The organism is Acinetobacter sp. FY731, assembly GCF_059515905.1.
On the sequence record NZ_JCAKNB010000013.1, the window covers coordinates 1 to 41,023 of the forward strand.

Genomic DNA, 41,023 nt, shown 5'->3' on the forward strand with positions numbered 1-41,023 from the left:
TTGATCAATCGAAATTATTTTCATTGATTTAATGGTAGAAATTACTCGAAGTTTATTTGAGAAATATTTGTCAGAAAATTGATGAGCCAAGATTGGTACCCTTTAAAGGTACTACTGATTTTAAACTGAAGAGTTTGATCATGGCTCAGATTGAACGCTGGCGGCAGGCTTAACACATGCAAGTCGAGCGGGAATAGGTAGCTTGCTACTGATTTCTAGCGGCGGACGGGTGAGTAATGCTTAGGAATCTGCCTATTAGTGGGGGACAACAGTTGGAAACGGCTGCTAATACCGCATACGCCCTACGGGGGAAAGCAGGGGATCTTCGGACCTTGCGCTAATAGATGAGCCTAAGTCAGATTAGCTAGTTGGTGGGGTAAAGGCCTACCAAGGCGACGATCTGTAGCGGGTCTGAGAGGATGATCCGCCACACTGGGACTGAGACACGGCCCAGACTCCTACGGGAGGCAGCAGTGGGGAATATTGGACAATGGGGGGAACCCTGATCCAGCCATGCCGCGTGTGTGAAGAAGGCCTTTTGGTTGTAAAGCACTTTAAGCGAGGAGGAGGAGCTCTAGATTAATACTCTAGATGCTTGGACGTTACTCGCAGAATAAGCACCGGCTAACTCTGTGCCAGCAGCCGCGGTAATACAGAGGGTGCGAGCGTTAATCGGATTTACTGGGCGTAAAGCGTACGTAGGCGGCTTTTTAAGTCGGATGTGAAATCCCTGAGCTTAACTTAGGAATTGCATTCGATACTGGGAAGCTAGAGTATGGGAGAGGATGGTAGAATTCCAGGTGTAGCGGTGAAATGCGTAGAGATCTGGAGGAATACCGATGGCGAAGGCAGCCATCTGGCCTAATACTGACGCTGAGGTACGAAAGCATGGGGAGCAAACAGGATTAGATACCCTGGTAGTCCATGCCGTAAACGATGTCTACTAGCCGTTGGGGCCTTTGAGGCTTTAGTGGCGCAGCTAACGCGATAAGTAGACCGCCTGGGGAGTACGGTCGCAAGACTAAAACTCAAATGAATTGACGGGGGCCCGCACAAGCGGTGGAGCATGTGGTTTAATTCGATGCAACGCGAAGAACCTTACCTGGTCTTGACATAGTAAGAACTTTCCAGAGATGGATTGGTGCCTTCGGGAGCTTACATACAGGTGCTGCATGGCTGTCGTCAGCTCGTGTCGTGAGATGTTGGGTTAAGTCCCGCAACGAGCGCAACCCTTTTCCTTATTTGCCAGCACTTCGGGTGGGAACTTTAAGGATACTGCCAGTGACAAACTGGAGGAAGGCGGGGACGACGTCAAGTCATCATGGCCCTTACGACCAGGGCTACACACGTGCTACAATGGTCGGTACAAAGGGTTGCTACCTCGCGAGAGGATGCTAATCTCAAAAAGCCGATCGTAGTCCGGATCGCAGTCTGCAACTCGACTGCGTGAAGTCGGAATCGCTAGTAATCGCGGATCAGAATGCCGCGGTGAATACGTTCCCGGGCCTTGTACACACCGCCCGTCACACCATGGGAGTTTGTTGCACCAGAAGTAGGTAGTCTAACCGCAAGGAGGACGCTTACCACGGTGTGGCCGACGACTGGGGTGAAGTCGTAACAAGGTAGCCGTAGGGGAACCTGCGGCTGGATCACCTCCTTAACGAAAGATTGACGATTGGTAAGAATCCACAACAAGTTGTTCTTCATGAAGATGTATCTGAGGGTCTGTAGCTCAGTTGGTTAGAGCACACGCTTGATAAGCGTGGGGTCACAAGTTCAAGTCTTGTCAGACCCACCAAATCTGATTACCTAAGCAATTAGTACAGAACACAGAGACATCGAATCTATATGATAAGCTGGGGACTTAGCTTAGTTGGTAGAGCGCCTGCTTTGCACGCAGGAGGTCAGGAGTTCGACTCTCCTAGTCTCCACCATACATTAAGATAAGTTGCTAGATTATAGAATTTAGTAAAAGAGATCGAAGATCTTGTTTATTAAGTTCTGTGATTTATCACAGCGTCTAGACCTGACGAAGGCTAGATTAATCATTAACAGAATATATTTGAGTTGAAATAATTTGTTCATGCTCATTCAATCGAAAGAAAGAATGAGTACTAGCGAAATTAACTGAATCAAGCGTTTTGGTATATGAATCTAATTGAAGCTGTACGGTGCTTAAATGCACAAGACGCCAACTGTATGAGCAAGTCGTAAGACAAGCTCTGTTGCTAACCTAACTTGTAAGGGTTAACGACTGTTTGGGGTTGTATAGTCAAGTAATTAAGTGCATGTGGTGGATGCCTTGGCAGTCAGAGGCGATGAAAGACGTAATAGCCTGCGATAAGCTCCGGGGAGGCGGCAAATATCCTGTGATCCGGAGATTTCTGAATGGGGAAACCCACTTACCATAAGGTAGGTATCATAAACTGAATACATAGGTTTATGAGGCGAACGAGGGGAAGTGAAACATCTCAGTACCCTTAGGAAAAGAAATCAATTGAGATTCCCTCAGTAGCGGCGAGCGAACGGGGAACAGCCCATTAAGTCATATAAGTTCTAGTGGAATGCTCTGGGAAGTGCAACCATAGTGGGTGATAGTCCTGTACACGAAAGGGCTTATATGATGATGTCGAGTAGGGCGAGGCACGTGAAACCTTGTCTGAATATGGGGGGACCATCCTCCAAGGCTAAATACTCCTGACTGACCGATAGTGAACCAGTACCGTGAGGGAAAGGCGAAAAGAACCCCTGTGAGGGGAGTGAAATAGATCCTGAAACCGCATGCATACAAGCAGTGGGAGCCGACTTGTTCGGTGACTGCGTACCTTTTGTATAATGGGTCAGCGACTTATATTCAGTAGCGAGGTTAACCGTATAGGGGAGCCGTAGAGAAATCGAGTCTTAATAGGGCGTTTAGTTGCTGGGTATAGACCCGAAACCGGGTGATCTATCCATGAGCAGGTTGAAGGTTGGGTAACACTAACTGGAGGACCGAACCCACTGTCGTTGAAAAGCCAGGGGATGACTTGTGGATAGGGGTGAAAGGCTAATCAAACTCGGTGATAGCTGGTTCTCCCCGAAAGCTATTTAGGTAGCGCCTCGGACGAATACCATTGGGGGTAGAGCACTGTTTCGGCTAGGGGGTCATCCCGACTTACCAAACCGATGCAAACTCCGAATACCAATGAGTACTATCCGGGAGACAGACTGCGGGTGCTAACGTCCGTAGTCAAGAGGAAAACAATCCAGACCGCCAGCTAAGGCCCCAAAATTATAGTTAAGTGGGAAACGATGTGGGAAGGCATAGACAGCTAGGAGGTTGGCTTAGAAGCAGCCACCCTTTAAAGAAAGCGTAATAGCTCACTAGTCGAGTCGGCCTGCGCGGAAGATGTAACGGGGCTAAAACTATATGCCGAAGCTGCGGATTTGCAATTTATTGCAAGTGGTAGGGGAGCGTTCTGTAAGCCGATGAAGGTGTGTTGAGAAGCATGCTGGAGGTATCAGAAGTGCGAATGCTGACGTGAGTAACGACAATGCGAGTGAAAAACTCGCACGCTGAAAGACCAAGGGTTCCAGTCCAACGTTAATCGGGGCTGGGTGAGTCGACCCCTAAGGCGAGGCCGAGAGGCGTAGTCGATGGGAAATTGGTTAATATTCCAATACTTCAGTGTAATGCGATGAGAGGACGGAGAAGGTTAAGTCAGCCTGGCGTTGGTTGTCCAGGTGGAAGGAAGTAGGCATGCATCTTAGGCAAATCCGGGGTGCTCTATGCTGAGATCTGATAGCAAGCTAGTTTACTAGCGAAGTGGCTGATACCATACTTCCAGGAAAAGTCTCTAAGCTTCAGTTACACTGGAATCGTACCCGAAACCGACACAGGTGGTCAGGTCGAGTAGACCAAAGCGCTTGAGAGAACTCTGCTGAAGGAACTAGGCAAAATGGTACCGTAACTTCGGGAGAAGGTACGCTGTTGACGGTGATGGAACTTGCTTCCTGAGCTATTGACAGCCACAGAAACCAGGCCCCTGCAACTGTTTATTAAAAACATAGCACTCTGCAAACACGAAAGTGGACGTATAGGGTGTGATGCCTGCCCGGTGCTGGAAGGTTAATTGATGGGGTTAGCGTAAGCGAAGCTCTTGATCGAAGCCCCAGTAAACGGCGGCCGTAACTATAACGGTCCTAAGGTAGCGAAATTCCTTGTCGGGTAAGTTCCGACCTGCACGAATGGCATAATGATGGGGGCGCTGTCTCCAGCAGAGACTCAGTGAAATCGAATTCGCCGTGAAGATGCGGTGTACCCGCGGCTAGACGGAAAGACCCCGTGAACCTTTACTGCAGCTTGACATTGAACTTTGATCTTACTTGTGTAGGATAGGTGGGAGGCTTTGAAACCGAGACGCTAGTTTCGGTGGAGCCAATCTTGAAATACCACCCTGGTAATATTGAGGTTCTAACTCTGCTCCATAATCTGGAGCGAGGACCATGTCTGGTGGGTAGTTTGACTGGGGCGGTCTCCTCCTAAAGAGTAACGGAGGAGTACGAAGGTGCGCTCAGCGTGGTCGGAAATCACGCGTAGAGTATAAAGGCAAAAGCGCGCTTAACTGCGAGACCCACAAGTCGAGCAGGTACGAAAGTAGGTCTTAGTGATCCGGTGGTTCTGTATGGAAGGGCCATCGCTCAACGGATAAAAGGTACTCTGGGGATAACAGGCTGATACCGCCCAAGAGTTCATATCGACGGCGGTGTTTGGCACCTCGATGTCGGCTCATCTCATCCTGGGGCTGAAGCAGGTCCCAAGGGTATGGCTGTTCGCCATTTAAAGAGGTACGCGAGCTGGGTTTAGAACGTCGTGAGACAGTTCGGTCCCTATCTACCGTGGGCGTTGGAAATTTGAGAGGATCTGCTCCTAGTACGAGAGGACCAGAGTGGACGAACCTCTGGTGTACCGGTTGTGACGCCAGTCGCATCGCCGGGTAGCTATGTTCGGAAGGGATAACCGCTGAAAGCATCTAAGCGGGAAGCCTACCTCAAGATAAGATTTCCCTAGGAATTTATTCCTCTAAAGAGCCGTTGAAGACTACGACGTTGATAGGTTGGATGTGGAAGCATAGTGATATGTGAAGCTGACCAATACTAATTGCTCGTGAGGCTTGACTATACAACACCCAAACAGTTGTTGTATAAAGCTGAAATCGATTCAAAACCAAACAGTCAACACTGACTGATCTTGATTCAGAATACGCTAGAACTTATACTTTAACTCAAATAATCTGTTAATGAATTCTATTTGGTACGAAGTAAGGCATACATCATTTGATGTAAATAAGACCCGAATAAGTCCATAAACAGTTGTGCTGGCGACAATAGCAAGAGTGAACCACCTGATCCCTTCCCGAACTCAGAAGTGAAACCTCTTAGCGCTGATGGTAGTGTGGGGTTACCCATGTGAGAGTAAGTCATCGCCAGCTCATTAATTCAAAACACCCCCTTAGCTTAATGCCTAAGGGGGTGTTTTTTTATCGGGGTAAAGAAAAAGTAATGAAATTAAATAATAAAAATAATTGGAAAATATTCTATTTAAGTTAAGCTAGGTACAACTATTTATCACTGTATATTTATCTTATGGCTAAAATCTCGCAACAAGCTTCAGCATTGGCTGAACTAATCTTAGAACAGAAGCTTTTATGTGAGGAGTTTGGCTCTGTCTATATTGAAGTTAGTGGTGATGATGTCATTGCTGTCGCAGTTCAAACACTAAATAAAGACCCATTAGTTGGTATCCGTAAACAGCCTACAACTGACGAAAATGTGAGTTGGTATATTTATGGTGGTGAGCTAGAAGAGGGTATTGATAATTTTGAAACGATGACGGTTCGCGAATTACAAGATATTGCTCCTGACGTTCTTCCATATTTAGCTTTAGATGTAGGCTTTCGTTTTATGATTGATGGTGATGATTATGAGGATGTATGGAAAGAAGGTGACGAGGCATAATATATGAAACTTTATAGTAAGTTTCTTATAATCATATTGAGTTGTTTTGCATCGTTAACGTATGCAGAACAACTGGCGCAAGTTAAATATGATGCTTTGCTCAGTCAATACATGAAAATTATTCAAGATACAAAAGTGGTTTTAGATTCAGATGATACACAAGCAACTTTCTCTGAACAAAATAAAGCATTTTGCGAGCGTATTATTGCCTATCAAAATATTAAAAGGATATCGGAAGATAATAGACAATTAGAAAATGCTTCAACAATGCTATTAGCTGCAAATTATTACTTAGAGCGCCAAAGTAAAAGTTTGGAGCTTGATGGGTTTGCTAGGAATTCATTTTGCAAGACAAAATAGCCTAAGTCGTTTGAAGCTTTGCTAAAAAATCAAATTTTTATTTATAGAACCGAATTTAAAATAAAAGATTTAAGTTTTAGCTTAGATCTTTTATTTTGCATTAATCATTAATTTGTTAAAGATATCATATAGTTTTTAATAATTTGATTTGCTACAAATTCGAGTTGTGGCGCAAACTTTCGATTATCTTCTCTTAGTTTTTTAATATTGATCTCCCTTTGCTTTAATTCACAAGTATGTCCAATGAGCCATTTTTCCATACTATCTCTTGATGCTTCAATATGAAATTGTAAGGCAAGGATGTGTCTGTTTATAGAAAAAGCTTGATGTGGATATACCTCAGTACCTGCAAGTAACTGAGCATTCACTGGTAGATCAAAAGTATCACTATGCCAATGAAGAACTTCAATATTTTGTAATGGTGCAAGAGGGTTATTAATTTCATTGTTTAATTGAAGTTTAGACCATCCAATTTCTATTTGACTACCTGTATAAACTTTGGAATTTAAAGCAGCTGCGATAAGTTGAGCACCTAAACAGATTCCAATAGTCGGTAGATTTTTTTCCAAACGAACTTTTAGTAAGTCTATTTCATTTTGAAGGAATGGATAATCTGAAACATCATTTACACCAATAGGACCACCTAAAATAATGGTTAAACCTTGATGTTCGAAAGCTTTATTTAAATTTTCAACTCCAGCTTCAAAATAACGTACACGAAAACCAAGTTGATAAAAAGTATCTTCAAGTGAACCTAGGTCTTCAAAAGCTACGTGTTGAATGACGTAGATTGTATCTGGGAAATTTGACATAAATTTAATTTTATTGAATGGTAGAAAAGGCGTTATTTATTATATTTTAAAAACAGATTCCTAATGTATTAAATCATTTTATTTTAAAGATGTAGATTGAGAAAGGAATCACTTGCAGGTATGAAGCCTGCAAGTGAAGATCTAAAGTTAATTAAAATCAGAAGAAACCAGCAGGTTTTGTTGAATAACTTACGAGTAAGTTTTTAGTTTGCTGATAATGATCTAGCATCATTTTATGATTTTCACGACCAATTCCTGATTTTTTATAACCACCAAATGCGGCATGGGCAGGGTACATGTGATAACAGTTTGTCCATACACGTCCAGCTTGAATAGCACGACCAGCACGATATGATGTATGGGCCGAACGAGACCAAACACCGGCACCTAGACCATAAATGGTGTCATTGGCAATTTTGATTGCCTCGTCAAAGTCTTTAAAGGTTGTAACAGCAAGTACAGGTCCAAAAATTTCTTCTTGGAAAGTACGCATATTATTTGTACCTTTGAAAATTGTTGGTTCAATATAAAAGCCTTCACCGACTTCATGACGTGCTTCACCGCCAGTAAGAACTTGTGCACCTTCTGCACGACCAGTTGCAATACATCCTAAGATTTTGTCTTGCTGTTCTTGAGATGCCTGTGCACCAATCATCGTCGTTGTATCTAAAGGATGACCTGTTTTAATGCGTTTAACGCGCTCAATGGCTTTTTCAAGGAATTGATCTGCAATGCTTTCCTGCACTAAAGCACGTGATGGGCATGTGCAAATTTCACCTTGGTTTAAGGCAAACATCGCAAACCCTTCTAATGCTTTATCAAGATAATCATCATCACGATCCATGATGTCTTCAAAGAATAAGTTTGGAGATTTACCACCTAACTCTAAAGTGACTGGAATGATATTCTCTGTTGCATATTGCATAATGAGTTGTCCAACAGCGGTTGAACCTGTAAATGCAATTTTTGCAATACGTGGATTGGTGGCTAATGGGCGACCTACTTCAGCACCATAACCATTCACAATATTGAGAACGCCAGGTGGTAAAATATCTTGAATAAGTTCAGCAAGAACTAAAATACTAACAGGTGTTTGCTCAGCAGGTTTTAGAACAATACAGTTACCTGCAGCAAGTGCTGGTGCAAGTTTCCAAGCGGCCATTAGAATAGGGAAATTCCAAGGAATAATTTGTCCTACAACACCTAAAGGTTCATGGAAATGATATGCGATGGTATCTTCATCAATCTCTGAGATTCCACCTTCTTGAGCACGAATACAACCTGCAAAATATCTGAAGTGGTCAATACATAGTGGAATGTCAGCAGCTAAAGTTTCACGAATAGGCTTACCGTTATCCCATGTTTCGGCAACAGCAAGGAGTTCTAAGTTTTCTTCTAAACGATCTGCAATTTTTAATAAAATATTAGAGCGTGTTGTCGGGGAAGATGCATTCCATTTAGCTTTAGCTTCATGTGCTGCATCTAAAGCGAGTTCAATATCCTCTACAGAAGAGCGAGGAGCTTTGGTGAATACCTGTCCATTTACGGGAGAAATGTTGTCAAAGTATTGTCCTTTTACAGGAGCTACCCATTTTCCACCAATAAAGTTTTCATACTGAGATTTAAATTGTACTTTTGAACCGTCTGTATTTGGATCTGCATAGCGCATAACAATTTCCTTTTTGTTTATCGATGAACTATCGAAGTTATGAATAGATTTTTTCCATATTTATTAAGATTAGAATGAAAAAGGTTGGAAAAAGGTTGGATTCACACTAAGCTAAAATATATAGACATTTAAATTTTGTCTATGCCGATTAGATGAAACTTATATTTAATTATATTGACGAAATGTCACAATAAAAGAGAAGACAAAGCGCAAAAACTATAGTTAATTATAGGAATGGAAGTCGTTCAATAATACAAATAATAAAAATAGAACGTAAATAATGACTGTCTATATAAAAGGAACATGTAGATGATGGAAATTCAGAGTTTGATAAAAAAGAGACAAGAAATTGAACGGTTAAGACAAGGTAGTACGTTGTCATTAGAACATGCAAGTCAGCTTGAACAAAGTATCATTAGCTCTTGGCATCGTTCCGAATCAGCATTAATTCCTTCTGACCGCACAGCAGCGCCATTAGTGAACCAGGTCTCTAATCATCATGTGAAAAAGGCACCATCTGCCAAGTTAAAAAGTGCACTTCGGATTTGTGAGGATGAACTTAAACATGTTGCAGATCAATCTTCTATGGTACTTGCTGTTGGGGATATCGGAAGTACGATTATTTGGAGTGCTGCAAGTAAGCAAATGCAATCTGCTGCAGAACAGGTACATTTTGTAGAAGGTGGTCAATGGCGAGAAGACTTAGTCGGTACGAATGCTTTAGCTTTAACCTTAAAAACTCAAAAGTCGAGTTGTGTTTTTTCCAATGAACACTATATGGAGTCTATACAAGATTGGGTTTGTTACGCTGCACCCGTGGTCGATCCATCTACTCAAAAAATATTAGGTGTTATTGATTTATCTACGGTATGGGAAAAGCATAATAGTCTAGGTTTGCTTGCTGCGGAGCGTTGTGCATCTATTATTCAGCATGCCTTATTGGATTTAGGACAGCAAAATATTTATATACGTGGTTTTTCATCTCCCCAAATTTTAGTGAATGGTCGGGTGATGGTTTTAACTCCTAGGCAGATTGAAATTATCTGTATTTTAGCATTATGTCCTACGGGCTTAAATTTAGAACAATTACATCAGGCATTGTATGGCGAAAGAAAAATTAGTATGGGTACATTAAAGGCGGAAATGTCACAAATTAAAGATTTATTTGGTGAGCTTGTTATTTCACGCCCATATCGAATACAAGCGAATATTGATGCCGATTTTCTACAAATCGAAAATGCCTTAGATGCTGGATATTTAGAAGAAGCATTAAAACAATTTAGCGGAACTTTTTTAGCAAAAACAGAAAGTCCATTTTTGTGTACATGGCGTGATTGTATTGAATCACGTTTGAGCGAAGCAATTTTCAAAGCACAAAACACAGATATTTTGCTTAAACATTTGGCGCATTATCCTGAGGCTGTGGATGCTTTGGAGCGTTTAATTGAACTTGTACCAAATGATCATCCTGTACATCAAAAAATACTAAAATATCAAAACTAAGTTTTAAAACTATATGTAAATTTGAAATATATTAGTTATAAATCAAATATTTGTAGCTTAGGGGATTTTCACATTAAGCCATTTGAATAATTGTGTATAAACATTTTTACGTACAGGTTGTGTAGATAAAACTAAATCATGCAGACCATTTTTAATTTCACATAATTGTACATTGCCGTGAAAGCGCGATGCCCATTTTTCAATATCTTTTACGTTTAATATTATGTCACTATTTTGAGCATCAATATTCCATTGTTTAGGATGTTTACTTTGATTTGAATACATAACTAATGTTGGAATACTCAAATAAATACCATCATGAATTTGCTTTTGAGCTTCATAAATTGCATGGACAAAGCCTAAATATACACAAGGATAATTTTCCTTTTTCCACTCTAGATTAAAATTCCATTCACCATACATACTGATGTGTAAACTTGGAACATACAAAGAGTTTAGGCCACTTGGAAATTTTATATTTGGAAATACTTTACCCATTTTAGCAAGAATGGGGATTCCAATATTTTTTTCTAAATTTGATTTATTAAGGTCATAAAAAGGGCTATTTACCCAAAGTGCTTTAATTAACGGATGATAAGGATGTTTAGTGGCATATAAGGTTGTGATTAATCCACCAGTAGAGTGTCCTGCTAATAAAACATTTTGATTGCTTTCAGAAGCAATAATGTCTAAAGCTTTGGTAATTTCTTCATTATATTCTGACAGGTTTTTCACATCATAAAATTGCTGATGAGATAAATGTGAACGACCATATTTGCGTAAATCGAGAGCGTAGAAGTTGAAGCCTTGTTCATTAAATTTTTCAGCCATTTCTTTTTGAAAGAAATAATCGATAAATCCATGAATATAGAGAACTGCTTTCTTACATGGTTTATTCGTTAATTTACGAACTAACGTGGCAATGACTTTGCCATCATTGTCATCAGCGCAATTAATATCGGTACATTCATAGCTTTTACCAAGAATATCTGGACGATATTGAATATTTTGTTTTGTTGGTTTTGGCATTACATTCCTTTGTAAAAATACCTGAATTTCACAATGAATATCGATGAGTCTATTAAAGTTGTCAATTGGGGATTGGTATTTGTAGGAAAAAACCTTACAGTGGAAATATAAAAGCGTCCCTAAAAGGACAATCAATGAAAATAAAAAAAGATGTCTATTCTTCGATTATTCGAAAAGATTTTGCTCAACAAATTATGAGAATTTCTAAATCAATGGAAAGCATTTTTGTTGATCAGATGAGCATTATTGGACATTATGACGCACAGTATATATTTAAAATAGATCAGTCGAATAATCATATATACATATTGAATCGTTTGTTTTGTTTGGATTTTTCAAATCCACATAAAAAGCAAATGCTTCAGGTAAGTAGTGATATTGAAAATTTACAATACTCTGAAATTATTCAATTTATTTATCAGCATTTGATGTTTTATAGTACAGAAATAGAGAGTCAAAATTCGATCTTACTGCGTGAAACTGCTGAAAATTTTAGAAAGTTATTAAGTCGTCAGCTTTATATTTGGGTGGGAGCAGAGCAAAGAGTACATGTATGGTTGGAAAACTTAACTCAAGTTCAGGCTGAAATTATTGATCATTTAATGATTAAGGAAGGAATATTTCAACGAAAAATACTGTCAAAACAAAGACAATATCCTGTGAAAATTCCTACAGAAATTACTCATTTATTTGTTGATTTATTTCGCTTAGATTTGGTTTTAGGTGATGATTTTTTTAATGTACAAAGTTTAATCCATAGTTTTCAAGAGTTGAGCTTGAGTACACAACAATTTATGCCAACAGCAAGCTATCGTGTGATGCAATTATGTTTTCCAGATTATTTTAATTTAAATGACTATGTGGAAAGTACCGAAAAAATTTGTATGCTTTGGCAACATGCGCAGCAATATTCAAATATCCTAAATTTTGTAAAACATATTCCACAACAGTATTGGACAAAATCAGACTTGTTTGCAAAGCAGCATTTTTATAAAGGAGAAGCGAGTTTTTGGGATGAAAAAATACAAGTTCCTTTGTTTAATTCTAAACAAGAAGTCAATTGGGTTTTTAAACAAGAAGTGAATGTGGTGAACTGGATTGTAGATTCTATGCAGCATACTAGTAGTCGAATTACCATGACGGCTTTAAGCTTTGTTGATTGTAGTCGTTTTCATAACAGTATTATTTTAGCCACGTTGCAGCATTTTCAATTTGTTTCAGCACGAATGTTTATTTTAAGCTGTGCACAATATGCAGAAAAAGAACAATCATTAAATGATTTTGAACATTTAAAACCTTCAGTTTTGTATTTAGATGAATGGTTAAAGGCATTAAACTCGCATGTACAACATCAAGAAAATGCGGTGAAAGTTGTTTATACCAATTTAAGTCGTTTAATGCAGGCTTATATGCAATATTTATTTGATGTTTCTAAGAGCTTACCCCAAGATTTAATGGAATATATTTTGCCTGAAAGGCAACAGGGGCGAAAATTCATTTTTATGCTCAAGCGCCATAACATCACATTAGAACACTTTAGACAGCATTTTTATTTAAGAGATAATCATGTGAAAGAATTGGTTTTCGATTCTTATGTTCGTGACTATTTGGTGTCATATTTGACGAGTCATCACCAAATTAAAAAAAATGTATCTTGGTTTGGTTTATTTGAGAAAGCAATAAGTTGGCATCATCAAGTGCAAAAAGATGAAATGCTAGAAAAGTTAAAACACAAATATTTAGGATCAACATGGGGGAGTTTTACTAAAGAGCATGTAATTGAGTTTAATCATTGGAAATTTGAAGAACTTAAAAATTTAGATCAAATTTTGGCTGAATCTCAGCATTTGAGGCATTGTCTTGCAGAAAGTTACACACCGCAAATTGTACAAGGTGAATATGTGGCATTTCATATGTCATCATTAAATGATAATGAGCATTTAACTTTAGGTTGCCATTTGAAAAATGAGAAATTGTATTTCGATCAATTAGAATATTCGAACAATAAAAAGGCTGAATCATTACAGATTAGCATTGCAAAACAATTTATTGATGAATTAAACCGAAACAAAACGATGAAATAAAATCAAAAGACATGCTTTGTCGTTTATACCGCTTTTCATCTTAACTTTTTAGTCAAAAATCTGTAGGCTATAGCGGTTCGTTTATGGTTATAGGTCTTATGAAACAAGAAACTGCACTGAAGTTATTAAAAGCTGGTGAAAATGTATTTTTAACAGGATCGGCTGGTGCAGGTAAAACCTATACGCTTAATCAATACATCAATTATTTAAAAGCACGCAAAGTAACTGTGGCAATTACAGCGTCTACAGGTATTGCAGCAACCCATATGAATGGTATGACTATTCATACTTGGGCGGGTATTGGGATTAAAGATACGATTTCAGAAGATGAGCTGAAACGTATGAAAGAACGAAAATATTTAAAAGAGCATTTAGAAAATGCCCAAGTGTTAATTATTGATGAAATTTCGATGCTTCATGCAAAGCAGCTGAATTTGGTGAATAAGGTTTTAAAATTCTTTAAAGAAAGCGATGAAGCATTTGGTGGCATTCAAGTGATTGTTGCGGGTGATTTTTTTCAGCTACCACCTGTAGGTCGTAACGATGAACGTAACCGAGATAAATTCTGCTTTATGTCTGAAGCATGGGTAGAGGCAAAATTTCGCGTATGTTATTTGACGGAACAGCATCGTCAAGGAAATGATTATTTAAATGATATTTTAAATGCGATTCGTAGCCAAAGCATTAGTGAAGAACATAAACAAGCTTTAATAAACACGCGGCATCAAAATATTGGTGATACTTTTACACGTTTATATACACATAATATGGATGTAGACACCATTAACTTCAAACACTTAAATGAAATTGAAAATGATGGTCGTCAGTTCGATGCGCAATGTGATGGTAACGACAAACTGATTGAAACGTTGAAATCTTCAGTACGTGCGCCTGAAAATTTAACCTTAAAAAAACATGCCAAAGTGATGTTCGTAAAGAATAATTTCGACATGGGTTATATTAACGGTAGCTTGGGAGAGGTGATTGGTTTTGAAGAAGATGACGAGTATGGCTGTTTACCGAAAGTAAAACTGACGGATGGTACAACTTTAATTGTTGAGCCTGAAACATGGTCGGTAGATAACGATGCGGGTAAAACTATTGCGAGTTTTTCACAAATTCCTTTACGTTTGGCTTGGGCAATTACCATTCATAAATCTCAAGGGATGACCTTAGAAGCTGCTGAAATTAATTTAAGTCATACGTTCGAAAATGGTCAGGGCTATGTTGCGCTGTCTCGTTTAAAAAGTTTAGATGGTTTGCGTTTGCTTGGTTTCAATGAGCAAGCTTTAGAGTTAGATAGTTTAGCCATTAAGGCAGATAGGCGTTTTCAAGAGCTTTCAGATGAAGCAGAAACGCATTACGATACAATTGATTTAACACCTCAGCATAAAGCGTTTATTCGTCATTGTGGTGGTACATTAAATGAAGTTGAAATTGAGCGTAATGAGAAGAAGCTTGCTAAAAGTGGTGGTAAAACCAATTACGCCACAGCAACTTTAGATGAAACGAAAGCATTATTTATTGATGGTTATGAAATTCAAGATATTGCGGTAGAGCGTGGTTTAACGCCTGCAACCATTATTAATCATTTAGGGCGTTTGCATAAAGAACAAGGTTTAGATATTTCTGTGGCAAGCCCAGATGAAGAAGTTGTTGAACAAGTGCGTAAAATTTATAAGCGCTTAATGAAACGTAAAGATTCAAATCATTTTAATGATGATGGTTCTATTAAGTTACGTCCGATTGTAGATTTAACAAGCCCGAAAATGGGTTATGACCAAGTGCGTTTGGCTTTATTATTTGTTGAGTAGCTTGAGCTTCATATCAGTTTCAATTTGGAAACATGAAAATAAATTGTGGAACTTTATTCGAATTGAGAGTAAGGGACATCACGAATGAATTAAAAAGCTCAATTGGTGATGATTGAGCTTTTTAATTTAATATGCAATTTTGATTTAAAATAAAAATAATTAGTGTGGCATGTTTTATTTAAATTTTAGAAAAATAATCATATTAGAAACACAACTTGCTTCTTGAGCATAATTAATGACTTGATCTGAACCTTATAAGAACTTGACTTTAGAAAAGGTCAATGGCAGTTTTTTGATTAAAAATCGTGCATTTGTATTGTTATTGAACTAACATGTTACATATTGTAACCCAATCAGAAGATATGCTTCATGATCAACGTTGAGCAGATGGCGACTATTCTTGATACTTTGCCAGATCCTGCCTTTATTTTGACCCGAAGTGGAAAATATGTTGCCGTATTTGGTGGTCGTGATAAACGCTATTACCATGACGGCTCTAGTCTTATTGGTCAGTATATTTCAGATATGATAAAGCCTGATAAAGCTAACTTATTTCTAGAGCTGATTAGCCAAGCACTAGAGTCTAAAAAATTACTTATAGAAGAATATGAGTTGAGTAATAGGGATGTGAAAGGTTTACCTGAACAGGGTCCTGTAGAACCAATTTGGTTTGAAGTACGCATTCAAGCCTTGAGTTTTTTGGTGGAAGAGGAAGAGGTTGTACTCTGGGTCGCAAGTAATATTTCAAAGCGCCACGACTTGGAAATTAGGCTAACAGAATTAGGTCATACCGATCAGTTAACAGGGCTGTTCAACCGAAGAAAACTAGAGCATGAATTAACACTACATTATGAGTTATATGTGCGGCATTCGGTACAGACTTCTATTTTGATGTTTGATCTTGATAATCTGAAAATAATCAATGACAGTAAAGGTCATCATGCAGGGGATGAAGCGATTCGAGCAGCAGCAGATATATTGCGCTTAACATTTCGAAAAACTGATTGTGCTTGTCGTATAGGTGGTGATGAGTTTGTGGTTATTTTACCAAATACAGGATATGAGCAAGCACTTCAGTTTGCCAAGCGGATACAAGAAAGTACTAGAAAAGAGTTACGTCAGTTTTCAGTAGATGACGAGCTTGTTACAGCGAGTATAGGTATAACTACTATATTACCGGAAGATAGCTCATGTACAGATACAATGAAACGAGCCGATATAGCTCTATATGAAGCTAAGAATAAGGGAAAAGATAGGATTGTTACTGCTTAAGTATGTTGTATTAAATAATGATTAAGGCTGAGAATAGTTTATTTAATATATATTAAATCTTGTGAAATTGGACAGTTTTATACTGAGATGAAATAAGTTTTTTTGGGATTTATTTTTTAGTAGCTAGTGTAGATATAATATTTTAAAAATATAGATTTCATTAAGTTTTAATTTAAAATAAAACATGAATAATGGGTAAAATAGCCTATCTTAGAAATAGGTTTTTAAATTAAGGAAAAGCATAAGTTTTTTGATAAAAATAAAAAAGATAATTTTTTGTTTTAATTAAAACTATTTATAGGTTTATGTTTTTTATTAGATAAACTAATTTATATAAAATTTTAGTTAATTATAATTAAAGTTGGCTACATTATGTAACTTCTGTAATATTTTTTATACAAAATAGCAATAAAAACAACATTAATGCAATATGCATTGAGTGTTAATTAATCAAATATAAGCCTGAATTATGTGAAAAATAATTAATATAGGGTGCTTAAGTATATGAAAAATACAATAAAATTTAATAGTCTAACTATTGCAATATTATTTGTTATTGTTGGCGCTGAAAGTGTGGTTGCTGCACCAACGTATACGAATAATGGAAATCCCAGTACACCAAATGGTTATAAAACATATTGGCCAAACATTAATATAGAAAGTTGTACACTTACAAATATTAAGTATGTGCCTGACAACCAGGCAGCCACTGATCCTGATGGAGGCAACACTACAGGTACATTTAATATAAGTACCAATGCAGGAGGAGTATGTAAATTATCTGCATTTTTTAATCCAATCGATCAATTACAGAATATTGTAGATAGTAATGGTGTAATTACTACAAAGAGAGCAGGTACATGGGACCCTATAAATGGTGCAAATCCATATTATCAACAGCGAAATAATGATGCAGGGAGTAATTATGGACAAATATATTATTTAAATTTACATTCAGGAACAGGAACTTATGATCCGAACAATCCTGGGCAAGTATATGGCTCTGTGGTCAATGCATTAGGTAAATTGGATTTTAGTGTTTTAACATTAAATAATGCAGAGCTTTTTAATAATGGAAAAGAATTAACTGAACTTGTCAATCCTAATTATATTGTATTAAAAACTGACCGCGCTGGTGGATCTGCTTTAAGTGTAGGTGCGGGAACTAAATTTGAGACTGATGAGTTTATTATAGATCCTTCAGACCTTGAAAAAAATATAAAGCAAAGCTTGTATATAGTTCAAACAAGCACTAATGCTAGTGCATTGAATATAAGTGGTAAAGTCGATATCAAAGGTAATCTAGATATTAACAAAGTGTTATCAGAACATAATCCCCCAGAGGAAAAAGATAAGGTTTATACCAGATTACTTGAGATGGGTGGTGGACAGTTAGTTATTGGTGGTGCTTTTAGGACAAGATATGAAGTTCCAGGTTTAGTGAACTCGATTGCAGATGATCGGTGGATAAATAGAGCAGCAGCAGCATCTTGGGATATTAGAAACGGATCAAAGCTTATAGTTGAAAAAGAAGCTATTCTTGAAAATGCTACAGGTGGCAGTGGAATTAGGGCCGGTGAGAGTAGTAATTTACAATTTAACTCTAGTTTAAATGTTACTATGGAACAGCCTAAAGATAATAATAATAATAAACAATATGCATCTGTAGCAATACGAAGTTTTTCAGGGGCTACAATTACTGTTGAAGACAACTTAACGGTGACAGGAGATGAACATGTATTAATTAGGCAGGAAGGTAATGCTGTTTTCAATATTAATGGTAAAACTACATTAGAGAAAAAAACAAAGGGTGACTATATTCAAAATGATAATTCAACTATAAATTTCAATAATAAAGATATTAATTTTATTGTTGGTAGTGGTGATATTGGTCTTGCAAGTAATGGTTTAGTAAACACAAACAATGCTCATGTTTATTTTAATGCAGCAAATACAGTGGTAAATGCAAGTACTTTAGATAATGCAATTGTAAATAGTAATAATGCAACACTTCATTTTGTTACCGATCTCAGTACGGTTAATGGGAATATTAATAATATTAATCGAGGCATTATTACACTACAGAATGGTCAATTAGATACTAAGTTGACTGTAAATGGTAATTATGTTGGTAATAATGGTATTTTGATGATGGATGTAGATTTAGATGATGATAGTTCAAAGAAAGATTTTGTAACTATTAATGGTGATGCATCTGGTACTACTGAATTACAAGTAAATAATCTGAATGGATTGGGTGCTCCTACAAAAAATGGTATTCATATTATCCAAACAAATAATTCAGATAAAGATACATTTTATATAGCAAATAAAGGTTATGTGTCTGCTGGTGCATACGATTATTATTTAGAATATCGAGAAAAAGGTGCATCGAAAAACACTTTACCAGCTTATGATAATTGGTATTTAATGAATTATGATTATAAAGATTATATTTATACACCAGATATTGGCTCTTATCTTGCTACAGAAACAATGGGTAATACGTTGTTCACATCTCGTTTAGAAGATCGTGAAGGTGCAAGTCAATTCCAAAAACTAAATGACAAAGATAAAGGTAATGTTTGGGTGCGTGCTTATGGCGGTCATAATCAATTTAAAACGATGGATAGTCAATTAAAAACAACTGGGAATAGTTTCGTTACACAAATTGGTGCAGGCTTAGTAACTTTAGGAGAAGAAGATCAGTATAATTTAGGAGTTATGGGTGGTTTTGCACATTATGATGGTAAAACACGTTCAAATTTAACAACTCGTGCATCTAAAGCTGAAATTAATGGTTACAGTCTAGGGCTATATGGTACTTGGTATGCACATCCTGTAGAAGAGCGTGGTGCTTATATTGATAGTTGGGTGTTATGGAATAGTTTTAATAATAAAATTGATACTCCAGATCAAAATCGATATAAATATAAATCATCGGGTGTAACTGCTTCCATTGAGGTTGGAGGTGATTACCTGCTTAATGAAGATACTAAACAAAATTGGTGGATTCAACCGCAAACACAATTAATATATCAAGGTGTACATTCGGATAATTTTAAAGATGCTCAAGGTATTGATATCAATCATGGTAAAGATAACTTACAAGCACGTATTGGTGTTAAAACATATTTAAATATCCCAACAAATGGGAGTAAGTTGACAAGTTATCGCCCATATGTTGCTTTAAATTTTATTCATAATACAAATCCATATTCAGTAACAATTAATGATATTCAGTATGTAAATGAAGGATCTGCTAATCAAGGTGAGCTTAAAATTGGATTAGAAGGGCACACAACGAAGAATAGCCAAGTTTGGATAAACACATCGTATATTGCAGGTAGACATAATCACAGAACTTACCAAGGTAATATTGGTTGGAAGTATAACTTCTAAATAATCTTGAAACTGTATCTTCAAATGTAAAAAAGCCCCTAAATAAGGGGCTTTTTTACATCAAACTTTTAGTCTTTCTTTAAATTTTCATTTAATAAAAATTCAACTAAAGCTTTTTGAGCATGTAAGCGGTTTTCAGCTTCATCCCAAACCACAGCATTTTTATGCTCTAGCATGTTTTCAGAAATTTCTTCGCCACAGTGTGCAGGCAAACAATGCATAAATAAACAATCTGGGTGAGCCAAATCCATTAATTTCTCATTCACTTGGAAATCAGCAAACGCTTTTTCGCGAATTTTTTGCTCTTCTTCTTGCCCCATGCTCGCCCAAACGTCAGTTACAATTAGGTCGGCATTTACTGCAGCATCTTCAGCAGAGTCTACTAGTTCTACACAATGTGCAAATTCAGACAAAAATTTCTCTTGAGGTTCATAACCCTTAGGTGCTGCAATTTTTAATTTAAAGCCCCACATGTGCGCAGCTTCAATATATGAATTACACATATTGTTGCCATCACCAATCCACGCCACAGTTTTACCTTCAATAGAACCACGGTGTTCAACAAAAGTTTGAACGTCTGCAAGTAATTGGCAAGGGTGGTGGTCGTCAGTTAAAGCATTAATTACAGGAACTTTCGAGTAAGAAGCAAAGCGTTCTACAATGTCATGACCAAAAGTACGAATCATCACAATATCAAGCATACTTGAAATTACACGTGCAGAATCTTCAATTGGCTCGCCACGACCTAATTGCGTGTCACGAGAAGAAAGGAAAATTGCACTACCACCGAACTGGCTCATACCTGCTTCAAACGAAACGCGTGTACGGGTGCTCGATTTTTCAAAAATCATGCCCATCACTTTACCAACAAAAGGTTGGAAAACTTCGTTATTGTGCTGCTTTCGTTTCAGCTCAATACCGCGTTGGATGATTTGGTTGAGTTCGAGAGTAGATAAATCGCGTAAAGTAAGAAAGTGACGTAGAGCCATGGTTACTCCACAATAATTGCTGAATAAAAACAACAATTAGTTGTTGGTTGGTTAATGAAAAAAGGAGAATCGAACACTCTATACTATAATTATACAAAAAAGCAAAAAAACTAGCCTTTTTGGTGACCGTCTAAGAAGCGATCGACCGCGTAGTTTATGTATTTGAGCGTTTCTTGATCATCTTGTTCTAGTGGAACACCAATAATAATACGCCATTCTAAATTTCGTAAAATTCCAAAGTAAAGCTGTGCGGAATAAAGAGGATTTTCACAATAAAGCAAACCATCTTCATGGGCTTGTTGTAGAACATTCGCGACAATTTGTTGGATTTTTAATGGGCCATTATCGTGAATATAGCGTGCTAATTCAGAGTTGCGTTGTCCTTGTTCCATCACCAATTTCATAAATGATGCATTTTCAGGCTTTTGAATATGCAAATTGAAATTTAAAAGTGTGTTGATTAAATTGGTGCGTAAGTCTGAAGATTCTTGATTATACGAAATACTAATATCTTTAAAAAATTGCATACGACGATAATCGCAAATCGCTTTAAATAATCCATCTTTATTGCCGAAGTATTTATAAATGGAAGCTTTTGAACCACCTGCGTGATTTACAATGTCATCAAGAGAAACAGCATCATAACCACGACTTAAAAATAATTCAGTTGCACTTTCTAAAAGTGAGACACAGCGTTCATGTCCACGTTTTGTTTGTGGTATGTCATGAATAATTGCCTGTGTAAACTGAAAATTATTTTGCATTCGTATCATTGGGAAAAGGAATTTTCTAAATTATACCAAATATTCTATAACGCATGTTTTTTTCAAAGTATTCAAAAAAAATAGTGTGAATAATCATATATCTTTTGACTAAAGTTCTAGAGTATTTGTTCTATGTGAATATAGATTGAACGAAATTTATAGATATACTCGAAGCTCGATAAATAATATTGATGCTGTGGAAGGGACAATGACACAACAAAAATCTGCAGGTTTAGCATTTAGACAAGCATTGGATGCAGAAAAACCATTACAAATTATGGGTACGGTAAATGCCTACGCAGCTATGATGGCAAAACAAGTAGGATACAAAGCTATTTATTTATCTGGCGCAGGCGTTGCAAATTACTCTTATGGTTTGCCTGATTTAGGAATGACAAGCTTAGACAATGTTTTAGAAGATGTACGCCGTATTACAGAACGTGTAGATACGCCATTGTTGGTTGATATCGATACAGGCTGGGGCGGAGCATTTAACATTGCACGTACAGTGAAACAAATGATTGCTGCTGGCGCTGCTGCGGTTCATATTGAAGATCAAGTTGCACAAAAACGCTGTGGGCATCGTCCAAATAAAGAGATTGTAACGCAACAAGAAATGGTAGACCGTGTTAAAGCTGCTGTAGATGCAAAAACTGACTCTAATTTTGTGATTATGGCACGTACAGATGCTTTGCAAAAAGAAGGTTTAAATGCGGTGATTGATCGTGCTTGTGCTTGTGTTGAAGCGGGTGCAGATGCAATTTTTGCGGAAGCCATGACCGACATTACCATGTACAGAACGGTTTGTGATGCGGTGGGTGTACCTGTTTTGGCTAACATTACAGAATTTGGTGATACGCCGTATTACACAGTCGATGAGTTGGGTGAGCAAGGTATTTCAATGGTGCTGTATCCACTTTCTGCAACTCGAGCTATGCAAAAAGCGGCACTAGAAGTGATGCAAGCTGTTCGTGAGCAAGGTACGCAAGTGAATGTTCTTGATAAAATGCAGCAACGAAAAGAACTTTACGAATTTTTAGATTATCACACCTTTGAAAATACATTAGATAAACTGTTTAAACAGGAGAATTAAAAAAATGGCTGAAGGAAAAGTACTTACAGGCGCAGGGTTGCGTGGTCAAGTTGCAGGAAAGACTGCATTATCTACAGTAGGTAAAAGCGGTGCAGGTCTTACATACCGTGGTTACGATGTACAAGACCTTGCTGAAAATTGCCAATTTGAAGAAGTAGCCTATTTAATTTTCTTTGGTGAATTGCCAAATCAGCAACAGCTTGATGCTTATAAAGCAAAATTAAAATCTTTACGTTCATTACCACAGGCACTAAAAGAAGTTTTGGAGCGAATTCCTGCAAACTCACACCCAATGGATGTGATGCGTACGGGCGTTTCAATGCTTGGTAATTTGGAAACAGAAAACTCTTTCGCAGAACAGCAAGATGTTGCAGACCGTATTTTAGCGACTTTACCTGCCATTATTTGTTATTGGTATCGTTTTAGTCATGACGGCATTCGTGTTAACGAAAATACAGATGATGATTCGATAGGCGCACAATTCTTGCATTTATTACGTGGTGAAAAGCCAAATGAACTGCATGAACAAGTGATGAATGTTTCGTTAATTTTGTACGCAGAGCATGAATTTAACGCATCAACATTTACTGCGCGTGTTTGTGCATCAACATTATCAGATATGCATTCATGTATTACTGGTGCAATTGGTTCACTTCGTGGTCCATTGCATGGTGGTGCAAATGAAGCAGCAATGGAAATGATTGAAAACTGGAAGTCACCTGAAGAAGCTGAACGTGAAATGCTTGGAAAGCTTGAGCGTAAAGAAAAAATCATGGGCTTTGGTCATGCGATTTACAAAGATAATGATCCACGTAATGGCATTATTAAAATCTGGTCTGAGCGTTTAGCAAAAGATGTAGGCGATACAGTGTTGTATCCTGTATCTGTACGTTGTGAAGAGGTAATGTGGCGCGAGAAAAAGTTATTCTGTAATGCAGATTTCTTCCATGCTTCGGCGTATCACTTTATGGATATTGCAACAAAACTGTTTACTCCAATATTTGTGATGTCTCGTGTAACAGGTTGGGCTGCACATGTGATGGAGCAGCGTGCGGACAATCGCATTATTCGTCCAAGTGCAGATTATACGGGCTATGAATTGCGTAAAGTTCCACCGATTGATGCGCGTTAATTAATTAACAAGTTGAAATAAAAAAAGCCCCAAGAGGGGCTTTTTTTAATGTGCTATTGAAACTTAAATGTAATAACTCGTTTTTGTCATGAGTTTAGAAACGCCGGTCATGGCAATCCGCACAGGTAGAGGTAAATCTACACCACCTGCATTGAGTGCAGTATCTCTATGATGTAACTCATCTTCATTCATTTGAGTTAAAATTCTACGCGAGCGTTCATCTTGAGCAGGTAATTGATTAATGTGATCAATTAAATGCAAGCTTACTTGGCGCTCAGTTTCTGCAACAAAACCAAGACTGTATTTGTCGCCTGCAATACCTGCTAAAGCACCCATACCAAAAGATAGGCTATACCAAACAGGATTAAATAAACTGGTGTGGCTATCGAGTTCTTTTAATCGATCTTCACACCATGCCAAATGATCTTGTTCTTCAATTGCAGCAAATTCCATTTCACGACGTACATTGGGTAATTTCGCTGTAAGTGCTTGACCATGATATAAAGCTTGAGCACATACTTCGCCACTATGGTTGACGCGCATAAGACCTGCAACATGACGTGCCTCACTTACCCCAAGTTGAGTGTCTGTTTCATTTGCAGGATTTTCTCGATGTGCAGATGTTGCACCAGGTACTAAGCTACGTAAAGCTTGATCGAATGAGTTGATAAGCTTATCGATACCTGTGAATTGACGCATGAGTTAATCCTCCAACGAGAGCTGTGTCGTTTTTAAGAGTGGTTTAATTCGAATGAGTAACCACACTGAAAATACTGCACTTAAAGTGGCTGTAATACAAAATAGTATTTTCATATCTAGTTTTAAGATACTTAATACAATAATAGAAAATATAGCAGAAGTTATCATGAATATTGCATTTAATATGTTGTTTGCTGCAACTACACGTGCACGATGTGAGCGTGGTGAATATGCCTGCATCATGGCATAAAGCGGTACGATATAAAAACCACCACTTACACCTAATAATGTAATGGCAATCATAACGTGGTAATAACTTACATCTTGGTGAAATACTTCGGTAAGTGTTAGTAGTTCACCCGTATGTGTTGGTACAAAAGATAGGCTTGCTGCTAAGTAGTAAGCACAAATAGCTAGACCAATTGCACCAATAGGTACCATTTTAATATTGACTTCAGTGCCGCCAATTTTTCTGCATAGTAAAGAACCTAACCCAATACCTACAGAAAAGAAGGTAAGTAAAAGACTCACTACATTTTCATTACCATATAAATATTCTTGGGTAAGTTGCGGAATTTGGGTGAGATAAGTCGCGCCATAAAACCAATACCAAGAGTTACCTAAGAGAATTGTAAAAATAAGAGGCAAACTTTTTGCGTATTTTAGGGTTTGAAAGCTTGTTCTAAAAAAGTTCCAATCTACTTGAAGATCATTGGCTGTGATTTTTTGTTTAAGAATAAAAGTACTAGAAATGTAGCCTAAAATAGCAATGATTAAGACAGTCGCACTAATCCAAACCAAATTACCTTGCGATAAAGAGATAACCGCACCGCCTAAAATCATACCAATTAAAATAGCCATAGATGTGCCAGATTGAAATAAGGCATTTCCAGACATGAGTTCATTTGGTCTTAAAATTTCAGGTAAAATTGCATATTTAATAGGACCAAAAAATGTGGAATGTGTGCCCATTAAAAATAATGCGATTAAAAGTAGCCATAAATTTCCAATCAGGAAGCCTACTGTTGCCAAAAGCATAATAAAAATTTCAGCAGCTTTTAAGTAGCGTACCAATTGTGAGCGTTCGTATTTATCGGCAATTTGTCCTGCTGTTGCGGAGAAAATGAAATAAGGCAAAATGAATAACAAAGCAGCAAAGTTATTCAGTGTGCTTACATTTGCGCTTTGTTGTATCCAGCCATAAGTAATGACTAATAAAAGGGCTTGTTTATAAACATTATCGTTTAAAGCGCCAAAAAACTGAGTGATAAACATCGGTAAAAAACGACGTGTACCTAATAGATGTTCGTTGTTATCCATAATTTTGGCACTGCTTTAAAAGTTTTATTAAAAAATGTGAGCAAGTTCTATATTACTATAAAATTCCTGTATGATATTTTAAGGTTATTCGATAATGGATGTCATATAGTATTTTACTCATGTGATAGTATTGATACGGATTTCATATTAAAAATATTAGATTGGTTTAGAGTTTTATGCCTGAAAATTTCAAGTTTAAAAAATCAACATTAAGTTTAAGTATTCATTCTGCGTTGGAACGAATGGGGCATAAACAATTATGTATGAGTATTTTTTTAGGCTTAATGGCGCAATATAGTTTTGCACAAACAGAATCTAAATTTGACTATAGTCCCATTGAGTTACCTGCCGAATATCAAGAAGAAATAAAAGCAAATGCGGCTAATACTGCAAATACCGAATTTAAACCACATGTTAATAAGCAGCTTTATGCAATTCATGAAGATTTTGACAGTTATCAAATGCTTCAAGATCAAGTACATTCGCCAAAACCTGTTGAGGCATTTGCACCTATTGGTATAGATGAATTAGAAAACTTACCTGAAATAGCTGCCGATGATCAGATGGTGCAAGATATTTTAAAGGTGGCTGAACAAGCCAAGCAAGATGCTGAAAAAAATCGTGCAGAGCAATCGAAAGAGATTTTAGTAGGTGATGCATCAAAACAAGATTTGGCGGTTATTAATCAAGCACCTATTAATGTTGATGCTTTAATGAATAGCATTCAGGCCGATAGTAAAGTGGTCGTAGAAGCCAATGAAAGTGGTCGAACTCTAAATTCTATTCATTTAGAAACAGAATCTAAAGAACAAGAAGAAATGGGTTTCTTTAAAAGACTATATTATAAAGTTAGACCACAACAACTTCTTTATGGACAAACAATCCCTCGTATTAGTGCGGAAATTGTCATTAATGATGATTTGAATCATTACTCTAAACAAGAAAAAGAAGCAATTGAGGCTTTAAAAGCGAATGTTAAAGCCAAATTATCAAGTTATACAGTCGAGGCATTTGAAGATTTTATTTCTTCTATTTCTCAATTAAGAACATTGTCTAATCAAGCCGCACAGGCCGTTGGCTTTTATAATGCCGAGTTTAAGTTTGAAAAAGTTGGCGATGGAAAGGTTAAGGTTTTAGTTGTACCGAATAACCCCGTTCTTGTTACAACGGACAATATTGAATTTAGCGGTGCGGGTCAAAATCAGCCACAATTCCAAGTGATTAGTGTATTACCCGATTTATCTGAAGGTGATGTGTTTAATCAGGGTTTATATGAAAAGACCAAAGCACGAATAGTCGATGCAGCAAGTAATAATGGTTATTTTGATTCTTATTGGCGTATGCATGATGTAAAAGTTTCATTACCTCAAGATACAGCCGACATTAATCTGAAATATGAAACAGGTGACCGATATAAAATTGGTGCTGTTGAATTTCGCATGAGTGACCCTACAGAAGAGTTTCCTTTAGATCGAGATATTCTTGAACAGTTAGTACCATGGACAGATGGTCAGGATTATGCATTTTGGCGTGTAAATACTTTAGCAAATAATTTAACAAACTCTCGTTATTTTAATTACACTTTGGTTGATGCTGTACGTCCAGATGCGATTGAGAAAAAATTAGAATATGCACCTGATCTTCAAGCTTTAATTGATTTAGAAAATTTGGCAAATGGAACATCTATTGATCCCCTACAAAGCAAGACTGTCGAAAAATCACCAACTGAGGTGAAGCAAAATATAGTCAATGAAGAGCAGTTTGCAGGTATTGGCGGAGATGATAACAATAAAAAAATTAAGAAACTTCGAGTAGAGCAAGAAACAAGAGAAGATGAAATAGAGCGATTAAAAGAAAAAGCACGAGAAGAAAAAATAATCCCTGTCATTGTGACGTTAAATGCAGATAAGCGAAATAATGCTGAGGTCGGTTTAGGTTATGGTACGGACACAGGTGTACGTTTACGTAGTCAATACCGCCGTGCCATTGTCAATAAACGTGGTCATTCTTTTGATGCTAACTTTGAGTTGTCTGAAAAACGTCAAGCCATAGATGGTCGTTACAACATTCCATATAGTCATCCTTTAAATGACTATATTTCGTTAGTGGGTGGTTATGAGCGTGAAGAACGTAAAGACGTTTCTGATACAGGTAACTTATTGATTGAATCTGCTGTCTTGGGTGCAGACAGAATTATTCGAAACCCTCGAGGAAGTTGGCAACATGTTATGGGTGTGCGTTATCGACTTGATCGTTTAACGGGAGAGGGCGTTTTTAATGTCGATGATATTCCAGATATCTTTTTAGGGACAGGAAATCCAGAACAAGAGTCTTTATTATTTGGTTATGAAATCTCACGTACAGATTCAGATCAACGTGTGAATCCATCGAAAGGATTTAAACAGATCTACAAAATTGAAGTGGGTAGCGATAACCTTATGACTGACGTCAATATGGCAATTGCCAATTTGGGATGGCGTTTTATTTATTCTCTGGGAGATAGCTATGATCATCAATTTGTGGGTCGAGCTGACTTAGGTTATATCTTTACCGATGATTTTAGTCGCGTGCCATATAATTTGCGCTATGTCACAGGTGGTGACCAGTCGATGCGTGGTTTTGACTATAAGAGTTTGTCTCCAAGAGAAGATGGATTTAAGGTGGGTGGTCAAGCCTTAGCGGTTGGTTCGCTTGAATATAATTACCAATTCGCTGAAGGATGGCGTGCGGCTGTATTTACAGACTTTGGTAATGCTTATGATGCAGATTTTAAAACGCCGACTGCATACGGTGCAGGTGTTGGGATTCGTTGGGCATCACCTATTGGTCCAATTCGATTAGATATTGCAAGTGGATTGTCTGATGAAGGTAAACCAATACGCTTACATTTCTTTATTGGCTCACAATTATAATTTACGTTTAGAGAAGATTTATGGCTGAAGTAGAACAGCAATCAGAATTACCAACCCCTTTGCCTAAAAAGCGAAGAATATTAAGAAGTGTCTTGATGTCACTTCTTTTTGTGGTTTTATTCATTGTTGCGGCTTTGGCGGTCATGTTCTCAACGGATCGAGGCAGTAAATTTTTACTGGATAGCGTATTAGAACGTCAACAAATTATTCATTATGAATATGAAAGTGGCAATTTACTGAACGGAATTATTTTACGTAAAGTATTGGTCACCCTAGATGCTGTAGATGTCAAAATTGATCGAGCAGATGTGTCATTGGGCTGGCGAGCAATTATTAAAAAAGAAATACATTTAACGCATGCAGATGTAAAAAATCTACAAATTATAACCAAAGGGCCTCATTCAGATGAACCGTTTAAATATGACGAAATTCGGTTACCCTTTGTTTTACGTTTAGATAAAGCAGATGTTGATAAGCTTGCGATTCATACAGGCACGACACAAGTCGATTTTTTTGATATTCATTTAGAAAAAGCACTATGGGATGAAACGAAACTTACATTTAAAAATACGCGCATGGATATGGGCTATTTAAATGTGAAGAATGCCAATGGCAGTATGACTTTTGATCAGGGTAAATACCCAATTCAAGCAACAGGTGATGTGAATATCCCATCGCTCAATGACAGTTTAAATATTCATGGTATTCATGTTGTTGCAAATGGCACGTTAGAAACGATTGAAGCAGGTTTTGCAACCAATACACCAGACTTGTTAACGGGTTGGGGCGTTGTACATCCACTTCGTGATAATGTTCCAATGAAAGGTGAATTAAAATTTAGAAACTATCATTTACCATTATTAACAGATCAAAAGCTTTTTGCGAAAAAAGGTACAGCCAAATACTATGGCGACATTGAACGTCTAAATATTGATTTAAATACAGACCTAAGTGGAAAGGATATTCCAGAAGGTCGTTATACAGCATCCATGTATACAGACTTAGTGAATCAATTAGATCTTGAAACAGTCAATGGTCAATTGTTAGATGGCGCGGTAAATGTTGCAGGTGTTGTAAGTTGGAAAGATCATGTGACTTGGGATTTAAAAGGTCGCTTAGATAATATTAAGCCTACCGATAAAATTATTCCCCAAGTGATTCGTGATTTTTTACCGCCGTCTTTAGATGCAAATTTAGCCTCTACAGGATTATTGGCAGATGGCTTACATGTCACAGCAAATGTTGGTTTCGATAAATATGAAAATTGGAATTTAAAACTAGATCAAAAAGAAGAAAAAACGAAAAAGCCTGAACCAATGTTGATGAATATTGCTTGGAAAGGTTTAGATCGTGAAATGCCATATATTGGTTGGTTGAAAAGTGATTCAGGTGATGTAAATCTGAGTTTAGTGGAAGATCAACAAAATATTCATGTAGCCACAATTATTAAGCAACATGAAAAATCTGTATTACCAGCAGGACAATATTCGGCACAGTTAAATATTAAAGATAATAACTTAAAGGTTCCAAGCTTTAGTTTTAGCGCAGGTCAAGGTGGTTTAAAAGGAAGTGCCTTTGTTGAATTGCCAACAGATAAACGTCAACTTAAGTGGAATGCATTACTTGATGCGAATAATTTCAATCCGCAAACCGTAGTTAGTGCGGCACCAGTTAATTTGTTGAATGGTCGTGTTAAAGCCAATGGTTATGCGAAGCCAAATCAACAAATTATTCACTTAAATCCAATTTCATTAACGGGACGTTTAGCCGATCAAAATGAATCGATGCATTTAACGGGTAAAAGCACTGCTGCTATTTTACTCCACGATGAAAAGCAAGGCGGTGGATTTAAAAGCTTTGCGGTTGATTATGATGGTGCGCTCAATACGAGTGTTATTGCAGGTAGTCAAGGTCATTTAAAAGCTAAAGTTTCAGGGACATCACAATATATTAAGATTAACCAGTTTAGTCATAATGGTATTGCAGGACGCATTGCGGCTGAAGGTGTTATTAATTTAACGCATGGAATTGGCTGGGATGTAAATGCATCACTTATACGCTTTAAGCCTCAGTATTTTGTATCGAATGTTCGTGGTGAAGTTTCAGGTGTAGTGAAAACACAAGGGTTATGGGCAGATAATATTAAACGAGTAAATATATCGCGTTTAAACCTTGCAGGAATGATTAATAATAAACCGATTCGCGGGACGGGTAATTTAGCAATATTGCTAAGTTCTCACGGAAATGGTCTGCTACCACAGCAATTTGAAGCCAATAATTTATTTTTATCTTATGCGCAAAACCAAATTCAAGCGACAGGTAATGCTCAGAACTTAAAAATTAAGATCAATGCACCTGCGTTATATGAAGTTTATAGTGGTTTACGTGGAAAAGCGTATGGCTATTTAAATGTTCAAGCAAAACCACGTTTAAAAGCAACTGCAAATTTGGCTATAGATGGCTTTAGTTTCAATAATTTATTTAGTATAAAACAACTTACAATTCAGGGTGAATTACCTACATCGGATACAACGCCAACAATATTAACTGCAAAATTGAATTCACTGCGTAGTGGTGATCGTGAAATTCAAAAAGGTGAAATTTCAATTGCAGGAATACGCAAAGCACATATTCTTAAAGTGAAAGCTGAAAATAAGCTTAGTGCTTTTTATGTACAGTTGGCGGGTGGTTTTAATGCGAATAATGATTGGTTCGGTCAAATTCAAAAAGGTGATTTTGACTCCCTTAGAACACGTTTGGTACAAAAACAAAATGCCTCTGTTATTTACAACGCTAAAAATAGTGAATTGTTTATAGGTGTACATTGCTGGATGAGCCAACAAAGTCAATTGTGCTTTGATCAACCAACACGTATCAGTAAAACAAAAGGTAATATTTCATTTGTTACTCAAAATGTAGACTTAAGTGATTTTGCAGCCTTTATGCCAGATGGTTTAGCAATTACAGGTAAAGTGAATGGATATGCAAAAGCATCTTGGGCTCAAAACCAAAAGCCTAAAATTGATGTAAAACTTTTAACGCAAAACGGCATTATTGGTATTACGGGCGATGATCCGCAAGAGATTGGTTCTAATTTAAGATATGACCAAATATCTATTATTGCGAAAAGTATAGCTGAAGGTTTACAGCTACGCTTAGATGTAAAAACACCTGCAATTGGTACAGGTTATGCCAATGTGGTGATTGATCCATACTCTGCCAATAAAGCGATGCGTGGTGAAGTTGCATTTAATGAGTTGCAGTTAAAAGTATTTAAGCCATTTATTGCAGATGTGCGCCGTTTAGATGGTACTTTATCGTTTGCAGGTAAGGTAGGTGGTTCACTGACTAAGCCTCTGATTACAGGTGGCATACGTCTGAAAGATGGTGAAATTAGTATGATTTCATTGCCTGTCAATTTAACCAATATTCAATTGTATTCATCTATAAATCAAAATAACGCAGCTATTAATGGTGCTTTTAACAGTGGACGTGGTGTTGGTCGAATTACAGGGGATTTTGATTGGAAATCGGAACCCAAAATTAGCCTGAATTTGAAAGGTGATAACCTGTTGGTACGTCAAGCACCTTTAATTACGGCTATTGTGAATACGGATGTTTCATTACAAGCTTATCCATTTTTAAATAAGTTGACTGTAAAAGGTGAGGTAAATGTACCACGTGCACTTATTTCAATGCCTGAAGCAACTGCAAGTGTTGTGAATGTATCTCCAGATGTGCGTGTTGTACATGAAGGACAAGATCAACTTGCCATTTTACGTGCTGCAAAACCTTGGGATATTAATGCGGACTTAGACGTACGTTTAGGTGATCAGGTCATATTCCAAGGTTTTGATAGTCGGATTCCATTAACAGGACGTTTGTACTTAACCCAGCGTGGTTCTGAAACAGGAATGCGTGCCAATGGTGCAATTGGCGTAAGTAAGCGTGTAAAAATTGAAGCTTATGGACAAAGTTTAGATTTAAATCGTGCTATTGCTCGTTTTAATGGTGCATTGTCTAATCCAACTTTAGATGTAGATACCAATAAAAACATTCAAGGTAGTTTGGTTGGAATTCGAATTGCAGGAACGGCAACAAGTCCAAGGATTCAAATTTATAATGATGCAGGTCTGTCTGAACAAGAAGCGCTAAATGCGATTATTACAGGTCGTATTAATGAAGGTTCAAGTGGATTGAGTCAGACAGAAGGCTTTAGGTCAGATGTAAATAATACGATTGCTGCAGCTGGTATTAGTATGGGGCTTGGTGGAACGCGTGCTTTTACAAATCAAATTGGACGTACTTTAGGTTTAAGTAGCTTAGCTTTAGATGCTCAAGGTACAGGTGATGATACGCAAGTGAGCGTAACAGGTTATATTACGCCAGATTTGTTCATTCGATACGGTGTAGGTGTATTTACGCCAGTGAACAAATTAACTTTACGTTATCAAATGAATCAGCGTTTATATATGGAAGCAAGTCAGTCATTAGAACGTGCAATCGACTTTTTCTACAACTGGCGTTTCTAGTGGTGTGGAAATTTAAATATTTATAAGTTGTTGTATTTTATATTTATTTATAGGTTTTAGTCTACATTTAAAAAATGCGTGTAGACTATATGTAGACTGTTGAGCTATTTCAGGCTTAAAATGCAAGTGTCGAATTTGTAAATTGAGCCTGAAATGAAACTCAACAAATCTAATGTTGATGCTATTGTATTGACTGAAAAAGGGCAAGCTATTCATCGCGACTCTGATTTAATTGGTTTTGCGGTCCGAGCAACTACAAAAAGCAAATCTTATATTGTTGAGCGTCGGCATGAGGGTAAGCTTTATCGTGTGACAATCGGCAAGACAAATGAAATAACACCAGTTGAAGCTAAAAAAAAGGCACAAACCATTTTGGCTGATATTGCCAATGGTGAATATGAAAAGAAGAAAGAAAGTTCTAATGAAGTGACTTTAGAGCAAGCATTCGATCTTTACTTAAAACAACGAAAACTCAAGCCACTTTCAATCAATACTTATCATCACTGTATAGATACATTTTTATCAGATTGGAAATCTAAGCCAATTTTTGATATTTCAAAAAAGGATGTGTTTGATCGTTTTATTAAACTGACTGAATACAGTCCAACACAGGCAAACTTAACATTAAAGATGTTTGGTTCTATTTGGCGTTTTGCTCAAGTGCATTGGTCAACCGATGAAAACCCCATCCTAAAACACAATCCAATTGATGTAATTCCTGCGAAGCGCGGATGGAATAAAACTAAAGCAAGAACACGCCACTTAGACGAAAGCAACATTCATGTTTTCTACAATGCAGTATTGAATTATTTCACAGAGCGTTCACTTTATGATGACGCATCAAAAAATGCTGTACGTGATCTTGTTCTATTTATTATGTATACAGGCTGTAGACGTAATGAAGCACAAACACTTAAATGGGAAAATGTAGATATTGAAAAGGGTTTATTTATATTTAAAGACCCGAAAAATGGAGATGACCACTTGTTACCAATGGGCGACCATTTATTTGAGATTATCAAACAACGATATGAGTTAAAAAACAACGAGTATGTTTTTCCTGGTTCTAATATGGTTTCAAAAGCCAAACACGTATCAGGTGCACAAGGTTTACTTGAAGCAGTTAGAGAGCAGACAGGGATAGAAATTTCCCTACATGATTTAAGACGCACATTCGCTACGATCTGCAATAACTTAGATTATGGTCCATATACAATCAAAAGATTACTCAACCATAGGTCAGGTGCAAAAAATGATGTGACTGGTGGTTACGTGCAGGTATCTATAAAAAAATTACGGCTTGCAATGAATGACATTGAAGCCGTGTATCAAGGTAAACTCAATTGCTTCGATTAAGAAGCATATTGAGCTGTATTTAGTACAGTTTGGCTTTCCTGAAATGCCAATACATCAGCCTTTTTGTAAACAACACTGCGACCAATTTTTGCATAAGGAATGCCACCGCCAATGCAACGCATACGTTGTAGTGTATGGGTAGAGCAGGATAGGTAGATAGCAATATCCTCTTGCGGAAATAATTGCTGATCATTGGCAGAAAGAAAGCGATTTAAGCGCGCATCTTTATCCTGCTGCGTCATTTTTTCAAATTTAAGTTTCATCAACCTTCCTCCCTCAAACTTTCCACTTCTTCAACTAGAGCGATGGCTTGTTCAAGTTGCCATTTAAAAAAGCGAAACTCACCACCTTTTACGTTCCACGGCACATCATTATCCATTTCAGGTAAATATGCTTTTGCTTGTCCAATATCGTCAAATTGGTTCACCAACTCCCAAGCATCGACATAGATTTTCATTTCATCAAGGATTTCAAATCCATAATGCTCTAGAAAATCTGCCTTTGTGATAAATCCAGCTTCAAGACATACAACATCACGCTGTGCTAAATCCCAACCTTTATCAGCAATAAATTTCGCAGCTTTCATGAAACCTCCTTCAAACTCTCAACCACACTTTCAGGCAAATCATGCTTTGCGATATAAGAAGAAAGCATGTGGTAAATCTGATCTGCCACACTATTTTCAATCAAAATGTCACATCCATTAGCGTGGTGATTAATCTTTAAGTCTATTTTTGAGTTACCCAAAACCAATAAGAAATGCTTACGCTCTTCAATATTTAGCTTCAAAACAAACGGCTTATCTTTATGAAGCTCATCGATGATGAAATTCGCTACAGCAATTTTTTGTTGAATTTCAGTCATTGTCTTTCTCAACCAGTGCAAATAGTTCTTTCATTCGAGCGTATGTTTTGGGTGCTGATTTCTGGTTAATTTCCTCAGCAAGCAACACTTCTAGTTCATCCCAATGATTAACTAGGACGGCCCATTGCTTTGATACCTGTTTCATCACATCAAGAGTGACTCGAAATGTTGGAACAGCATTCAAAAGACCAACACAACGATTAAAATCACTTGGATCATGCGGATGGAATCTAGAAGCATAACCGCCAGAAACAGGACCACTATTGAGCATAGTTGCCATTAAGCACTCACTAGAAAGTCCAGTGTCAGCTTTCATTAGCCAATGCATGGCTTGTTGAATTTCAGTCATTGGTTGGCTCCTGTGCTTCGATTATGGCTTTGTAAATTTTCTCACCATCCAATCTAAATGGGTCGGATGTGATGCCACTTGCTATTAATTGATCTTCAACTGTGTTTTCAATAGCGCATATAACTTCTTTGGTAGGTTCAGGCACAGCCGACTTTTTGGCTTGTTGCCACGCTTCTGACCACACCAACCATTTTTCATGACGAGGGCTAGTCTCCATGTATCTTGTGCCAAAAATAGACTCTTTGTTGTCTAATTGAGCCTTTAGATCATCGTAAGAAACACCACATGATTTAGCGCAATTTTTTTCAAACGCTATTTGCATTTCTAAAGCATCATTTTGAATATCCATCACGCCACCTCGTAATCTTCAACATAAAGATCAATTCGATCAAAGAAAGTACTGCTATCTGGTATACTTTCACGACCTTTGTTCCAAGCTGGCGTCACCAGTCCAAAAACATCCCATGCGGAATCCTGACCACCGTTTAGAACAAGTTTTGCAGCAGCAACATAAAGCTCATCAGAGTTCGAAATATCATAACCACAACAATTAATATCTTTTATTAACTCAGGTGTTAGGTTCTTAAAATCTTCACTAAGTTCAATTTCCATCTCAACCTCAACAGCGAGAGTTACTCTTTTTTTAATTCCCATCACGCCACCTTCGCCAATTTCATTAATTTGTTTTGTGTTTCATCTGTGATTTCAGGGCTACGCAGGTGCATTTCATATTCAGCACCTAATTCATGAGCCGCACTATTACCACCCAAAGCATCCGTCACCAATACATAGTTATGTTGCTTCTTAATCTTCTTTTGAAGTGCTTTATCTTCAAGACGAGCTGTGAAGCCTTGGCTTGCCAAACTTGTAATCTTGTAGCCAAGATAACCAAGCCAAATTTTTAAACCTAAGGCGTTCTTACTTTTAACAATTCGTTTTTGTGTCATGCTGCAAGCTCCTGCCAAGGTTCAAAAGCATACAAACGAGCATTCACAGAACGATCAATTTTTACGTTTAAAACTGCATCAACCATTAAGTTGTTGCGTTTAATTGCCTGTTCAGCTTGAAAGCCGTTTGGAGCTTCAACACGGCCACGGATAAAACCACGACCGCCTTGAACTTTTGCTTTATAGGTCCAGATGTATAAATTAGGAGTGTTCATAGTGCCTCCAACGCTTTGCGTAAATATTTGTCTACGTTGTCTTGTTTTAATAACCAAGTCACATAGCTTTTATCTAGGTCCTTTAATGCAGTACCTTTATGTTTTCCGAATCCGATAACTTTTGGGATTCGGGCAGACTCAGACATTAAATAAAGAGAGTTCATATCTTTAATGCCTAGATCAGAAACAAGAGCTTGTAAAATCACACCAGTAAAATAAATGTCAGCTTTTGCATTGTGAGCATGGCGAAGGTGTTTACGTGCTGTTTCTCGATCTTCCATAACGTGGTAATACAGGGCACCAAGCGTATGAGAATCTAAGTTTTTCCAAACCATTCGAGCTAAAGCTAAAGTACAAATACCTTTCACATTAATTGATGAGTCACTAAGGCGAATAGCTTCAATATCGTAGTCAATATTGTGGCCAATCATGAATTCAACTTCTTTGGGCAACTTAAAGCTTTCATAACTAGGCTTTAGCGCAATATCGCTTTCAAGTATGTGATGAACCGCCATAGCACCTAAAGCGATTGGTTCAGGACAAGAGAAGTATTCATCGAACACATGGTCTTGATCCACCACCAATACACCTTGCTCAAAAGAGCAGGGTGCATAAGCGATTTCGATTGGATAACCATTTATAGAATGAGTTTCTGTATCTAAAATTACTGTGTTCATGCAACAGCTTTCCCTTGTCCTTGTTTGATTACATCAGCTTTAACGGCTTCAAAATGTTGAGCTTCGATACTTATTAGGCTGTCAACTCCATTGTTTTCACAGAACGTCATCACATCGATACCATGTTGAGCTAATAGATCTTGTAGTTCGTCGCGTTGCTGTTCTGAAATCGTTGATGAAACAATTTCAATTTCAATCCACTTGGTACTTTGTTTGTTGTATGTGAAATTGAGTTGATATGCATAGTGCTTCATGCAATCCCACATGTTTTTAAAGTTTGGATGTTCTTGTTTAAGCTCAGACATAAGAGCATTAAAATCGCTAGGAAATTTAGCTTCCATGCATGACTTTTCCCATTGTTCCCACTCTAGTTTTAATTTCTGAACCTCCTGTTGTTCAGGTGTCATTGTGTTTAATGTTTCCTTAACACTATCTATCAAATTGCCTAGAAAGTTACTGTTTTGACTTAAGCGCAAATCAGGTACTGGAACATCACCAAGAGCACCAGCATCTTTAGAGTGATAACCTTCTTGAGAGCTAAACTTTAAAACACGTTGCTGTTTACCTTGGTTATTTGTTTCCAAACATAGGTAAGCCATTGCATCGCATAGTCGATAGATTTCTTGACGATTTTTACCGCCAAGGTCTGGACGAATAAGCGTTAGATTGTCATTTTTATCTTCGGTGGCATGAGCAATGAAAACTACATCACGACCACTTGTAATGATTTTATTAACAAAGGTACTAAACATTGTGTTAGCAACGCCTTGCACATTGAGTTTGAGAGAACCATCACCTTTTGTATTCTTTCTATCATTAGCAAGGTGAGCTTTAATTAAATCAAGCACACGCCCAATAGTGTCAAAAACAACAGTTTGGTAGCCTTCCAAATCTTCTGTAGTTATATTTGCAATATCATTCCAGCGTTCAGCAACAACAACATCTGCACGACGATTAGCACCAGTTCGATATGCACCCTTGTCAGCATCAATAATGAGTGCTTTATTTCCAGTCATACCAAGCGTGGTTTTATACATGCCTGGATCACCATAAAAATAAAGCTTAATTGCATTTACAGTGATGATTTGAGCAGGAGTAATAATATTTATAGCCATGATGATTCCCCTTAGTGAGCGCCAACCCAACCCATACGACGTTTATAAGCCTTACGTTCGTGAGAAGGGATGTGAGATCGTTGAAGATCGATTGCTAATTGTTTGCGACGTTGAAAAATCTTTTCAGCTTCAAAGTTTCGTTGAATCCAAGGTTTAGCAACCAATGTTTCAAGAGGAATACGGATTAATTCACCGTTTACTTCCGTGTAAAACTTAAAGCCTTTTTGGACGTAGATAGTTGGACCAAGGCGCATCCGCATATCACCATTTGGTTCACGGCTGAGGAATTCAGCGAATTTAGTAGATGCATTCATTTCACACCTCGCTCAGCAATTTGAACCATTGCTTCAACTTGCTGTGCAGATTCCTTTTCAGCCTGATTTATAAACATGCAAGCCAATCCAAAGAAAAGAACAAACAGGACGATAGAGGCGCAGATATTGCTAAAAATGTTAGCTGTTTTGCCGTGCATTTCTTCGAAAGTTGGCTCACGATATAGAACAGAAGTCGTTTGACTTTTGTTGTTATCAAACTTAGGCGTTTGACTATGTGATGCGGTTTGATTCATAATTACCTCGTTGAGTAAATAAGCCCATGCCGTCGAAAGTAGTGGGCTTTTTTATTGCTTACGAGATAAATATTAGCATACTAATATTAGTAGTCAATAAGTTTGCTAATATTTTTTTAATGTTCTAATTTTTTTATGTTTTAATAGACAAAAGAAAACCCACATTAAGCGGGCGTTCTTTATTGAATAGATTTTTATTTAGAAGCTTTAGATTTTATTTTATTTTTATACATTTCACGGTCAGCCTCAAGTAGGGCTTCTTTTAATCCTTTACTTGGATCTCGAGCTGCAATACCAACAGCAGCACTAATACCTGCATTGTTTAGAGCTTCTAAAATTCTATCTGCTAATTTATGTGTATTTTCTAAATTCGTCTCAATGTTAAGAATACCAAATTCATCACCACCTAAGCGAGCAACTAAATCATTCGAGCGCACTGATTGTTTTAAAATGTTAGCAGTGTTTTGAATTAATTTATCTCCTTCTTCATGCCCCAACTCATCATTCACATGCTTTAGTTTATTTAGGTCAATAATAATAACAGTAGTAGGGTGTCCATAAGTCTTACATCGAGTTTCCTCTAAGTTTATAAGGTCATCCCATGCTCTTCGATTAAAAGCACCAGTTAAATGATCTGTTAAAGAATCTAGTTTTAATTTTTCAGAAACTCGTAATTGTTCATTTAGCTTTAGTTCGCTTTGTAGAATTTTACTAAGTAACTGACTAAGAAGCTCTAAAAGATCGCTGGCATCTTCAATATTCTTAGGTTGAGGTGATGGATCAATAGCACAAAGAGTACCAAAAAGAGAGCCATCTTCATTAATTAGGGGTTGACCTATATAGGCTTTAATATCAGCAATGTTATTAATTTTTGCTTCCGCATATAGTTTTATTTCTTCTGAATTAGGTGCTATACGAGGTCCTTTACCTTGTACCATTTGAGAACAATACGAATCTTCCCAATTAAATACGTGCCCAGGTTGTATACCATATCCATGATCTTCGGTTTGTAAGACAATCCAATCATTACCTTCAGTACGAGTAATCATCCATAAACCAAAACCTAGATGATTATGTAGGTATTTAAGAACCTGTTCGCCTGCTGCATTGAAATCTTTGAAAAGTAATTGATTAATAACCATGATGTTTATTGGCTATGAAAGGGATAATAGCTGGTTATTTTACGCTTAATTTGTTTAATAAACTATCAAATTTTGATTATTAAAAAACCCACATAGAGTGGGTTGGATTTTTGAGAATTGCTTACTTTCTATTGAGGAACACTACAGTTGCGACCATTGCTATAACGTTGGCTACTAGTAGACTTATGAGTGTAATCATAATTAAAAGTAGGTGAAATGTGGATTTTAAGAGTAGTTTAAAAGGTATATTAAATATATATCTTTATTGTTGGTTTTTTATAAAAGAAAACCCACACTGGGTGGGTTGGATGGAGCTTATTCGATTTAATTTGTAATATTTTCTATATAATTTTCTATTTGTACACCAAGTAATTTATTCTCTGGTTTATCACCTTTCAGGTTAAGAA

General features: G+C 37.2%; 32 protein-coding genes, 2 tRNA genes and 3 rRNA genes. 17 read left to right on the forward strand and 20 right to left on the reverse strand.

What is annotated here, in order from left to right:
- Nucleotides 1–122: 122 nt before the first annotated feature.
- The 7 genes from AC5YC8_RS12590 (at nt 123) to AC5YC8_RS12620 (ending at nt 6,357) form a co-directional block, all read left to right on the forward strand.
- Nucleotides 123–1,660 (forward strand): 16S ribosomal RNA (locus AC5YC8_RS12590).
- Nucleotides 1,661–1,721: 61 nt separating this feature from the next.
- Nucleotides 1,722–1,798, forward strand: a tRNA-Ile gene (locus AC5YC8_RS12595).
- A 60-nt stretch (nt 1,799–1,858) separates the two neighbouring features.
- Nucleotides 1,859–1,934, forward strand: a tRNA-Ala gene (locus AC5YC8_RS12600).
- A gap of 336 nt (nt 1,935–2,270) precedes the next feature.
- Nucleotides 2,271–5,161 (forward strand): 23S ribosomal RNA (locus AC5YC8_RS12605).
- Between the two features lie 195 nt (nt 5,162–5,356).
- Nucleotides 5,357–5,471 (forward strand): 5S ribosomal RNA (gene rrf, locus AC5YC8_RS12610).
- The 16S, 23S and 5S rRNA genes sit together here with 2 tRNA genes alongside, the layout of an rRNA operon.
- Nucleotides 5,472–5,625: 154 nt before the next feature.
- Nucleotides 5,626–5,997 (forward strand): immunity protein Imm33 domain-containing protein, encoded by a 372-nt coding sequence (locus AC5YC8_RS12615; RefSeq protein ID WP_496164751.1) that lies wholly within the window; start codon nt 5,626–5,628, stop codon nt 5,995–5,997.
- Between the two features lie 3 nt (nt 5,998–6,000).
- Nucleotides 6,001–6,357 carry a hypothetical protein gene (locus AC5YC8_RS12620; protein WP_496164752.1) on the forward strand — a complete coding sequence of 119 codons (357 nt, stop codon included), beginning with the start codon at nt 6,001–6,003 and terminating at the stop codon, nt 6,355–6,357.
- Nucleotides 6,358–6,464: 107 nt separating this feature from the next.
- Here the strand turns inward: AC5YC8_RS12620 and AC5YC8_RS12625 are convergent, their stop codons facing one another.
- Together AC5YC8_RS12625 and exaC are read right to left on the reverse strand one after the other, a co-directional pair.
- Nucleotides 6,465–7,169, reverse strand: a complete 705-nt coding sequence (locus tag AC5YC8_RS12625) for a glutamine amidotransferase (RefSeq protein ID WP_496164753.1) — start codon at nt 7,167–7,169, stop codon at nt 6,465–6,467.
- 157 nt (nt 7,170–7,326) lie between these two features.
- Nucleotides 7,327–8,838, reverse strand: coding sequence for an acetaldehyde dehydrogenase ExaC (gene exaC / locus AC5YC8_RS12630; protein ID WP_496164754.1), 1,512 nt, complete (start codon nt 8,836–8,838; stop codon nt 7,327–7,329).
- Between the two features lie 309 nt (nt 8,839–9,147).
- Between exaC and AC5YC8_RS12635 the strand changes: the two genes are divergently transcribed.
- Entirely contained in the window at nt 9,148–10,341 is a 1,194-nt protein-coding gene (locus AC5YC8_RS12635) for an AfsR/SARP family transcriptional regulator (protein WP_496119594.1), read from the forward strand.
- Between the two features lie 57 nt (nt 10,342–10,398).
- On the opposite strand, the gene AC5YC8_RS12640 is transcribed toward AC5YC8_RS12635, so the two are convergent.
- Nucleotides 10,399–11,370 carry an alpha/beta hydrolase gene (locus tag AC5YC8_RS12640; RefSeq protein WP_496164755.1) on the reverse strand — a complete coding sequence of 324 codons (972 nt, stop codon included), beginning with the start codon at nt 11,368–11,370 and terminating at the stop codon, nt 10,399–10,401.
- A 134-nt stretch (nt 11,371–11,504) separates the two neighbouring features.
- Here AC5YC8_RS12640 and AC5YC8_RS12645 point away from each other — a divergent pair, with 134 nt between their 5' ends.
- The 4 genes from AC5YC8_RS12645 (at nt 11,505) to AC5YC8_RS12660 (ending at nt 19,942) form a co-directional block, all read left to right on the forward strand.
- Nucleotides 11,505–13,454: a hypothetical protein gene (locus AC5YC8_RS12645; RefSeq protein WP_496164756.1), complete on the forward strand. Its 1,950-nt coding sequence runs from the start codon at nt 11,505–11,507 to the stop codon at nt 13,452–13,454.
- 98 nt (nt 13,455–13,552) lie between these two features.
- Nucleotides 13,553–15,268 (forward strand): AAA family ATPase, encoded by a 1,716-nt coding sequence (locus tag AC5YC8_RS12650; RefSeq protein ID WP_496164757.1) that lies wholly within the window; start codon nt 13,553–13,555, stop codon nt 15,266–15,268.
- 369 nt (nt 15,269–15,637) lie between these two features.
- Nucleotides 15,638–16,540 (forward strand): sensor domain-containing diguanylate cyclase, encoded by a 903-nt coding sequence (locus AC5YC8_RS12655; protein ID WP_496164758.1) that lies wholly within the window; start codon nt 15,638–15,640, stop codon nt 16,538–16,540.
- 504 nt (nt 16,541–17,044) lie between these two features.
- On the forward strand, nt 17,045–19,942 hold the full coding sequence (locus tag AC5YC8_RS12660) for an autotransporter family protein (protein WP_496164759.1): 2,898 nt from the start codon (nt 17,045–17,047) through the stop codon (nt 19,940–19,942).
- A gap of 68 nt (nt 19,943–20,010) precedes the next feature.
- On the opposite strand, the gene argF is transcribed toward AC5YC8_RS12660, so the two are convergent.
- Together argF and AC5YC8_RS12670 are read right to left on the reverse strand one after the other, a co-directional pair.
- A complete protein-coding gene (gene argF / locus AC5YC8_RS12665) occupies nt 20,011–20,931 on the reverse strand; it encodes an ornithine carbamoyltransferase (RefSeq protein ID WP_496164760.1) in 921 nt (306 codons plus the stop codon).
- Between the two features lie 110 nt (nt 20,932–21,041).
- Nucleotides 21,042–21,695, reverse strand: coding sequence for a TetR/AcrR family transcriptional regulator (locus AC5YC8_RS12670; protein ID WP_496164761.1), 654 nt, complete (start codon nt 21,693–21,695; stop codon nt 21,042–21,044).
- 208 nt (nt 21,696–21,903) lie between these two features.
- Between AC5YC8_RS12670 and prpB the strand changes: the two genes are divergently transcribed.
- Together prpB and prpC are read left to right on the forward strand one after the other, a co-directional pair.
- Nucleotides 21,904–22,788: a methylisocitrate lyase gene (prpB, locus tag AC5YC8_RS12675; RefSeq protein WP_496119581.1), complete on the forward strand. Its 885-nt coding sequence runs from the start codon at nt 21,904–21,906 to the stop codon at nt 22,786–22,788.
- 4 nt (nt 22,789–22,792) lie between these two features.
- Nucleotides 22,793–23,920: a bifunctional 2-methylcitrate synthase/citrate synthase gene (gene prpC, locus AC5YC8_RS12680; protein WP_496119579.1), complete on the forward strand. Its 1,128-nt coding sequence runs from the start codon at nt 22,793–22,795 to the stop codon at nt 23,918–23,920.
- A 63-nt stretch (nt 23,921–23,983) separates the two neighbouring features.
- On the opposite strand, the gene coq7 is transcribed toward prpC, so the two are convergent.
- Both coq7 and AC5YC8_RS12690 read right to left on the reverse strand, forming a co-directional pair.
- On the reverse strand, nt 23,984–24,619 hold the full coding sequence (gene coq7 / locus AC5YC8_RS12685) for a 2-polyprenyl-3-methyl-6-methoxy-1,4-benzoquinone monooxygenase (protein ID WP_496119577.1): 636 nt from the start codon (nt 24,617–24,619) through the stop codon (nt 23,984–23,986).
- 3 nt (nt 24,620–24,622) lie between these two features.
- On the reverse strand, nt 24,623–25,942 hold the full coding sequence (locus tag AC5YC8_RS12690) for an MFS transporter (protein WP_496164776.1): 1,320 nt from the start codon (nt 25,940–25,942) through the stop codon (nt 24,623–24,625).
- A 173-nt stretch (nt 25,943–26,115) separates the two neighbouring features.
- Between AC5YC8_RS12690 and AC5YC8_RS12695 the strand changes: the two genes are divergently transcribed.
- From AC5YC8_RS12695 to AC5YC8_RS12705, 3 genes are all read left to right on the forward strand, one after another.
- Nucleotides 26,116–28,851, forward strand: coding sequence for an autotransporter assembly complex protein TamA (locus tag AC5YC8_RS12695; RefSeq protein ID WP_496164762.1), 2,736 nt, complete (start codon nt 26,116–26,118; stop codon nt 28,849–28,851).
- Between the two features lie 20 nt (nt 28,852–28,871).
- On the forward strand, nt 28,872–33,383 hold the full coding sequence (locus AC5YC8_RS12700) for a translocation/assembly module TamB domain-containing protein (protein WP_496164763.1): 4,512 nt from the start codon (nt 28,872–28,874) through the stop codon (nt 33,381–33,383).
- 153 nt (nt 33,384–33,536) lie between these two features.
- Complete coding sequence (locus AC5YC8_RS12705) at nt 33,537–34,739, forward strand: tyrosine-type recombinase/integrase (RefSeq protein WP_496164764.1); 1,203 nt, start codon at nt 33,537–33,539, stop codon at nt 34,737–34,739.
- Here the strand turns inward: AC5YC8_RS12705 and AC5YC8_RS12710 are convergent.
- The 13 genes from AC5YC8_RS12710 to AC5YC8_RS12770 all read right to left on the reverse strand — a co-directional run bounded on the left by AC5YC8_RS12710 (nt 34,736) and on the right by AC5YC8_RS12770 (nt 40,610).
- Nucleotides 34,736–35,002 carry a helix-turn-helix domain-containing protein gene (locus AC5YC8_RS12710; RefSeq protein WP_216071069.1) on the reverse strand — a complete coding sequence of 89 codons (267 nt, stop codon included), beginning with the start codon at nt 35,000–35,002 and terminating at the stop codon, nt 34,736–34,738. The two genes, AC5YC8_RS12705 and AC5YC8_RS12710, sit on opposite strands and share 4 nt — an antisense overlap.
- The gene (locus tag AC5YC8_RS12715) at nt 35,002–35,325 is read right to left on the reverse strand and encodes a hypothetical protein (RefSeq protein WP_496164765.1); all 324 of its coding nucleotides are present in this window, start codon (nt 35,323–35,325) and stop codon (nt 35,002–35,004) included. Before AC5YC8_RS12715 ends, AC5YC8_RS12710 begins: the two co-directional genes overlap by 1 nt.
- Nucleotides 35,322–35,603 carry a hypothetical protein gene (locus AC5YC8_RS12720; RefSeq protein ID WP_496164766.1) on the reverse strand — a complete coding sequence of 94 codons (282 nt, stop codon included), beginning with the start codon at nt 35,601–35,603 and terminating at the stop codon, nt 35,322–35,324. Before AC5YC8_RS12720 ends, AC5YC8_RS12715 begins: the two co-directional genes overlap by 4 nt.
- Nucleotides 35,596–35,952, reverse strand: a complete 357-nt coding sequence (locus AC5YC8_RS12725) for a hypothetical protein (protein ID WP_496164767.1) — start codon at nt 35,950–35,952, stop codon at nt 35,596–35,598. Before AC5YC8_RS12725 ends, AC5YC8_RS12720 begins: the two co-directional genes overlap by 8 nt.
- Nucleotides 35,945–36,301 carry a hypothetical protein gene (locus AC5YC8_RS12730; RefSeq protein WP_496164768.1) on the reverse strand — a complete coding sequence of 119 codons (357 nt, stop codon included), beginning with the start codon at nt 36,299–36,301 and terminating at the stop codon, nt 35,945–35,947. Before AC5YC8_RS12730 ends, AC5YC8_RS12725 begins: the two co-directional genes overlap by 8 nt.
- Nucleotides 36,301–36,606, reverse strand: a complete 306-nt coding sequence (locus tag AC5YC8_RS12735) for a hypothetical protein (protein ID WP_496164769.1) — start codon at nt 36,604–36,606, stop codon at nt 36,301–36,303. The genes AC5YC8_RS12730 and AC5YC8_RS12735 overlap by 1 nt, the downstream gene beginning before the upstream one ends.
- Nucleotides 36,606–36,899, reverse strand: a complete 294-nt coding sequence (locus AC5YC8_RS12740) for a response regulator (RefSeq protein ID WP_496164770.1) — start codon at nt 36,897–36,899, stop codon at nt 36,606–36,608. Before AC5YC8_RS12740 ends, AC5YC8_RS12735 begins: the two co-directional genes overlap by 1 nt.
- Nucleotides 36,896–37,114: a hypothetical protein gene (locus AC5YC8_RS12745; RefSeq protein WP_496164771.1), complete on the reverse strand. Its 219-nt coding sequence runs from the start codon at nt 37,112–37,114 to the stop codon at nt 36,896–36,898. Before AC5YC8_RS12745 ends, AC5YC8_RS12740 begins: the two co-directional genes overlap by 4 nt.
- Nucleotides 37,111–37,791, reverse strand: a complete 681-nt coding sequence (locus tag AC5YC8_RS12750; RefSeq protein WP_496164772.1) for a 3'-5' exonuclease — start codon at nt 37,789–37,791, stop codon at nt 37,111–37,113. The genes AC5YC8_RS12745 and AC5YC8_RS12750 overlap by 4 nt, the downstream gene beginning before the upstream one ends.
- A complete protein-coding gene (locus AC5YC8_RS12755) occupies nt 37,788–38,906 on the reverse strand; it encodes an ATP-binding protein (protein ID WP_496164773.1) in 1,119 nt (372 codons plus the stop codon). The genes AC5YC8_RS12750 and AC5YC8_RS12755 overlap by 4 nt, the downstream gene beginning before the upstream one ends.
- Nucleotides 38,907–38,917: 11 nt before the next feature.
- Nucleotides 38,918–39,220 carry a hypothetical protein gene (locus tag AC5YC8_RS12760; RefSeq protein WP_496164774.1) on the reverse strand — a complete coding sequence of 101 codons (303 nt, stop codon included), beginning with the start codon at nt 39,218–39,220 and terminating at the stop codon, nt 38,918–38,920.
- Nucleotides 39,217–39,474, reverse strand: coding sequence for a hypothetical protein (locus AC5YC8_RS12765; protein WP_496164775.1), 258 nt, complete (start codon nt 39,472–39,474; stop codon nt 39,217–39,219). Before AC5YC8_RS12765 ends, AC5YC8_RS12760 begins: the two co-directional genes overlap by 4 nt.
- A 194-nt stretch (nt 39,475–39,668) precedes the next feature.
- Complete coding sequence (locus tag AC5YC8_RS12770) at nt 39,669–40,610, reverse strand: GGDEF domain-containing protein (RefSeq protein ID WP_496164777.1); 942 nt, start codon at nt 40,608–40,610, stop codon at nt 39,669–39,671.
- Nucleotides 40,611–41,023: the final 413 nt, after the last annotated feature.

Bases quoted from the DNA above. Each gene is read 5' to 3' on its own strand.
- argF (WP_496164760.1), bottom strand. From the start codon at position 20,931: ATGGCTCTACGTCACTTTCTTACTTTACGCGATTTATCTACTCTCGAA.
- AC5YC8_RS12750 (WP_496164772.1), bottom strand. From the start codon at position 37,791: ATGAACACAGTAATTTTAGATACAGAAACTCATTCTATAAATGGTTAT.
- exaC (WP_496164754.1), bottom strand. From the start codon at position 8,838: ATGCGCTATGCAGATCCAAATACAGACGGTTCAAAAGTACAATTTAAA.
- AC5YC8_RS12635 (WP_496119594.1), top strand. From the start codon at position 9,148: ATGATGGAAATTCAGAGTTTGATAAAAAAGAGACAAGAAATTGAACGG.
- AC5YC8_RS12735 (WP_496164769.1), bottom strand. From the start codon at position 36,606: ATGGGAATTAAAAAAAGAGTAACTCTCGCTGTTGAGGTTGAGATGGAA.
- AC5YC8_RS12745 (WP_496164771.1), bottom strand. From the start codon at position 37,114: ATGAACACTCCTAATTTATACATCTGGACCTATAAAGCAAAAGTTCAA.
- AC5YC8_RS12710 (WP_216071069.1), bottom strand. From the start codon at position 35,002: ATGAAACTTAAATTTGAAAAAATGACGCAGCAGGATAAAGATGCGCGC.
- AC5YC8_RS12720 (WP_496164766.1), bottom strand. From the start codon at position 35,603: ATGACTGAAATTCAACAAAAAATTGCTGTAGCGAATTTCATCATCGAT.
- AC5YC8_RS12650 (WP_496164757.1), top strand. From the start codon at position 13,553: ATGAAACAAGAAACTGCACTGAAGTTATTAAAAGCTGGTGAAAATGTA.
- AC5YC8_RS12645 (WP_496164756.1), top strand. From the start codon at position 11,505: ATGAAAATAAAAAAAGATGTCTATTCTTCGATTATTCGAAAAGATTTT.
- AC5YC8_RS12740 (WP_496164770.1), bottom strand. From the start codon at position 36,899: ATGACACAAAAACGAATTGTTAAAAGTAAGAACGCCTTAGGTTTAAAA.
- AC5YC8_RS12655 (WP_496164758.1), top strand. From the start codon at position 15,638: ATGATCAACGTTGAGCAGATGGCGACTATTCTTGATACTTTGCCAGAT.
- AC5YC8_RS12620 (WP_496164752.1), top strand. From the start codon at position 6,001: ATGAAACTTTATAGTAAGTTTCTTATAATCATATTGAGTTGTTTTGCA.
- AC5YC8_RS12715 (WP_496164765.1), bottom strand. From the start codon at position 35,325: ATGAAAGCTGCGAAATTTATTGCTGATAAAGGTTGGGATTTAGCACAG.
- AC5YC8_RS12760 (WP_496164774.1), bottom strand. From the start codon at position 39,220: ATGAATGCATCTACTAAATTCGCTGAATTCCTCAGCCGTGAACCAAAT.
- AC5YC8_RS12625 (WP_496164753.1), bottom strand. From the start codon at position 7,169: ATGTCAAATTTCCCAGATACAATCTACGTCATTCAACACGTAGCTTTT.
- coq7 (WP_496119577.1), bottom strand. From the start codon at position 24,619: ATGCGTCAATTCACAGGTATCGATAAGCTTATCAACTCATTCGATCAA.
- AC5YC8_RS12640 (WP_496164755.1), bottom strand. From the start codon at position 11,370: ATGCCAAAACCAACAAAACAAAATATTCAATATCGTCCAGATATTCTT.
- AC5YC8_RS12725 (WP_496164767.1), bottom strand. From the start codon at position 35,952: ATGACTGAAATTCAACAAGCCATGCATTGGCTAATGAAAGCTGACACT.
- prpB (WP_496119581.1), top strand. From the start codon at position 21,904: ATGACACAACAAAAATCTGCAGGTTTAGCATTTAGACAAGCATTGGAT.
- AC5YC8_RS12660 (WP_496164759.1), top strand. From the start codon at position 17,045: ATGAAAAATACAATAAAATTTAATAGTCTAACTATTGCAATATTATTT.
- AC5YC8_RS12765 (WP_496164775.1), bottom strand. From the start codon at position 39,474: ATGAATCAAACCGCATCACATAGTCAAACGCCTAAGTTTGATAACAAC.
- AC5YC8_RS12705 (WP_496164764.1), top strand. From the start codon at position 33,537: ATGAAACTCAACAAATCTAATGTTGATGCTATTGTATTGACTGAAAAA.
- AC5YC8_RS12700 (WP_496164763.1), top strand. From the start codon at position 28,872: ATGGCTGAAGTAGAACAGCAATCAGAATTACCAACCCCTTTGCCTAAA.
- prpC (WP_496119579.1), top strand. From the start codon at position 22,793: ATGGCTGAAGGAAAAGTACTTACAGGCGCAGGGTTGCGTGGTCAAGTT.
- AC5YC8_RS12755 (WP_496164773.1), bottom strand. From the start codon at position 38,906: ATGGCTATAAATATTATTACTCCTGCTCAAATCATCACTGTAAATGCA.
- AC5YC8_RS12695 (WP_496164762.1), top strand. From the start codon at position 26,116: ATGCCTGAAAATTTCAAGTTTAAAAAATCAACATTAAGTTTAAGTATT.
- AC5YC8_RS12615 (WP_496164751.1), top strand. From the start codon at position 5,626: ATGGCTAAAATCTCGCAACAAGCTTCAGCATTGGCTGAACTAATCTTA.
- AC5YC8_RS12670 (WP_496164761.1), bottom strand. From the start codon at position 21,695: ATGCAAAATAATTTTCAGTTTACACAGGCAATTATTCATGACATACCA.
- AC5YC8_RS12730 (WP_496164768.1), bottom strand. From the start codon at position 36,301: ATGGATATTCAAAATGATGCTTTAGAAATGCAAATAGCGTTTGAAAAA.